The 56,648-nt window shown below is 66.8% G+C and carries 51 protein-coding genes and 1 tRNA gene (1 of these 52 running past the window's edge); 26 read left to right on the top strand and 26 right to left on the bottom strand.

All coding sequences use genetic code 11. The features are described 5' to 3' along the window. Positions 1–366: 366 nt before the first annotated feature. Genes QRM95_RS06210 through QRM95_RS06225 form a run of 4 tightly spaced genes read left to right on the top strand, consistent with a single transcriptional unit; the run spans position 367 to position 4,266 of the window. Positions 367–1,935, top strand: a complete 1,569-nt coding sequence (locus tag QRM95_RS06210) for an NCS1 family nucleobase:cation symporter-1 (RefSeq protein WP_133830638.1) — start codon at positions 367–369, stop codon at positions 1,933–1,935. 36 nt (positions 1,936–1,971) lie between these two features. After that, on the top strand, positions 1,972–2,715 hold the full coding sequence (locus tag QRM95_RS06215; protein WP_285246949.1) for an aspartate/glutamate racemase family protein: 744 nt from the start codon (positions 1,972–1,974) through the stop codon (positions 2,713–2,715). 14 nt (positions 2,716–2,729) lie between these two features. Further along, positions 2,730–3,491 carry an SDR family oxidoreductase gene (locus QRM95_RS06220; protein ID WP_285246950.1) on the top strand — a complete coding sequence of 254 codons (762 nt, stop codon included), beginning with the start codon at positions 2,730–2,732 and terminating at the stop codon, positions 3,489–3,491. A gap of 55 nt (positions 3,492–3,546) precedes the next feature. Beyond that, positions 3,547–4,266, top strand: coding sequence for a Pr6Pr family membrane protein (locus QRM95_RS06225; protein ID WP_285246951.1), 720 nt, complete (start codon positions 3,547–3,549; stop codon positions 4,264–4,266). Here the strand turns inward: QRM95_RS06225 and QRM95_RS06230 are convergent. Genes QRM95_RS06230 through QRM95_RS06240 form a run of 3 tightly spaced genes read right to left on the bottom strand, consistent with a single transcriptional unit; the run spans position 4,243 to position 7,325 of the window. Continuing rightward, positions 4,243–4,620 carry a sterol carrier family protein gene (locus tag QRM95_RS06230; protein ID WP_285246952.1) on the bottom strand — a complete coding sequence of 126 codons (378 nt, stop codon included), beginning with the start codon at positions 4,618–4,620 and terminating at the stop codon, positions 4,243–4,245. The two genes, QRM95_RS06225 and QRM95_RS06230, sit on opposite strands and share 24 nt — an antisense overlap. A 37-nt stretch (positions 4,621–4,657) precedes the next feature. Continuing rightward, complete coding sequence (locus QRM95_RS06235) at positions 4,658–5,674, bottom strand: asparaginase (RefSeq protein WP_285246953.1); 1,017 nt, start codon at positions 5,672–5,674, stop codon at positions 4,658–4,660. A 55-nt stretch (positions 5,675–5,729) separates the two neighbouring features. Then, on the bottom strand, positions 5,730–7,325 hold the full coding sequence (locus QRM95_RS06240) for a molybdopterin-dependent oxidoreductase (protein WP_285247195.1): 1,596 nt from the start codon (positions 7,323–7,325) through the stop codon (positions 5,730–5,732). Between the two features lie 99 nt (positions 7,326–7,424). Between QRM95_RS06240 and purD the strand changes: the two genes are divergently transcribed. Further along, a complete protein-coding gene (gene purD, locus QRM95_RS06245) occupies positions 7,425–8,741 on the top strand; it encodes a phosphoribosylamine--glycine ligase (RefSeq protein WP_133830681.1) in 1,317 nt (438 codons plus the stop codon). Position 8,742: 1 nt separating this feature from the next. After that, positions 8,743–9,681, top strand: coding sequence for a phosphoribosylaminoimidazolesuccinocarboxamide synthase (locus tag QRM95_RS06250; protein ID WP_018761867.1), 939 nt, complete (start codon positions 8,743–8,745; stop codon positions 9,679–9,681). A gap of 50 nt (positions 9,682–9,731) precedes the next feature. Here QRM95_RS06250 and QRM95_RS06255 read toward each other — a convergent pair whose 3' ends face one another. After that, positions 9,732–10,997 (bottom strand): helix-turn-helix domain-containing protein, encoded by a 1,266-nt coding sequence (locus QRM95_RS06255; protein ID WP_018761866.1) that lies wholly within the window; start codon positions 10,995–10,997, stop codon positions 9,732–9,734. Positions 10,998–11,128: 131 nt separating this feature from the next. Here QRM95_RS06255 and QRM95_RS06260 point away from each other — a divergent pair, with 131 nt between their 5' ends. Further along, positions 11,129–11,347, top strand: coding sequence for a hypothetical protein (locus QRM95_RS06260; RefSeq protein ID WP_018761865.1), 219 nt, complete (start codon positions 11,129–11,131; stop codon positions 11,345–11,347). Positions 11,348–11,508: 161 nt separating this feature from the next. On the opposite strand, the gene QRM95_RS06265 is transcribed toward QRM95_RS06260, so the two are convergent. The 5 genes from QRM95_RS06265 to QRM95_RS06285 all read right to left on the bottom strand — a co-directional run bounded on the left by QRM95_RS06265 (position 11,509) and on the right by QRM95_RS06285 (position 18,705). Further along, positions 11,509–11,585, bottom strand: a tRNA-Pro gene (locus QRM95_RS06265). Positions 11,586–11,668: 83 nt separating this feature from the next. Further along, a complete protein-coding gene (locus QRM95_RS06270) occupies positions 11,669–13,495 on the bottom strand; it encodes an ABC transporter ATP-binding protein (RefSeq protein WP_285246954.1) in 1,827 nt (608 codons plus the stop codon). Next, the gene (locus tag QRM95_RS06275; RefSeq protein WP_285246955.1) at positions 13,492–15,300 is read right to left on the bottom strand and encodes an ABC transporter ATP-binding protein; all 1,809 of its coding nucleotides are present in this window, start codon (positions 15,298–15,300) and stop codon (positions 13,492–13,494) included. Before QRM95_RS06275 ends, QRM95_RS06270 begins: the two co-directional genes overlap by 4 nt. 132 nt (positions 15,301–15,432) lie before the next feature. Next, entirely contained in the window at positions 15,433–16,377 is a 945-nt protein-coding gene (locus QRM95_RS06280; protein ID WP_285246956.1) for a metallophosphoesterase, read from the bottom strand. Between the two features lie 6 nt (positions 16,378–16,383). Beyond that, entirely contained in the window at positions 16,384–18,705 is a 2,322-nt protein-coding gene (locus QRM95_RS06285) for a transglycosylase domain-containing protein (RefSeq protein WP_285246957.1), read from the bottom strand. 37 nt (positions 18,706–18,742) lie between these two features. Between QRM95_RS06285 and sp36 the strand changes: the two genes are divergently transcribed. Genes sp36 through QRM95_RS06300 form a run of 3 tightly spaced genes read left to right on the top strand, consistent with a single transcriptional unit; the run spans position 18,743 to position 20,360 of the window. Continuing rightward, complete coding sequence (gene sp36 / locus QRM95_RS06290) at positions 18,743–18,898, top strand: Sp36 family protein (RefSeq protein WP_285246958.1); 156 nt, start codon at positions 18,743–18,745, stop codon at positions 18,896–18,898. A gap of 1 nt (position 18,899) precedes the next feature. Then, the gene (locus tag QRM95_RS06295; protein ID WP_285246959.1) at positions 18,900–19,433 is read left to right on the top strand and encodes a RidA family protein; all 534 of its coding nucleotides are present in this window, start codon (positions 18,900–18,902) and stop codon (positions 19,431–19,433) included. 15 nt (positions 19,434–19,448) lie between these two features. Further along, entirely contained in the window at positions 19,449–20,360 is a 912-nt protein-coding gene (locus tag QRM95_RS06300) for an NUDIX hydrolase (protein ID WP_285246960.1), read from the top strand. A 94-nt stretch (positions 20,361–20,454) separates the two neighbouring features. Here the strand turns inward: QRM95_RS06300 and QRM95_RS06305 are convergent, their stop codons facing one another. Next, a complete protein-coding gene (locus tag QRM95_RS06305) occupies positions 20,455–21,132 on the bottom strand; it encodes a Crp/Fnr family transcriptional regulator (RefSeq protein WP_013602309.1) in 678 nt (225 codons plus the stop codon). A gap of 196 nt (positions 21,133–21,328) precedes the next feature. Here QRM95_RS06305 and QRM95_RS06310 point away from each other — a divergent pair, with 196 nt between their 5' ends. Next, a complete protein-coding gene (locus tag QRM95_RS06310) occupies positions 21,329–22,513 on the top strand; it encodes a MarP family serine protease (RefSeq protein ID WP_285246961.1) in 1,185 nt (394 codons plus the stop codon). 40 nt (positions 22,514–22,553) lie between these two features. On the opposite strand, the gene aroQ is transcribed toward QRM95_RS06310, so the two are convergent. From aroQ to QRM95_RS06335, 5 genes are all read right to left on the bottom strand, one after another. Then, on the bottom strand, positions 22,554–23,018 hold the full coding sequence (gene aroQ / locus QRM95_RS06315) for a type II 3-dehydroquinate dehydratase (RefSeq protein WP_018761856.1): 465 nt from the start codon (positions 23,016–23,018) through the stop codon (positions 22,554–22,556). A gap of 82 nt (positions 23,019–23,100) precedes the next feature. Next, positions 23,101–25,290: an alpha-galactosidase gene (locus QRM95_RS06320; RefSeq protein WP_285246962.1), complete on the bottom strand. Its 2,190-nt coding sequence runs from the start codon at positions 25,288–25,290 to the stop codon at positions 23,101–23,103. A gap of 151 nt (positions 25,291–25,441) precedes the next feature. Continuing rightward, positions 25,442–26,782, bottom strand: coding sequence for an ABC transporter substrate-binding protein (locus QRM95_RS06325; RefSeq protein WP_285246963.1), 1,341 nt, complete (start codon positions 26,780–26,782; stop codon positions 25,442–25,444). 84 nt (positions 26,783–26,866) lie between these two features. Next, positions 26,867–27,790 carry a carbohydrate ABC transporter permease gene (locus QRM95_RS06330; protein ID WP_018761853.1) on the bottom strand — a complete coding sequence of 308 codons (924 nt, stop codon included), beginning with the start codon at positions 27,788–27,790 and terminating at the stop codon, positions 26,867–26,869. Between the two features lie 10 nt (positions 27,791–27,800). Beyond that, positions 27,801–28,733: a carbohydrate ABC transporter permease gene (locus QRM95_RS06335; protein ID WP_285246964.1), complete on the bottom strand. Its 933-nt coding sequence runs from the start codon at positions 28,731–28,733 to the stop codon at positions 27,801–27,803. Positions 28,734–28,915: 182 nt separating this feature from the next. Here QRM95_RS06335 and QRM95_RS06340 point away from each other — a divergent pair, with 182 nt between their 5' ends. Both QRM95_RS06340 and QRM95_RS06345 read left to right on the top strand, forming a co-directional pair. Then, entirely contained in the window at positions 28,916–30,118 is a 1,203-nt protein-coding gene (locus QRM95_RS06340) for a Gfo/Idh/MocA family protein (RefSeq protein WP_285246965.1), read from the top strand. A gap of 5 nt (positions 30,119–30,123) precedes the next feature. Then, entirely contained in the window at positions 30,124–31,152 is a 1,029-nt protein-coding gene (locus QRM95_RS06345; protein ID WP_018761850.1) for a LacI family DNA-binding transcriptional regulator, read from the top strand. Positions 31,153–31,155: 3 nt separating this feature from the next. On the opposite strand, the gene QRM95_RS06350 is transcribed toward QRM95_RS06345, so the two are convergent. From QRM95_RS06350 to acs, 5 genes are all read right to left on the bottom strand, one after another. After that, positions 31,156–31,947 (bottom strand): DeoR/GlpR family DNA-binding transcription regulator, encoded by a 792-nt coding sequence (locus QRM95_RS06350; protein WP_285246966.1) that lies wholly within the window; start codon positions 31,945–31,947, stop codon positions 31,156–31,158. 55 nt (positions 31,948–32,002) lie between these two features. Then, positions 32,003–32,917, bottom strand: a complete 915-nt coding sequence (locus QRM95_RS06355) for a carbohydrate ABC transporter permease (protein ID WP_285246967.1) — start codon at positions 32,915–32,917, stop codon at positions 32,003–32,005. Then, positions 32,914–33,888: a carbohydrate ABC transporter permease gene (locus QRM95_RS06360; RefSeq protein WP_285246968.1), complete on the bottom strand. Its 975-nt coding sequence runs from the start codon at positions 33,886–33,888 to the stop codon at positions 32,914–32,916. The genes QRM95_RS06355 and QRM95_RS06360 overlap by 4 nt, the downstream gene beginning before the upstream one ends. 89 nt (positions 33,889–33,977) lie before the next feature. After that, a complete protein-coding gene (locus QRM95_RS06365) occupies positions 33,978–35,288 on the bottom strand; it encodes an ABC transporter substrate-binding protein (protein ID WP_285246969.1) in 1,311 nt (436 codons plus the stop codon). A 205-nt stretch (positions 35,289–35,493) separates the two neighbouring features. After that, positions 35,494–37,515 (bottom strand): acetate--CoA ligase, encoded by a 2,022-nt coding sequence (gene acs, locus QRM95_RS06370; RefSeq protein WP_285246970.1) that lies wholly within the window; start codon positions 37,513–37,515, stop codon positions 35,494–35,496. 396 nt (positions 37,516–37,911) lie between these two features. Here acs and QRM95_RS06375 point away from each other — a divergent pair, with 396 nt between their 5' ends. The 3 genes from QRM95_RS06375 to QRM95_RS06385 are packed head-to-tail and all read left to right on the top strand — an operon-like array spanning position 37,912 to position 40,789. After that, positions 37,912–39,237, top strand: a complete 1,326-nt coding sequence (locus QRM95_RS06375) for a cation:proton antiporter family protein (protein ID WP_285246971.1) — start codon at positions 37,912–37,914, stop codon at positions 39,235–39,237. A gap of 5 nt (positions 39,238–39,242) precedes the next feature. After that, the gene (gene nth, locus QRM95_RS06380; RefSeq protein WP_285246972.1) at positions 39,243–40,115 is read left to right on the top strand and encodes an endonuclease III; all 873 of its coding nucleotides are present in this window, start codon (positions 39,243–39,245) and stop codon (positions 40,113–40,115) included. Continuing rightward, positions 40,112–40,789 (top strand): NUDIX hydrolase, encoded by a 678-nt coding sequence (locus QRM95_RS06385; RefSeq protein ID WP_109045161.1) that lies wholly within the window; start codon positions 40,112–40,114, stop codon positions 40,787–40,789. The genes nth and QRM95_RS06385 overlap by 4 nt, the downstream gene beginning before the upstream one ends. 3 nt (positions 40,790–40,792) lie before the next feature. On the opposite strand, the gene QRM95_RS06390 is transcribed toward QRM95_RS06385, so the two are convergent. Together QRM95_RS06390 and QRM95_RS06395 are read right to left on the bottom strand one after the other, a co-directional pair. Then, complete coding sequence (locus QRM95_RS06390) at positions 40,793–40,981, bottom strand: YegP family protein (protein ID WP_285246973.1); 189 nt, start codon at positions 40,979–40,981, stop codon at positions 40,793–40,795. A gap of 153 nt (positions 40,982–41,134) precedes the next feature. Further along, positions 41,135–42,868, bottom strand: a complete 1,734-nt coding sequence (locus QRM95_RS06395; RefSeq protein ID WP_285246974.1) for a bifunctional 3'-5' exonuclease/DNA polymerase — start codon at positions 42,866–42,868, stop codon at positions 41,135–41,137. 102 nt (positions 42,869–42,970) lie between these two features. Between QRM95_RS06395 and ssd the strand changes: the two genes are divergently transcribed. From ssd to QRM95_RS06430, 7 genes are all read left to right on the top strand, one after another. Further along, a complete protein-coding gene (gene ssd, locus QRM95_RS06400; protein WP_502934937.1) occupies positions 42,971–44,170 on the top strand; it encodes a septum site-determining protein Ssd in 1,200 nt (399 codons plus the stop codon). Next, positions 44,167–45,471, top strand: coding sequence for a TadA family conjugal transfer-associated ATPase (locus tag QRM95_RS06405; protein WP_285246975.1), 1,305 nt, complete (start codon positions 44,167–44,169; stop codon positions 45,469–45,471). The genes ssd and QRM95_RS06405 overlap by 4 nt, the downstream gene beginning before the upstream one ends. After that, a complete protein-coding gene (locus QRM95_RS06410) occupies positions 45,468–46,265 on the top strand; it encodes a type II secretion system F family protein (protein WP_285246976.1) in 798 nt (265 codons plus the stop codon). Before QRM95_RS06405 ends, QRM95_RS06410 begins: the two co-directional genes overlap by 4 nt. Further along, positions 46,262–46,870 carry a type II secretion system F family protein gene (locus tag QRM95_RS06415; protein WP_285246977.1) on the top strand — a complete coding sequence of 203 codons (609 nt, stop codon included), beginning with the start codon at positions 46,262–46,264 and terminating at the stop codon, positions 46,868–46,870. Before QRM95_RS06410 ends, QRM95_RS06415 begins: the two co-directional genes overlap by 4 nt. A gap of 163 nt (positions 46,871–47,033) precedes the next feature. Then, a complete protein-coding gene (locus QRM95_RS06420; protein WP_285246978.1) occupies positions 47,034–47,414 on the top strand; it encodes a DUF4244 domain-containing protein in 381 nt (126 codons plus the stop codon). Next, positions 47,411–47,929, top strand: a complete 519-nt coding sequence (locus QRM95_RS06425; RefSeq protein ID WP_461840174.1) for a TadE family type IV pilus minor pilin — start codon at positions 47,411–47,413, stop codon at positions 47,927–47,929. Before QRM95_RS06420 ends, QRM95_RS06425 begins: the two co-directional genes overlap by 4 nt. A 107-nt stretch (positions 47,930–48,036) precedes the next feature. Further along, a complete protein-coding gene (locus tag QRM95_RS06430) occupies positions 48,037–48,390 on the top strand; it encodes an Rv3654c family TadE-like protein (protein WP_285246979.1) in 354 nt (117 codons plus the stop codon). A gap of 104 nt (positions 48,391–48,494) precedes the next feature. On the opposite strand, the gene QRM95_RS06435 is transcribed toward QRM95_RS06430, so the two are convergent. Next, entirely contained in the window at positions 48,495–50,870 is a 2,376-nt protein-coding gene (locus QRM95_RS06435; protein ID WP_285246980.1) for a DEAD/DEAH box helicase, read from the bottom strand. A gap of 73 nt (positions 50,871–50,943) precedes the next feature. Then, on the bottom strand, positions 50,944–51,636 hold the full coding sequence (locus QRM95_RS06440) for a GNAT family N-acetyltransferase (RefSeq protein WP_285246981.1): 693 nt from the start codon (positions 51,634–51,636) through the stop codon (positions 50,944–50,946). A 126-nt stretch (positions 51,637–51,762) separates the two neighbouring features. On the opposite strand from QRM95_RS06440, the gene trhO reads away from it, so the two are divergent. Next, positions 51,763–52,659 (top strand): oxygen-dependent tRNA uridine(34) hydroxylase TrhO, encoded by an 897-nt coding sequence (gene trhO, locus QRM95_RS06445; protein ID WP_285246982.1) that lies wholly within the window; start codon positions 51,763–51,765, stop codon positions 52,657–52,659. Between the two features lie 9 nt (positions 52,660–52,668). On the opposite strand, the gene QRM95_RS06450 is transcribed toward trhO, so the two are convergent. Both QRM95_RS06450 and QRM95_RS06455 read right to left on the bottom strand, forming a co-directional pair. After that, positions 52,669–53,232 (bottom strand): DUF6023 family protein, encoded by a 564-nt coding sequence (locus tag QRM95_RS06450; RefSeq protein ID WP_285246983.1) that lies wholly within the window; start codon positions 53,230–53,232, stop codon positions 52,669–52,671. Between the two features lie 51 nt (positions 53,233–53,283). Further along, positions 53,284–53,754: a DUF6023 family protein gene (locus QRM95_RS06455; RefSeq protein WP_285246984.1), complete on the bottom strand. Its 471-nt coding sequence runs from the start codon at positions 53,752–53,754 to the stop codon at positions 53,284–53,286. 43 nt (positions 53,755–53,797) lie between these two features. On the opposite strand from QRM95_RS06455, the gene QRM95_RS06460 reads away from it, so the two are divergent. After that, positions 53,798–55,435: a DUF7059 domain-containing protein gene (locus QRM95_RS06460; RefSeq protein WP_285246985.1), complete on the top strand. Its 1,638-nt coding sequence runs from the start codon at positions 53,798–53,800 to the stop codon at positions 55,433–55,435. Between the two features lie 123 nt (positions 55,436–55,558). After that, positions 55,559–56,648 carry the 5' end (the start) of a type I DNA topoisomerase gene (topA, locus tag QRM95_RS06465; RefSeq protein WP_285246986.1) on the top strand. 1,637 nt of this gene lie beyond the right edge of the window, so the window shows 1,090 of its 2,727 coding nt (coding positions 1–1,090); the start codon lies at positions 55,559–55,561; its stop codon lies beyond the right edge, outside the window.

Consider the following 56,648-nt stretch of genomic DNA (forward strand, 5'->3'; position numbering starts at 1 on the left):
GGCAGCTGGTTAGTCAACCCGCTGAGGATATGGGAGGTATCTTCTCCTGCAGCCATGGCAGCCTCTTTTCATCGTTGAACGCATCTGCGCATGTTTTCGTATTGTGAGAAAACATTATTGCAATATGAGATTACTGAGGCAGGCCGGGCGGGTCAACGCGACGGCCTTCACCTCGCCCTGGATGTCGCCTATCGGCGGCAACCGACCATTTGTGACCGTAGTGCGGTGGCTGCGACGCTTGACCGCCCGTGACCTGGGTCATACTCTTATTTCACTATTCAATATCTCACTTCCGCAATGTGGAATAACAGCAACGACCTCCGGTCGGACTCACCACTCGGAATCGGCCCAAGAATTGAGACCCCCATGCGAACCCCACCATCGGCGGGCGTGGACGCGGACAAGGACCTGACAAAGTCGTCAGCCGGTACTGTCCACCCGTCTGGCACTATCGAAGCCCTCTGCGATTCCGCCAGCGCGGCGTCAGGCACGAGCATCAGCCCCACCCTGTACAACACTGACCTTGCCCCGACCAAGCGCGCCGGCCGCAGCTGGACCAGCTACAGCATCTTTACCCTCTGGGCCAACGACGTGCACAGCCTGGGCAACTACGCATTCGCCATCGGACTCTTCGCCCTTGGGCTGGGTGGATGGCAGATCCTCCTTGCCCTGGGCATCGGGGCTGCACTGCTGTTCGGGCTCCTTACCCTGTCAGGATTCATGGGCGTCAAGACCGGTGTGCCTTTTCCGGTCATGAGCCGGATCAGCTTCGGTATCCGCGGGGCACAGATCGCCAGCCTCCTCCGCGGGGCCGTTGCGGTCGCCTGGTTCGGTATCCAGACGTACCTCGCATCGGTGGTCTTCCGCGTGATGCTCACAGCCATGTTCCCCTCACTTGCAGAGCTGGACAAGGACTCGATCCTAGGCCTGTCCACGCTCGGGTGGATGGCATTCGTGACGCTCTGGGTGGTCCAACTGGTGATCGTCAGCTTCGGCATGGAAATGATCCGCAAGTACGAGGCTTTCGCCGGTCCGGTCATCCTGGCCACCATGGCAGCAATGGCCGTCTGGATTTTCGTGGAAGCCGGAGGCAGCATCGCCTGGGCTTCCAATAAGGCCCTGGAAGGCCCGGAAATGTGGCTCACCATCTTTGCCGGCGGCGCGCTGTGGGTCTCCATCTACGGCACTTTCGTCCTCAACTTCTGCGACTTCACCCGCTCAGCGGTGTCGAAGAAGGCAGTGGTACGTGGCAACTTCTGGGGCATCCCCATCAACATGCTCGTCTTCGGCGCGATCGTGGTGGTCATGGCCGGTGGACAGTTCAAGATCAACGGGACCATCATCAAAAGCCCGTCGGACATCGTCCAGACCATTCCCAACACGCTGTTCCTGGTCCTGGCCTGCCTTGCGCTGCTGATCCTGACCATCGCCGTGAACCTCATGGCCAACTTCGTGGCCCCCGTCTACGCCCTGACCAACCTGTTCCCCAAGAAACTGAACTTCCGCAAGGCGGCAATGGTCTCCGCCAGCATCGGCCTGGTAATCCTGCCCTGGAACCTCTACAACAATCCGCTGGTCATCGTGTACTTCCTCGGCGGACTCGGGGCGTTGCTCGGCCCGCTGTTCGGCGTGGTCATGGCTGACTACTGGCTGATCAGGCGAGGGAAGGTCAACGTGCCGGAGCTCTACACGGCATCGCCGCAGGGCGCGTACTTCTACAAGAAGGGCGTCAACCCCCGCGCGATCATCGCCATGGTACCGGCAGCCGTCCTTGCCCTGCTGATCGCCTTCGTTCCCGGCCTGGCCGCGGCGGCACCCTTTGCCTGGTTCTTCGCCGCAGGCATTGCCGCCGCGCTGTACTTCTTCATTGCCGACCGCAACCAAGTGCTGGTGGACCACGACGGCGAGGCCATCGCCGTCGCCAGCACCCACTGAACCCAGCACCCACCCTGCCGACTAAGGAACTTTCCCATGCGCATCCTCGTCGCGAATGTGAACACCACCCACTCAATGACCGACTCCATCGCGGCCTCCGCACGCGCCGCGGCCGCGACGGGCACCGAAATCGTTGGCCTCACGCCGCGGTTCGGCGCAGACTCCTGCGAAGGAAACTTCGAAAGCTACCTGGCCGCCATCGCCGTCATGGACGCCGTCACCTCCTACCCCGGGCCGTTCGACGCCGTTATCCAGGCCGGCTACGGGGAACACGGCCGGGAGGGGCTGCAGGAACTGCTGGATGTTCCGGTGGTCGACATCACGGAGGCAGCCGCAAGCACGGCGATGTTCCTTGGCCACAAGTACTCGGTGGTCACAACACTGGACCGCACGGTTCCGCTCATTGAGGACCGGCTGAAGCTGGCCGGCCTGGATGCCAGGTGCGCGTCGGTCCGTGCCAGCGGCATGGCCGTCCTGGAACTTGAAGAGGAACCGGAACGGGCCGTGGAGGCCATCATCAACGAGGCACTGCTGGCCGTTAGCAGGGACAAAGCGGAAGTGATTGTGCTCGGCTGCGGCGGCATGGCAGGCCTGGACGAGCAGATCCGGCAGCGGGCCGGCGTCCCCGTGGTGGACGGTGTGGCCTCGGCAGTGACCATCGCCGAATCGCTGGTGCGCATGCGTCTGTCCACCTCAAAAGTGCGGACCTTCGCTGCACCGCGGCCCAAGGCCGTCATAGGCTGGCCGCTGCACCAGCCGGCCGTTCCGGCGCAGCTTTAAGCCAGGAGAACCGAATGAACACCCCACAGCCCGCCGCCCGCGTCGCCGTCGTCACCGGAGCCGGGTCCGGCATCGGCCGGGAGGTGGCGCGGCAGATGCTGGCCGACGGCTACCGCGTGGCACTTGCCGGGCGGCGCGAGGCGCTGCTGTTGGAAACCGCGGACGGCAGCCCGGACGCCCTGGTGGTGCCCAGCGACGTCACCCGGCCCGACGACGTCGAGCGGCTTTTCGAGGCCGTCCGCCAGCAGTGGGGGCGCGTGGACGTCCTGTTCAACAACGCCGGCGTGTTCGGCCCGTCGGCCGGCGTGGACGAAATCAGCCTGGAAGACTGGAACGCCACGGTGGCCGTGAACCTTACCGGGTCCATGCTGTGCGCGGCAGCGGCAGTCCGGACGATGAAAGCCCAGGAGCCCCAGGGCGGCCGCATCATCAACAACGGGTCCATCTCCGCCCACTCGCCCCGGCCGCGTACCGTGGCCTACACGGTCACCAAGCACGCGATGACCGGGCTGACCAAGAGCATCGACCTGGACGGCCGCGGTTACGGCATCACGTGCGGGCAGATCGATATCGGCAACACCGCCACCGACATCATGGACACCATCGGTGTCGGTTCCGGGGCGTTGCAGGCGGACGGCAGCCGCAAGGTGGAACCGATGTTTCCGGTGGCAGACGCGGCGCGTGCCGTGTTGATGATGGCCAACATGCCGGCGTCGGCCAGCGTCGGCTCCGTGGTGGTCACCGCGGCCGGCATGCCTTTCATAGGCCGCGGGTAGGCACGCCGGGCCCCCGCGGCGGGGCGGGCGGCCGCCCAGAGCCTAGGATCGGCACATGACCGCAAACAGGGGACTTGCACTTTTCCGCTTCTGGTTCGCGCTGCTGGGGTTCGTGGCGGTGCTGTTCCAGCTGCTGCACCTGGTGCAGAACGTACCGGGCGCCAGCGCCGGAAACTACTTCAGCTACTTCACCATCGAGTCGAACATCATCGCCTTCGTAACCCTGGGGATCGCCGGCTGGTTTGCCTGGAAGGGGGCAAGCCCGCGGTGGCTTGAACTCCTCCGGGGTGCGGCCACCGTATATATGACCATCACCGGGATCACCTACAGCCTGCTGTTGAGCGACATTGACGTCAACACCCCCATCCCGTGGGTCAATGTGGTGCTCCATTACACCGTGCCCACCGTCATGGTGATCGACTGGCTGGTGGACCTCCCGCGGGTGCGGATTCCTGTCCGGACATCCCTGGTGTGGCTGGCTTTTCCCCTGCTGTACCTGGTCTACAGCCTGGTCCGGGGTCCCATCGTGGACTGGTATCCCTATCCGTTCCTGGACCCGCGGACAGCCGGCTACGGCACGGTTGCGGTGATGTCGGTCCTTATTGCCGTGGCCGCGTTTGCCTTCGCCGTAGTGGCGGCCTTGTCCACGAAACTGCAGAACTCGGTCCCCCACCCGGCACGGATTTCCTCGGCGGACGGGGCCGGAGAGCCCCGCACCGCTCGTGGCAGGCACGCGGGCGACGAGCCCGGGCTAGAGGGGCAGCAGGGCCGATAAGTCTGCGCGCAGGCCCGAGGCTGCCACTTTGCCGGCTGCCACTGCGTCCGCCCACGCCACCTGGCCGGTGACCATCGCCAGCCAGGTGGCGGCGTCGCACTCAATGACGTTCGGCGGGGTGCCGCGGGTGTGCCGCGGGCCCTCTACGCACTGGGTGACACCGAAGGGCGGCACGCGCACCTCTACGGAGTTTCCCGGCGCCCGGGCGGTCACTTCCTCCAGGGAGTACCGCACGGCCGTGGCCAGGGAGGCGCGCGGCAGCGGAGGGTCCGACGGCGACTGGGCGGCTTCCAGCCACGCCTTCACTGCTGCTTTGCCCTCGTGGACATCAATACGACGGCGGGCTGTGGCCATGCTTTCAATCTTCCTTTGGCATCGGCAGGGGTGGGTGCTAGTCCAGGAGGGCGGATACCGCGGGGCCCAGTCGGATCTTCCCAACCGGTCGGCCGCCCCCGAGCACCGGAGCCACCACTTTCTCCAGGGCGCTGGCGACTCCGGGAATCTCCACGGCCCCGGCGGCGGCGAGCAGGGTGAGGGCCACCACGGAAGTTGCCCGCACGTTTCCGTCGAGGATCTTGACGGCCACCGAGACTCCTTGCGGTGTGGCCATCGCCAGGACGCCCTCGGCACCGATCTTGGCGATGATTTCCAGCTCATCCATCACCAGGGTGTTCGCTTCCCCCCGGCCCTGCACGGCCCAGGGATAGTCCAGCATGGAGGTGGCGATCGTCGCGGCCCTGGCGCTGAAGCTGTGGTCGCCGGGAGCCTTGGCCAGCTGGGAGTACGCCAGCGCCAGTCCTTTCAACGAAACCGCGGCCACGGGGGCGCCGCAGCCGTCGATGCCGAGGTGCGCGATCCGCTCACCGGTGTATTCCTCGATGACGGTGCGTACGCGCTGCTGCAAGGGGTGGTTGGGTTCCAGGTAGCTGTGCGTGTCCCAGCCGTTCTCGGTGCAGGCCCACAGGAAGGCGGCGTGCTTGCCGGAACAGTTGTAGGCCAGCCGCGACTTGCCTTTTTCGGACCGGACCAGCCAGTTCCGGGCCGTTTCGTCCTCGGGCCAGGCTTCCGGGCACTGCAGCTGGTCTTCCCGTACGCCCGCCGCCTTGAGCATGCCTGCCACCACATCCATGTGGTCCAGCGAACCGGTGTGGCTGCCGCACGCGATGGCCACCTGGGCACCCCGCAGCGGTACGCCCGATTGCATGGACGCCAGCGCCTGGAAGGGCTTGAGGGTGGACCGTGCATAGATGGGGGTGTTGATGTCGCCGAGTTCGGTGACCACCGAGCCGTCGGCGGCGACGAGCACCGCAGAGCCGATGTGCCGGGACTCCACGAAACCGCTGCGTTCTATGACGGCCAGTTCGACGGCGGAGTCAACGGTGAAGGTGGCATGCGGATTGTGCGGCATACTGCCAGTCTATGGTCCGGTCCGCGGATGGCGGGCCACCCGCGGTCGTGGGTGGCTACTGGACGGTCACCATCACCGACTGCCAGCCTGAAGCACCGTCAGGGACGGGATCTGCGCGCTGGTCCGTCTGTACCTGCCCGGTACCGTCGGTGGCACGGACCTTGATGTAGTGCGGGCCCGGCGTGGCGTCCCATTCGTAGGACCACTGGCGCCACGTGATGGTGGACGCCTCCGTGGAGAGGACCGTCTCGGTCCATTCGCCGTTGTCGATCTGGATTTCAACCTTGGTGATTCCCCGGGTCTGTGCCCAGGCAGTACCACCGACGGCGACTTTCCCGGCGGGGACCTTGGCGAAGGACTTGGGTACCTCCACGCGCGCCATTGTCTTGATGGGGCCGCGTTCGGACCAGCCACGCTCGGTCCAGTAGGCCTTGTTGTCCGCGAACCGGGTGACCTCCAGGTCCACCACCCATTTGGTGGCGGAGACGAACCCGTAGAGCCCCGGGACCACCATGCGCACCGGGTAGCCGTGCTCCAGCGGCAGCGGCTCGCCGTTCATGCCGATCGCCAGCATGGCGTCACGCCCGTCCTGCAAGACCTCCAGGGGAGTGGAGGCGCTGAAGCCGTCAATGGACTTGGAGAGCACCATGTCAGCCCCGTCCTTGGGCTTGGCCCGGGCAAGGACATCGCGGATGGGCATTCCCAGCCATTTGGCATTTCCGGCGAGGTTGCCGCCCACGGGGTTGGAGACGCACGTGAGGGTGACGTGCGATTCGATCAGGCTGGCGTCCAGCAGGTCCTGGAATGTCAGGGTGACTTCCTGCTCCACGAGGCCGTGGACCCGCAGTTCCCAGTCGTTGACGTTGATTTCCGGGACGCTCAGCGCGGTGTCGATCCGGTAGAAGTCGCCGTTGTCCGTCAACCATGGCGTGACGCCCGGGACGGGGGACTGCACGCCGGCGGGAACCGCGGCTGCGGCTTTGGCCGGCGTCGGCAGCGTGAGCGCCTCGCGGGCCTTGGCCACGTTGTTGCGCGCCGCGCCCAGCAACCGTCCGCCGGTCGCGGCGATGCCGGCGGCCACCGCGGTGATCCCTGCCGCAGCGAAGAAACGACGACGGCTGGCGCCTTCGTGCCCCGGCCGGGCATCGGCGTCGGCCGCCAGGTCCGCCGGAGTCTCGGGCCATGGCTTGCTTTCCTTCAGCCGCCAGAGCGGTGCCACCAGCAGGCGGAGCGCCACCAGGCCGGCCACCGTGCCCAGTACGGACGGGATGGCGTCAACTCCGCTGACGCCTGCACGCGTCACGACACACGCAACGATCACCGCGCCCATGAACAGGACGCCCAGGACGCCCAGGACCCATTTCCGGTAGGCCACGATGCCCAGGACGCAGGCGAGCACCGCGATGGTCAGCCCCATGCCCACGAACAGGGCAGTCTTGTCGTTGGTGCCGAAGGTGGCGATCGCAAAGTCCTTCAGCCGGGGCGGCGTGAAGTCAATGAAGGTGGACCCCAGGGCGAACAGCGGTGTTGCCCTGGCGGTGAAAAATGCGCCGAGGAGCTCCGCAACGGCAAGTACGACGGCGGCTGCCACCACACCTGCCAGGGCAGCCAGGGCGGAGGGGCCGGTCAAGCGGTTCCGAAGCTTTGTCATGGTGGTGGTTCGGAGCGGCGGGTAGTCCGGATTGACCGGCCGGGCCGGCAAGGTCACAGCTTAGGAGCGGGAAGGGTGCACAAAGTACCCTTGGAGACTGTGAAGGTACTCGTCATTGGCCCCGGAGGCCGCGAACACGCCATTGTCCGCTCCCTGCTTGCCGACCCCAACGTGTCCGAAGTCCACGCGGCGCCCGGCAATGCCGGTATCAGCAAGCTGGTACCCACCTACAACATCAACGGCAACGATCCCCAGGCTGTTGCCGAGCTGGCCGCCCGGCTCACGGTCGACCTCGTGGTGGTGGGCCCCGAAGCTCCGCTGGCCGCAGGTGTGTCCGATGCCGTCCGCGCCGCCGGCATTCCGGTATTCGGGCCCAGCAAGGCAGCAGCCCAGCTGGAGGCATCGAAAGCGTTCGCCAAGGAGGTCATGGCGGAGGCAGGCGTTCCCACCGCCATGGCCATGGTGGCCACCAACGCCGAAGAGGCAGCGTCAGCGCTGGACACCTTCGGCGCTCCGTACGTGGTGAAGGACGACGGCCTGGCCGCCGGCAAGGGCGTGGTGGTCACCAGGAACCGGGACGAAGCCCTGGCCCACGCCCAATCGTGCTTCGACGCCGGCGGATCCGTGGTGATCGAGGAGTTCCTGGACGGCCCCGAGGTTTCCCTCTTCGTCCTCTGCGACGGGCAGAACACCGTGGCACTCTCGCCCGCCCAGGATTTCAAGCGCATCTTCGACAACGACGAAGGTCCCAACACGGGCGGCATGGGTGCCTACACCCCGCTCGAGTGGGCCCCCGAGGGCCTGGTGCAGGAAGTCCTTGACCGGGTGGCACAGCCCACCGTGAACGAGATGGCGCGCCGCGGCACTCCGTTCGTGGGCGTGCTCTTCGTCGGGCTCGCGCTCACGTCCCGCGGAACCCGCGTCATCGAATTCAACGTCCGTTTCGGCGATCCCGAGACGCAAGCGGTCCTCGCCCGGCTCAAGACCCCCCTGGGGGCGTTGCTCATGGCAGCCGCCAAGGGCGAACTGGACAAAGCGGAAGAGCTGCGCTGGTCCAAGGACGCCGCCGTCGCCGTCGTCGTGGCCTCGGAAAACTACCCTGACACGCCCCGCACCGGTGACCGCATCCGCGGGCTCAAGAAAGTGGACGCCCTTGACGGCGTGCACGTCATCCATGCCGGCACCGCCCTGGACGACGAGGGCAAGGTGGTCTCCGCCGGCGGCCGCGTCCTGGCCGTCGTCGCCCTGGGCAGCGACCTGGTGGAGGCCCGGGAAAGGGCCTACGACGGCGTTGAGCTGGTCCAGCTTGAAGGCTCCCAGTACCGCAGCGACATTGCCCGCAAGGCAGCCCGCGGGGAAATCAAGGTGCCGTACGGTGCCACCGGATCGCTGCCCGTAGTGAAAGCGAAGGCCTGACATGAGTGGAACTTCCGAGAACCGAGGCTACGCCGCGGACACCCTGGAACTGCAGGGATGGACGCACGTCTACTCCGGCAAGGTCCGCGACCTTTACGAACCCGCCGACGAGTCGATCGTGCAACGCCTGGGCCAGGATTGCGTCCTGGTGGTGGCCAGCGACCGCATCAGCGCCTTTGACCATGTGCTCTCCAGCGAGATCCCGGACAAAGGCCGCATCCTTACCCAGCTGAGCCTCTGGTGGTTCGACCAGCTGGGCGTCGAGCACCATGTGCTCGGGTCCACGGTGGAAGACGGCGTGCCCGCGGAGGTGGAAGGCCGGGCCATGATCTGCAAGAAGCTGGACATGTTCCCGGTGGAGTGCATTGCCCGCGGCTACCTCACGGGTTCAGGACTGCTGGAGTACAAGGCCTCCGGGACAGTGTGCGATATCCCGCTCCCGGAGGGGCTGGTGGACGGCTCCCGGCTGGAACACGCCATCTTCACCCCATCCGCCAAGGCACTGATCGGTGAGCACGACGAGAACATCACCTACGACGCCGTGGTGGCGCTCGTGGGGGATGACATTGCTGCCCGCCTGAGCGAGCTGACCCTGAAGATCTACACCACGGCGGAGAAGATCGCGCGTGAACGCGGCATCATCCTCGCGGACACCAAGGTGGAATTCGGCTACGACGCCGTCTCCGGGTCCATCACCCTGGGTGACGAGGTGCTGACCCCTGATTCTTCCCGTTTCTGGGACGCTGCAACCTACAAGCCCGGCCAGGCCCAGCCCTCCTACGACAAACAGTACGTGCGGGACTGGCTGACTTCTGCCGCCTCCGGCTGGGACCGGTCATCCGACACCCCTCCGCCGGCGCTGCCTGCCGACGTGGTGGAACGCACCCGCAGCCGGTATGTCGAAGCGTACGAGAAGATCACCGGAAAGACATTCGCCTGAGACCCGGCCACGCCAGGTGGACCCGCCACGGCGGGTTCACCTGGCTTGCTTCAGCTGGCTTTCGCGGCCGCGGCCGCGCGCCTCTGTGCCAGCTTGATTTCAAGGATCGCGTCCAAGGCCTGCTGGACCCTGTCCTGGGCGCCTGCCGCGGCAAAGGCCTTCTGGGCTTCCTCCAGGTGCACCAAGGCTTCCTCGGTGTCACCGGCAGCCTTGAGCGACTTGCCCAGGAGGAGCGAGACCTCACCAGCCGTGTGCTTGGCGAGGCTTGCGCGCTCGGCGTGGATTTCGCGGAGTTTCTCGACGGCTGCCACAATGTCCCCGGTGAGGTACAGCCAGCGGGCGCGAATGAACGCTACCTCCAGCTGGTCTGACTTGTTGCCTCCCACGATTGACAGCGCCAGTTCAGCACGTTCGATCGCAGACAGCGTTTCCGGCTCAACGATGCCGGAGGAGAGGCGGACCGCCGCGGACGCCTTGTTGAACCGGGCCCACAGCCCGATGTCATTGGCGGGGGAGAGCAGGCGCGCCGCACGCTCGTGGTGCTTCACGCCCTCGGCGTAGTCGTGCCGCATGAAGGCGACGTTACCCACCACCCAGGCCACCTCGCCGGCGAGCTGGCTCATGGACAGTTCGTCCACGTGCTCGATCATGGCCTGGCAATACCCCCAGGCTTCATCGAGCCGTCCGCTCTCGGCCAGTGCCCCGATGAGGGCGTGGTGGGCATTGATGATGAGTGTTGATCCCTTGGGGAGCTGCTTGCACAGGTCCACGGCCTGGATTCCCTGGTCCACGGCTAGGCTCAGCTGGCCTTGGCCCTGGTAGATGCCGGCCAGCATCTGGTGTGCCCGGACGGCAAGTCCTGCCGATTCCCTGGCCATGGGATGTTCCAGCAGGTGCTCCATGATCTTTTGGGCTTCGCGCCAGTTGCCCTGCTTGATCAGGCACTCGGCCTGCATGTACGTCATGTTCCACCACGCACTGGTGTTCCGCCCCTCCAGGGCGATCTTTGCGGCCGTGGCCGCGTGGCTTGCCGCCAAGGGATAGTCGCGCAGGTCCCACGCCTGCCGGGCGTAGAGGCCGGCGAGTACATACTCGGCGTCGCTGACGGAAATGGGCTGGCTCCATGCCTCCAGGGCTTTCGGTGCCAGCTCCAGCCGGCGCGCCAGTTCCTCGATGACTTCCGCCGTCGGTTCGCGGCGGCCCGTTTCAAGCAGCGAGATGTAGCTGGGTGAGTACAGGTCCTTGCCCAGTTCGGCCTGCGTCAGTCCACGCTCAAGGCGCTCCGCGCGGAGCTTTTCTCCGAACCCGTTGCCCACGCGTATCCTCCTCTTTTGGACAAGTGGGGCTGACGGATGCTTGACAGCCCCTGTGGAAAATATTTTACAATGTGTGTCAACAAGGACAGTGCTGGCTTTGTAACGAATCCGACTCGTATTGAGGAACTTATATGTTGAAGAAGATCGCAACCGCGGCCGTCCTGGCCGGGGCCCTGGCTTTTTCCGCGGCAGCTCCGGCTGTCCTGGCCTCAGGCTCCGTCGCCGATAATTCGAGTACGTCTGTAGCAGTAGGCAACTGGCCTGACCCCGCCTCCGCAAAGGTGAAGAAGGATAAGGCCACCAGCACTACCTACACCACGTACGTGGGCAACTGGCCTGATCCCGCATAAACGGCTTCCTCACCCAGGAGGCGAGGATGGCCCCGGAGCAACAGCTCCGGGGCCATTCCTTTTAACCGGGTGGTGGCGTTAAGGCGGCGGGAGTGTCCGGCGGGGCGTCACCAAATAGAGACGCAAAAAGAGGGCCTCCGGTGGAGACCCTCTTTTCGTTATGGTCGGGATGACAGGATTTGAACCTGCGACCTCTTCGTCCCGAACGAAGCGCGCTACCAAGCTGCGCTACATCCCGATCCGCTGCAAAAGCAACTTTACAAGGATAGCCGATGGCGGGGCCCGATGCGAAATCCGGCCGCAGTGAGCCTGGGCGGCGGCCTAGACCAAGGAATCCTTCCAGGCCCCGTGCAGGTCCGCGAAGCGGCCGCCGCCGCCGATCAGATCTTCCGGGGTGCCGTCCTCCACGATCCGGCCGTCGTGCACCACCAGTACCCTGTCAGCTGTCTCGACGGTGGACAGCCGGTGCGCGATGATCAGTGCCGTCCTGCGCGCCGCCTCCGTCCCGGCGAGCAGGCGGGCCAGCCCGGCCTGCACAAGCCGCTCAGAGGGGATGTCCAGGGAGGAGGTGGCCTCGTCCAGGATCAGTACTGCCGGCCGCGCCAGGAAGGCCCTGGCGAAGCTGATCAACTGCCGCTGCCCGGAGGAGACCCTGCCGCCGCGCTTGTTGACGTCGGTGTCGTAGCCCTCGGGGAGTTCCAGGATGAAGTCGTGCGCCCCAACGGCCTTGGCAGCTTCCTCAATCTCGGCACGTGTCGCTTCCGGCCGGCCCAGTGCGATATTGTCCGCCACCGAACCGCTGAACAGGAAGGCTTCCTGGGTGACCATGACGATGTTCCGGCGGAGGTCGGTGGTGGCAAGGTCGCGGAGGTCCACGCCGTCCAGGGTCAGGTGTCCCGAGGTGACGTCGTAGAACCGGGCGATGAGTTTGGCCAGGGTGGACTTGCCCGCGCCGGTCTGTCCCACCAGGGCGACCGTTTGCCCGGCCGGGATATGCAGGTTCAGGCGGGGCACCACCACGGGTCCGTCGCCGTAGCGGAACTCGACGTCCTTGAAGTCGATGCGCCCGGTGGCGTCGGGAAGCGGGACAGGGTTCTTCGGCGGCCGGACCGTGGGTACTTCCTCGAGGAGCCCGGACACCTTTTCGAGGGCTGCCTGCGCGCTCTGGAACGAGTTGTAGAACATGGCCATCTGGTCCACGGGCTGGAAGAACCGCTTGGTGGAGAGGATGAGGGCCAGGAGGACGCCGACGGCCAGGTCGCCGCCCAGCACCCGGAAGCCGCCGAACAGCAGCACCACCGCCACGCAGACGTTGCCGATCAGCACCAGCCCGGGCTGGAAGATGCCGTTGAGGTTGATGGACCGGACCGTGACCAGGCGGTAGTCCTCGGCGAGGTTGCCGTAGGTTTCGGAGTTTTCCTTTTCCTTGCGGAAGGCCTTGACCGCGCGGATTCCGGTCATGGTTTCGACGAAGTGCACGATCAGCCGGGCGGAAACCACCCGTGATTCCCGGAAGGCGATTTGGGAATGCTTCTGGTACCAGCGGGCCAGGAAGAACATGGGCACCCCGGCGGCCAGCACCAGCAGGCCGCTGCGCCAGTCCAGGGCGAAGATCGTGGCGGCGGTGAACGCCATGAAGAGCATCCCGGAAGCCAGTGAGCTGACGCCGGAATCGAGGAGTTCGCGTAACGCCTCCAGGTCCGACGTCTGGCGGGCAATGATCCGGCCGGACGTGTACCGTTCATGGAATTCCAGGCTGAGCCGCTGGGTGTGCCGGAAGACCCGGACGCGCAGGTCCAGCAGCATTGCCTGGCTGAGCCGTGCCGTGGAGGTGACGTACAGGGCGGTGAGGCCCGCCGTCGCGATGGCCGCCAGCAGGTAGGCGACGCCGGTGAACACCAGCGGGAGGTTGTCACCTGACCGGAGGGCCGGGAGGGCGCGGTCGATGCCGAAAGCGATCAGTGCCGGGCCGGCCACCCGGGCTGCCTGGGAAAGGACCACCATGGCGATGGTCAGCCAGAAGCGCACCCGCACCGGCCGGATCAGGGACCCGAGCAGGGCGATCGACCGGCGCCGGACCGCCTTGCTGTCGCTCTTGCTGAGGTGGGCGTTGTCCTCGTTGGCGGTGCCGAATGTTGCCGTGCTCATCGGGTCACTTCCTCTGCCTGGTCCTCAAGGGCGGACAGTTCGGAGTCAAGGTCGCGCGGTTCACGCTCCAGGCTGGCGATGACGTACCGGTAATGCTGGTTGCCGGCCAGCAGTTCCGTGTGAGTGCCCACGGCGGTGATACGGCCGTCTTCCAGCAGCGCCACCCGGTCGGCCAGCGCCACGGTGGACGGCCGGTGCGCCACGATCAGGGTGGTGGTGTCCTTGAGCACCTCGCGGAGGCGGGCCTCCACGAGTTCCTCGGTGTGGACGTCCAGGGCCGAGAGGGGATCATCCAGGACCAGGACACGTGGACGGGCGGCGATGGCACGTGCCAGGGCAATGCGCTGGCGCTGGCCGCCGGACAGGCTAAGCCCTTCCTCACCGATCAGCGTGTCCACGCCCTGCGGCAGGGAATAGGAGAAATGCGCCTGCGCCACGTCCAAGGCCTCCTCCAGGATCTCCTCGGAACGCACCGGCGCGCCAAGGAGGACGTTGTCCCGGACGGAACTGGAGAACAGCGTGGTGTCCTCGAAGGCCACCCCGACAATCCTGCGCAGTTCCTCGACGTCAAAGTCGCGGATGTCCACTCCATCGATGCTGATGGCGCCGGCCGTGACGTCGTAGAGGCGGGGGACCAGCTGGATGAGCGCGCTCTTGCCGCTGCCGGTGATGCCCACCAAAGCCATGGTTTCGCCGGGCCGCACCTCGAGGTTGATGTCCTTGAGGATCGGTTTGTCCGGGGCGTCCTCGAAGGCGAACGTTGCGTTGTCGAAGCGCAGTGCGCCCGCGAGTTCGTCCGGGCGGCGCGGCTCGGCGGGGCTGGTGATGGTGTTCTGCGTATCCATCACCTCGTAGTGGCGGTCGACGGCGGTCTTCGCCGTGAGTGCCATGGCCAGCAGCATGCCGGAAAATTCCACCGGCGAGGCGATGACGGCGGCCGTTGCAAAGAACGCCACCAGGGAGCCGATGCTCAGCTGGCCGCCGGCACACAACATAACGCCCACCACCAGGCCGGTTCCGAGCGCGAGTTCGGGGAGCAGGGTGACCACCATGGTGAAGGTGGCCTGGTGGCGGGCCTTCTCGATTTCGGTCTGGCGCAGTTCCTCGGCTTGTTCGTTGAAGTTCTCGAGGGCTTCCCGGCTGCGGCCAAACGCCTTGAGCACGCGGATGCCGTGGACTGATTCCTCCACCGTGGTGGCGAGGTCGCCGGCCTGGTCCTGGCTGCGCCGGGCCACCTTGCTGAACCGGGTGCGGAACCGGAAGCTGTTGATGGTGATGGGTACGGCGGCGGCGAGGAAGATCAGCGCCAGCTGCCAGCTCATGGCAAACATGGCCACGATCCCGATAATCACCGTGAGGGTGGTGACCACCAGCATGATGGCGCCGAAGGCCATCCACCGGCGCAGGAAGTTCAGGTCTGTCATGGCCCTGGACAGCAGCTGGCCGGAACCCCAGCGGTCGTGGAAGGAGACGGTCAGTTCCTGCAGGTGGTCGTAGAGCGAGACCCGCATCCTGGTTTCCACCGTCGTGGCAGGGTTGATGACGAACTGCCGGCGGAGCGCCACCAGGCCGGCTTCGGCGACGCCCAGCACCAGGATGACACCTGCGGAAATCCACACCCCGTCCGCACTGGCCCCCGGCTGCAGCGCCGTGTTGACCAGGACACGCAGCACCTGGGGGATGGTCAGGGCAACGATACTTGCCGCCAGCGCACAGAGAAGCCCCAGCAAAAGCCGGGGGATGATGGGCCGGACGTGCGGATAAAGACGGCTGATTGATCTGAAAAATGGAGTCTGCTTGGCCATGCCCGCTTCTCAAGCTCTAAAACGAATGTAGTTTCCTCTAGCAACTACCCTATGCCATGGCGTGAGACGATTCACAGGGGTTGCCGCCGGGGCGCCAGGCTTGCCCAGTTATTGCAGTCCGTAATGGGAGGGTCAGCCGCGGGAGGTCAGCGTCAGCAGGACTGCCTCAGGCTTGCAGGCGATCCTTACCGGGGCGAAGCGTGAGGTGCCGATGCCACCGGAGACGTTGACCGGCGTCGTACGCCCGTTGCTGGTCCAGTCGTTGAGGCCCTTTGCGCGCCACGTGGGGAGGTCGCAGTTGGCGACGACGGCACCATACCCGGGGATGCAGAGCTGGCCGCCATGCGTATGGCCGGCGAGCAGGAGGTCGGCGCCGCTTTCCGTGAAGTGGTCCAGTACCCGCTGGTACGGGGCATGGATGACCGCCACCTTGAGATGGTCGTTGGCGTCCTGGTTGACCGTGCCGCGCGGCCAGCCGGCGTAGCGCTCGCGGTTCAGGTGCGGGTCATCCACGCCGGAGAAGTCGAAGCGCATGCCGTTCAGGATCAGCGACTGGTGGCGGTTGGTCAGGTCCACCCAGCCACCCATGCCGAACCCGGAACGAAGGCGGGGCCAATCCAGGGGGGTGGGCTTCGGCGCGGCCTTGGAGGGTCCCAACAGGTAGGACGCGGGGTTCTTGAATGTGGGGGCGAAGTAGTCGTTGGAGCCCGGTACGAAGACGCCGGGAAACTGCAGCAAGGGCCGAAGCGCGGCCAGGAGGGGATCCACTGCCTTGACATGGCTGAGGTTGTCGCCCGTATTCACCACCAGGTCGGGCTGCAGGTCCGCCAAGGAGGCGAGCCACTGGGCCTTCTTCTCTTGGCCGGGCACGAAGTGGATGTCGCTCAGGTGCAGGATACGGAACGGGTTGCGTCCGGGCGGGAGGATGGCCAGGGTTTCCTCGCGAAGGACGAACTGGTTCTTCTCCCACAAGCCGTAGCCGAAGGCCGCCATCCCGGCCGCAGTTCCGGCCCCTGCGGCAACGGCAAAGCCGCGCCCGATTGAACGGGCGCGGCTTGCCAGGCTGTCGATGCTCATGCGTGCTTAGCCGTTGCCCTTGCCATTGTTGCCGTTCCCGTTGCTGCTCGGCGCCGGGGCCGGGGCCGGGGCTTGGGTGGCGGGCGCTTGGGTTGCAGGGGCTTGGGTGGCCTGCTGGCCGTTCTGGGCAGGAGCGGAGTTGGTGGTGGTCCCGTTGACCATGTTGCTCGGCGGTGCCGGGAACGGGTTGGTGCCGTAGCCTGGCGCGATCTTGGTCATGAAATTCGAGAACATGGGTCCGGCGACCATGTAACCGTCAATGCCCTGGTAGAACTTTCCGTTGACGGTGATGTTCTGGCCGGCACGGCCCTGGTCGCCCAGCGGGTCACCGAACCAGGCAGCCGTAGCCAAACCGGTGGTGTGGCCAACAACCCAGGTGGAGCCGTTGTTGTTCGAGGTACCGGTCTTGGCGCCGATCGGGAAACTGGTCTTGGTGGACAGGCGCGGCTGGATCAGCGAGCCCGAACCCCTGTTCATGACTTCCTGAAGCGCGTAGTTCACGCCGCGGGCAACCTCTGGCTTGATGGCGTCGCGGCAGCTGCTGGACTGGGCCGGGAGCTGCTTGCCGGTGGCGTCGGTCACCGAGGTGATGGCAATGGGCTCACAGTACTTGCCGTCGTTCGCAAATGTGGCGAACGCGCTGGCCATGGTGAGCGGCGACGTCTGGGTGGAGCCCAACAGGTTGCCAAGGGTCATCATGTTGATCTTGGGGTGCGGCTCGCTGCCATCAGCCGAGGGCAGGCCGCTGTGCAGTCCAACGGCATCGGCGATCTTTTGGATGCCGCAGAAGTCCAGCTGCGCCGCGGACGCGAACGTCACGGTGTTGATGGAGTTGTAAAGGCCCTCAAGGACGGTCAGCGGCTTGTACCACTGTGGCTCGGCATTCTGGAGGTCATCAGTAGCGTCCAGGCCTGCATTCTTCTGCGCAGTGCTGTACGCACCCTGGACCTTCCCGCACGTGTTCTTCCACGGGTAACCAATGGGGTAGACACGCTGGGCTGCATTGACCACGGTATTCATGGTCTTGCCCTCGTTGAGCCACTCCGCGAAGGTGAACGGTTTCATGGTGGAACCCGGTTGGAACCCGCCGACGCCGTTGAGGTCGTTCCCGTCCTTGTCCAGCTTGTCCACGTTGAAGTTCAACTGTGAATTGAAGCCGCCCGCGCCGGCCAGGAACGAGGTGTTCTGGGCCATGGAGATGATCTTGCCGGTGCCGGGCTGCACCGAGACCATGGACGCACCCCATTTGTCCGGGTTGGCGCCGGCCGCGGCGTCGGCCTGCTCCTGGGCGGTGGCCTGGGCTTTGGGGTCCAGAGTGGTGGTGATGGTCAGGCCGCCGCCGTAGATGAGCCGCTGGCGGTCCTTGACCTCGGCACCGTAGGCCGGGTTGTTCTCCAGCAGGTGCAGGACGTAGTCGCAGAAGTACGGAGCGGTGGCCGCGTAGGCACAACCCTGCTTGGGCTGGGTGACCTTCGGTTCAACCGGGGTGGCCACCGCAGCCTGGTATTCGTCCGCGGTGATCTTGCCCTGGTCCTTCATCAGCCCCAGCACCAGGTCGCGGCGCTGCTTGGACTTCTCCGGATTGGTGATGGGATCGAACATGGACGGGCTGTTCACCAGGCCCGCCAGGAGTGCCGCCTGCGGCAGCGTCAGGTCCTTGGCGGTGGTGCTGAAGAAGTACCGGGAGGCGGCCTCGATGCCGTACGCGTCCCGGTTGAAGAACACGATGTTCAGGTAGCCCTCAAGGATCTGGTCCTTGGTGAACTCCTTCTCCAGGGCGATGGAGAGCTTCATCTCGCGGAGCTTGTCGCCAACGCCCTTGTTGACGCCGTTGAGCTTGATCTGGTCTTCTTCGCCGGCGGCGGCGAGGTTCGCATTGAGCACGTTGTTGACGTACTGCTGCGTGATGGTGGACGCGCCCTGCTTGTTGCCGCGGGCGGTGGCGACCAGGGCGCGAAGGATGCCGGTGGTGTCCACGCCGCCATGCTCGTAGAAGCGGCTGTCCTCCACGGCAATGATGGCGTTCTTCATGTTCGGCGAAATTTGGTCCAGCGGAACCTTGGTGCGGTTCTCCGTATAGACGCTGGCGATCTCGCTGCCGTCGGCGGCCAGGATCCGCGTGGTCTGGCTGGGCGGGTCAACCTTCAGTTCCGCAGGGAGGGAGTCGAAGAAGTTGATGGAACCGCTTGCCGCGCTGCCCGAGACGGCGGCGGCAGGGACCAGAAGGCCCGCCACCAGGACACCGCAAATCGCGCTCACACCGAGGAAAAGAAGGATCTTACCCAGTGTGGTGGCAGTGTCGAATAAGGGGTTGTTGCGAGTCGCCATGTTTTCCACTTTACCGGCAAGGGCTACGCTTTCTCTCATGACCAAATGGCAGTACGCGACGATTCCGCTCATTATTCACGCCACCAAGCAGATCCTGGACCAGTGGGGGGAGGACGGCTGGGAACTTGTCCAAGTGGTTCCCGGACCCGACGGCAACGGCCTTGTCGCCTACCTCAAGAGGGAGAAGCAGTAGCATGAGCACCCCCGCAGAAGCCCCTTCCGGCGCCGCGACGGCGCCCGCATCCGCCGTCGAGCAGCGCCTCGCGGAACTTGGCATCACGCTCCCGGAGGTCGCCGCTCCCGTGGCGTCCTACGTCCCCGCCATCGTCTCCGGCAACCACGTGTACACCTCCGGGCAGCTGCCGTTCATTAACGGCAAACTCGAAGCTACCGGCAAGGTGTCCGCCGGTACCGAAGGGTTCGCCGACGAGCCCACGGTCTCTCCGGAGGACGCCCAGAAGTATGCCGCCGTGTGTGCCGTGAACGCCCTGGCCGCGGTCAAGAGCGTCATCGGCGACCTGGACCGCATCACCCGCATCGTCAAGGTGGTCGGATTCGTCTCCTCGGACCCGTCGTTCACGGGCCAGCCCGCCGTTATCAATGGCGCCTCTGAACTGCTGGGCCGTGTCCTTGGCGACGCCGGGCAGCACGCACGTTCCGCCGTCGGCGTTGCCGTTCTTCCGCTCGACTCTCCCGTTGAAGTCGAACTGATCGCCGAATTCAGCTAGGACCGGTCACTTCCCTTGCCTCACCTCGCACGACGCCTTTTTGCACTTCCCCAGGACCTTGAAGGGGCGGCTCAAAGCTGGCTCGAACATGGCGAACGGACTCCCCGGGCCGCGCGCTACGCCTCTTCCGTGGTCCTCCTCCGTGATTCCCCCACCGGCCTGGAGACCTGGCTGGGTTATCGGCCCGGCTCCTCGCCGCTGGGAGTCCTCGCCTTCCCCGGCGGCTCCCTGGACCCGGCCGACGACGACGCCATGGGCTGGCTTGGCCCCTCGCCGCAGCATTGGGCCGAGCAGATGGGAACGGCCGACGTCGGGCTGGCGCGGCGCCACGTGGTGGGCGCCATCCGGGAACTCTTCGAAGAGACCGGCATCCTGCTGGCTGGTCCGGACATGTCCAATACCGTGGAAGCCACGTCCTCGTCCGAGTGGATGCGTGCCCGCATCGCCGTTGCGGACCAGGAGAAGACGCTGGCCCAGGTCCTCGGCAAGCGCGGCCTCTCGCTGCGCACGGACCTGCTCAAATCCCTGGTCAACTGGCGCAGCCCGGATTTTGCGCACCGCCGGTTCGATACCCGGTACTTTGCCGCCACCGTCCCGCTGGGCCAGGAACCCACGCTGCTCGAGGGCAAGGGTGTCTGGGGCAGGTGGGTCAACGCTGCGCAGGTGGTGCAGGAAAGGAATACCACCGCACTCGGCGACGAGGCCGGCCAGGAGAACACCGTGGGCCGTCCCTTAGGTGAGCTGCTGGTCCCCGGCTCGGAGATCATGATCGAAAAGATGGCGGCCGCCAACGGCTGCATCGCCTACCTGAGCTACAAGCGCAAGCCCCACGTGTACCAGCCGGTCCTGGTGGAGGAAGACGGCAAGCTGATGCTTGAGGTCGAGGCCGCCAAGACCGTGGCAGGGGACCACCAGCGCGAACGCTGAAGCCAGCAACCGGGTGGGTTCCGACGGGCCCAACCACCTCATTGTTCCCGGGCACGAAAAAGGCCGCCCCTCGGGGCGGCCTTTTTCGTGTGTCCTAGCGGGAGCGCTGGCGGAGGCGCTGCATGTCCAGGATGACCACGGCGCGGGCTTCGAGGCGGAGCCAGCCGCGCTGGACGAACTCGGCGAGGGCCTTGTTGACGGTTTCGCGGGACGCGCCCACCAGCTGCGCCAGTTCCTCCTGGGTCAGCTCGTGTGCCACCAGGACGCCGTCGGTTGCCGGCCGGCCGAAGCGGTCCGCCAAGTCCAGCAGGGCCTTGGCCACGCGGCCCGGGACGTCCGAGAAGACGAGGTCGGACAGGGAGTCGTTGGTGCGGCGGAGGCGGCGGGCCAGGGCCTGCAGCAGCTGGGCGGAAACCTCGGGGCGGGTCCGCAGCAGGGTGTTCAGGCTCTCGTTCTTGAGCCCGGCCAGCCGGGTTTCCGACACCGCGGTGGCGGTGGCGGTGCGGGGGCTGGGGTCGAACAGGGCCATCTCGCCGAAGAGTTCGCCCGGGCCGAGGATGGCGAGCAGGGACTCCCGGCCATCCGGGGACGTGCGGCCGAGTTTCACCTTGCCGGAGACGATGAAGTAGAGCTGGTCACCCTGGTCGCCCTCGCGGAATACGGATGCGCCGCGGGAAAGGTCCACCTCGGTGAGCTCGTCCGTCAGCAGACGGAATGCGTCGTCGTCGAGCGTGGCGAAAAGGGGTGCTCGGCGCAGTACCTCGATGTCCATGAAATCTCCTGAGTAAAAGTATCGGCTGTGGCGCTTGTGCCATTGTTTCAGAATTTTCAAGGTTCTGTGACGAACTTGGCAGCCGAAACGCCCGCGAACAACCGGATCCGGGTCAGCGGGAGGGCATTGAAGCCCACAGAAGATTGTCAGTGTCCGCCACTAGAATGGGGGTTCAACTGTTTAATAAGGAGCCTTTGTGGTCGGCTTGACTGTCCTGGACCTCGTCCTGATCCTGGCGTTGCTGTCATACCTGGTGTACGGCCTCCGCAATGGGTTCCTGGTCACGGTCGGCGGCCTGGCCGGTTTCGCGGCCGGCGCCGTCGCGGCGTTCTTTGCCGTCCCCCTGGTCAGCACCTTCGTTCCGGACTCCGGATGGAGGCTGACCGCCATCATTGCGGCCGCCGTCGTCCTCATGGCCTTGGGCCACGGGCTGGGCACCATGGTGGGCCGGCAAATCCGCGGGGCCATGCGGATCCGGCCGCTGCGTGCCGTGGACCGGCTGGTGGGCGGGGCCCTGAACCTGGTGGTGTCCGCGCTGGTGATGTCCATGCTGGCCTTCAGCGTCAGCTCCCTGGGCGTGCCGGTCGTGTCGCAGCAATTGGCTGAATCCAAGGTGATCCGGTTCATCGACGGGCTCACGCCCACACCGGTCAAGGCGACCATGGCGGAGCTGCGATCCACGGTGATCGGCAACGGGATACCCACGTTGTTCGAAGGCCTGGACCAAGGCCAGCCGGTCCAGGTTCCCAATGCCAGCACCAATACTCCCGCGTTGAACAAGGCCGCGCAGTCGGTCCTGAGGATCGCCGGGACGGCGTACGAATGCGGCCAGAACCAGACCGGCACCGGGTTCGTGGTGTCCCAGGGCCGCGTGGTCACCAACGCGCACGTTGTGGCGGGCGTGTCGCAGCCCGTCGTGGAGATGCCCGACGGCGGCGCGATGCCGGGGCGTGTGGTCTACTTCGACACCAAGCGGGACCTGGCAGTCCTGGCGGTGGACAACCTTCCGTCCCAGCCGCTGCCGCTGAGCCGCGATCTGCCCGGTGGCAGCCAGGCCGCCTTCGCCGGGTACCCCCACGGCGGCCCGTTCCAGTCCAAGCCGGCCACGGTGCAGGACATCGCCACCGTGCTGGTGCCGGACATTTACGGAAACAACCCGTCGCCGGAAGACATCTACCGCCTGGCGGGGGACGTGCAGCCGGGGAACTCGGGCGGCCCGCTGCTGACCACCGACGGCCAGGTGGCCGGCGTGATCTTTGCCAAGGCAACCTCGGACGCTGAAGTGGGATTCGCCATCACCATGAGCGACCTGAACCCCGTGGCCCAGCAGGCGCCCACCCTGTCCGCGCCCGTTTCCTCCGGGCAGTGCATCCAGAAGTAGGGCTGCCGGAAGCTTGGGCGTCTGGAACCAGGGCTGCCGGCTACAGGACCTCGGCCAGGTAGTCGATGGCGAGTTTGTAGCCGAAAACGCCGGCCCCCACGATGACCGCGGCACATACCGGCGACAGGTACGAGTGGTGCCGGAACTCCTCCCGCTGGTGCACGTTGGTGATATGCACCTCGACGGCGGGCAGCTGCACCGCAGCAAGGGCGTCACGGAGCGCCACGGACGTGTGCGTGAAGGCGCCGGCGTTCAGCACAATTCCTGCGGCAGCGCCCCGGGCCGCGTGGATGGCATCCAGCAGGACACCCTCATGGTTGGACTGCACGCACTCCACCGCGAAGCCGTGCTTGGCGGCGGCAGAGGCTGCCAGCTGCTCCACGTCCGCAAGGGTTGAGGTGCCGTACTTCTCCGGCTCCCGGGTGCCCAGCAGGTTCAGGTTGGGGCCGTTGATGACGAGGATGGTGCCGCGGCCGGCTTCGACGGTGGAGGAGGCTTCAGTCATGCCTGCAAATCTATCGGTTGGTGCTGCCCGCCGCGCATTCTTACGTTGGTGAGGGCGGCGGGCAGCGGGCCCATAGCAGCTGCTAGAGGGCCGTGACCTTGAACAGCAACGCGTGCTCCGGGTTCAACATGGGCATGGGCAGCCCCACTTCGGCGAGGAACCGTCCGTTGGCAACCGCGCCGCCTGCAAGCCAGGCCGGGGGCTGGACCTGGGTGAAGGTGTGGGCGTAGTCGGCGTCCACCGGTGTGGGGAAGACGGCCTCCACCCGGTAGCTGCGCTCCGCGTCCAACCCGGGAACGCCCATCCTGCCGGGGGTCTCGGCTGCCGAGGTGCGCATGCCCACGACGGCGAACAGCGCCGCCGTCGTGCCTTCAACGGGCGCGGGAGCCACCACGCCGTACAACTGGAACGCGTCATTGGCGATGTCCGCGTGGACCGGCAGCCCGCTGTGGACCAGGTCCCGGTGTTCCTTGTACAGCCCCACCAGGCGCCGCAACTCTTCCCGCTCCTTGCCCTGGACGCCCCGGACATCCCATTCCATCCCGAAGTGGCCGAACAAGGCGGTAATGGCCCGGAACGAGAGGTCGTGGGTGCGGGCGGTGGTGTGGGAGGTGGTGGGCCCGATGTGGCTGCCCACCAGCTCGGGCGGGACCACCAGGCCGGTCCAGCGCTGGATGGTCTGCCGCTCCAGCGCGTCATTGCAGTCCGAGGCCCAGATGCGGTCGGTCCGCTCCAGGATGCCCAGGTCCACGCGGGCGCCGCCGGAGGAGCAGCTCTCGATTTCGACGCCGGGATGGGCCTTGCGGAGTTCATCGAACAGTCGGTACGCGGCAAGGGTCTGCTCGTGGACTGAGGCCCGGCCCGCGTGGCCGTGTTCCACGAGGTCCCGGTTCTGGTCCCACTTCAGGTAGCTGATGTTGTTGCCGGACAGGAGCGCGGAGATCCGGTCGAACACGTACTGCCAGGCCTCCGGGTTCACCAGGTCGATGACATGCTGGTTGCGCCATTCCAGGGGGAGCCGGCCGCCGTCCTTGTGCGCCGCGGCGGAAGGACCCACGATCCATTCCGGGTGCGCACGGGCCACGTCCGAATCCATGTTGACCATTTCCGGCTCCACCCAGAGGCCGAACTCCATGCCGCGGGAGGTGACGGCGTCGATCAGCGGGGTCAACCCGTCCGGCCACACCGTCTCGTCGACGTACCAGTCGCCCAGCCCGGCGTGGTCGTCGCGGCGCCCGCGGAACCAGCCGTCGTCGAGCACGAAACGCTCCACGCCGAGGTCCGCCGCGGAATCAGCCAGTTCGATCAGCGTGTCCAGGTTGTGGTCGAAATACACTGCCTCCCAGGTGTTCAGCACCACCGGGCGCGGTTTACCGGCCGGCAGTCCTGTTGAGGCGGCGGGCAGCACATGGTGCGGCCGGGCACGGAACCAGCTGTAGAACGCCTCGCTGATGCCGTCCAGGCCATGGCCGGAGTAGGCGGCGAACAGGGCCGGCGTGGTGTAGCCGGCACCCGGTTCGAGGATGACTTCGGCCGGCCCCAACAGCTCCGAGCCGCCGATCACGGTCCGGCCATCGCCGATGGTGTCCGCGAACTGTTCGTGGTTGCCGCTCCAGGCCAGGTGGGTCGCCCACACCTTGCCGTGCCGGTTGCCGAAGCCCTCGGTGCCTGCGGCGAAGATCAGTGACGAGTCGTGCCCGGTGCGGCCGTGCCTGCCGGTCCGCACCCAGGTGCCCTGCTGGATGCGCTGCCGTTGCGGGTGGCGTTCCCGGCACCAGCGGCCGGTGAGGTCCAGGAGTTCGACGGCGTCGGGCGCCACAGGGAGGACGGTTGCCAGCTCGTCCACCTGGAACGGGGTGGTGCCGTCATTGGTGACGGTGTGGCGCAGTTCCAGCAGGCCGCCGTCGTGCAGCGTGAGGGAGGTGGAAACGCTGATGCCGGCGTCGATGTCGGCCTGGCCGATCGTGGCGGTGCGGCCCTCGGCGTGGACGGACGTGACGCGGAGACGGGTCGAAAAGTCGAAGCCGGGGCCGTTGCCGGTGATGCGGTGGCCGCGGAGGGCGGGGCGGCCCCGCCACGAGGAGGACGCCTGGGGGAGGAGGCCGGACGGTACGCGTGCGTCGACCGAAGAGTGCCCGATAGGTCCGGCCAGGAAGCCCAGGCCCGGCAGCTCCGAACCCAGGTCGGCGCCCCAATGGATGACCTCGGCCTCCCCGCTGTCGAAGCTGATCAGCAGGCTGGTGCCGGCGGAACGGAGATACAGGGGATCCATAGGAGGTCTCTTTCAGTGTTCAGCGTTGCGTCTTAAGTTACGCACAGGAGGGAAATCCGGGAAGGGGTGGCCGGGCGCCGCCGCCGCGAGGAGGAGGACGGCGGCGCCCGGGCCGGTGGCTGCGACCACACACGCAGCCACGTGGGAAGGGTTACTTGAACAGGGCGTTGACCTGGTCGTTGGCCTGGGTGAGGGAGCTGGCCTTGGCCTTGCCGGACACCACGGCGTCCATGGCCGGCTTCATGATGCCGTCAACCTTGGCGGCGTTGTCCGCGATCGGATAGAGGAACGTGGTGCCGTCCTTGACCTGCTGGCTGAACGGGGTCACGTCCACGCCCTTGGCCTTGAACGCTTCCACTGCCTTGTCGGCGGAGGTCTTGATGGCGGGGAAGACGACGGCCTTCGCAGCGACCACGTCCTGGCAGGCTGCGGAACCCAGGTATTCCACCCACTTGATGGCGGCGTCCGGCTTCTTGGTGCCGGCGTAGATGGAGTCCGCCAGGCCGTTGTACATGCTGGCGCGCTTGCCGTCGACTCCCGTGGGCGTCGGGGCGATGCCCACCTTGATGTCCTTGTAGCCGGTGTACTGGCCGATCATCCACGAACCGTTGGCGTTGATGACGGACTTGCCGGCGGCAAAGGTGTCCGCCATGCTGGCGCCCACCGTGGTTTCAAGTTTCGGCATGTAGCCCTTGTCCACCAGCCCGGCGAACCAGTCGATGCTTTCCTGGAACTTGGGGTCGTCGTAGTTGAAGTGCTTGCCCCACGGGTTCTTGTCCGTGTGCGTCCAGCCGGTGGTTCCGGTCAGGTAGCTCCACTCGGTCTGGCCCTGGCCGGAGCCGGAACCGTTGAGGCCGAGCCCGTAGACGGCAACGTTGTTCTTGTCGAAGCCGGGTTCGTCGCCGCGCTTGCCGTTCTTGTCCACGGTCAGGTGGGCGATGGTCTTTTCGTACGTGCCGCCGTCCTGGGGGTTCCAGCTCAGGTTGGCCATCTGTTCGGGGGTGACGCCGGCGTCGGCTGCGAGCTTGGTGTTGTAGAACAGGGCGATGGTGTCCCAGTCCTTGGGGAGGCCGTACCGCTTGCCGTCCTGGCCCACCCAGAGGTCCGCAAGCCCCGAGTTGTAGATGCTGGTGTCGATGTTGTCCTTCTTGACCGCGTCATCGAGGGCGAGCAGTTGCTTGTTCTTGATGAATTCCGGGTACTTGCCCAGGTGGTCGGTGAACACGTCCGGGGCGGTGCCCGCCACGAAGCCGTTGGTGAGGGTGCCCCAGTAATCGTCCCAGCCGCGCTGGGTGACCTTGACGGTGATGTCCGGGTTGGCCTTGTGGAAGTCGTCGGCGCACTGCTTGTACGCCGGGAGCTGGTTGGCATCCCACAGCCAGTAGTTGATTTCGCCCTTGCCGGCCTCGGCGGATCCGCCGCCTCCGCAGGCCGACAGTGCCAGGACAGCGGCTGCCGCTGCGGCGAGGGAGGTGAGTGCTTTCTTTTTCATGGATGTTCCTTTCACAGTGCTTCCGGGCAGGCCGCCATGGCCCGGCGCCGGGGATGGGGCGGGTGGGTTACGCGGGAAGGGGACTTACTTGATGCCGGAGAAGCCGATGGAGTTGACGATCTTCTTGCCGAACGCGGCGAACAGGATCAGGACCGGCAGGGCGGAGACAAGGGTGGCTGCCATCAGCCCGGACCAGTCCGGCGCGCCCTGCGGCGACTGGGATTTGAAGACGCCCAGGCCCACCGTGAGGACGCGGACGGATTCGTCCTGGCCCACCAGCAAAGGCCAGAAGTACTCGTTCCACTGGCCGATGAAGGTGAGCAGGGCCAGCGTGGCGATGGGGGCTGCGGCGTTGGGCAGGATGATCTGGAAGAAGATCCGAAGGTGCTTGGCGCCGTCGAGCATGGCCGCTTCCTCCACCTCGCGGGACATGTTCAGGAAGAACTGCCGCAGGAAGAAGATGGCAAACGGGGTCATGAAGATATAGGGGAGTACCAGCCCCGCCAGGGTGTTGAGCAGGCCCAGGTTCTTGATGAGCAGGAAGTTGGGCAGTGCCGTGAAGATCGGCGGCACCATCATGGTGGCCAGGAAGAGGCTGAACACCAGGTTCCGTCCCCGCCACCGCAACCGGGCGAACGCGTAGGCGGCCATGGCGCTGAAGAACACGGCCCCGGTGGTGGTGATGGAGGCGAAGAGCACGGAGTTGCGGAGGTAGCTCCAGAAGTCGATCTGGGCTCCGGAGCCGCCTTCGGCGACAGCTTCTTCCGGTGACTGCAGGCCGAAGACCCGTTTGAAGGCGCCGAGGTTGAAGTCCGCCGGGAGCAGGTTGGTGGCGTTGCCGGCAAGGGACCCGTTGGTGGACAGCGCCGTCCGCAGGATCCAGTAGAACGGGAGGACCGATACGGCGACCGCGAGGGCAACGAGGGCCCAGGCGGCGGCGCGGCGCCAGCTGAACGGACGACGGCGGGCGGCGGGCCGGGCGGGGGCGGAAACTTTTGCGGTGGTCATGGAAGTGTCCTTAGTCCAGGTCTGATTCGTTGCCCTTGAGGAACTTCATCTGGATGAAGGCCACCAAGGCGAGGATGACGAAGAGGATGACTGCTAGGGCGGAGCCGTATCCGAAATCCGATTCCGTGAAGGCCTTTTGGTAGATGTAGAACTGCAGCACCCGGCTGGCGTTGACCGGGCCGCCAAGGGTGGTCACGGCCACGGTGTCGAAGACCTGGAATGAGCCGATGACGGTGACGATCAGGACCAGGACCAGGACGGGACGCAGCAGCGGCACCGTGATTTTGCGGAATGTCTGCCACGGGGAGGCGCCGTCCAGGTTGGCCACTTCGTAGACATGGTGGGGGATGGACTGCAGGCCGGCGAAGAGCAGCAGCGCTGTGTAGCCCATGTGCCGCCATGTGTTGATCAGCGCCTGGGTGGGGATGGCCCATTCCTCGCTGCCGAAAAACGCCACCTTGGGCAGGCCGATGGATTCGATGAAGTAGTTGACGATGCCGATTTGGTAGTCCAGCAGCCAGAACCACAGGAGGGCGGCAATCACGTTGGCCATCAGGTACGGCAGCAGGAGCGCGCCGCGGATCCAGGTTGACTTGGCCACCCGGTGCATCAGCAGGGCCAGCCCCAGGGCCAGTGCGGTCTGCAGGACGATGTTGATCAGGACGTACTGCGAGGTGACCGCCAGGGCGTTCCAGAACAGGGGATCCTTTGCGATTGCCTCGTAGTTGGCGGTGCCGATCCACGTGGGGTCCCCGAGGATGCTGTATTCGGTGAAGCTGAGGTATATGCCGCGAAGCGTCGGCACCAGGTAAAAGACGAGAAATCCGATCATGGCGGGAGCGATGAAGAACAGCGCGATCTTCAGGTCACTTTGTCCCCGGCGCTTCAGCGGCCGGCGCACTGTGTGCTCTGCCGGGCTGGCGTTCCTGGTAAGGGTGGTCATCGTCGACCCTTTCCTGATTGTGATGGAAGTAACAGGCTGCGGAACAATCTACACGAGTAGATGCGAGGGTGGCAAGAGGTTAATTCACGCCGGATTTAAAGGCTTTTTGTCCATTTGCCAGATATTGACTCGAGTAGAAACCGATGCAAGACTCAGGTATCCCCCTGACGAAAGGCATGACAATGACGTTCTCGATCGGCATCGTGGGCGCGGGCCAGTTCGGCTCCCAGTTCGCGCACCTGTTCAACTTGCACCCCGGTGTCCATGCCGTCTACGTGGCCGATGAGCGCCCGGAACGGGCGGCCGAGGCCGTCGAGAGGTACAACCTGGCGGGGCAGGAGGCGGACTTCGACGCGCTGCTGGCCTCCGACGTCGACGCCGTTGCCATCTTCACCCAGCGCTGGACCCATGGCCCCCTGGTGGAACGGGCGCTCCGCGCCGGCAAGCACGTCTACTCAGCCGTTCCCATGGCAGTCTCGGAAGCGGAAATCGCCCGCATCATCGACGCCGTCCGGGACACCGGAAACGTCTACATGATGGGTGAAACCAGCTACTACAACCCCGCCACGGTCTATGCCCGCGAGCAGCACGCCGCCGGCAAGTTCGGCAGGGTGTTCTACTCCGAGGGCGATTATGTCCACGACATGGACCTGGGGTTCTACGGCGCCTACCAGTACAGCGGCGGCGAGCGGTGGAAGGAAACCGCCAGCTACCCGCCCATGCTCTACCCCACGCACGCGATCGGCGGAGTGCTCGGGGCCCTTCCGGCCCATGCCGTCAGCGTCAGCTGCATCGGGGTTACGGACCAGCGGAACGACGGCGTCTTCGACAAGGACGTCAGCATGTTCGGCAACGACCTATCCAACGCCACCGCGCTCTTCGAACTGAACGACGGCGGTGCCATGCGAACCAACGAAATGCGCCGGGTGGGCTACCCCTCCCACATCCGCGAATCCAGGTTCCGTTTCTTCGGCACCGAGGCCAGCTTCGAACAGCTCGCCAAGGTCACCGTGTGGCAGGACAAACAGGACGTCCACGACATCTCCGAGCAGATGGAAACCCGGCCAAGTATCCCGCTGGACGATCCGTCGCTGGCCAACGTCGCCCCCGAACTCCGGGACGCCTTCGTGTCGGGACTCGCCCCGGTGCACGACGCAGCACGGCTGCCCGCGGAGTTCCAGGGCGCACCCAATGGTCATGAAGGCAGCCACCACTTCCTGGTGGACGACTTCGTCACCGCGGTGAACAACCGCTCGCTGCCGCCCGTCAATGCCTGGGTTGCCGCGCGGTTCACGCTTCCCGGGATCGTGGCCCACGAATCGGCACGGCAAAACGGCGCGCGGCTGCCCATCCGTGACTTCGGCGACGCACCTGCCACCTGGTAGCTAGCATGTACTCCATGACCACTTCGGCTGTGCCGTCCCCGCGCGGGCCGGTGACGCGCAAGGATGTTGCCCGGTTCGCGGGCGTCAGCACCGCCGTCGTCAGCTACGTGGTCAACGGAGGTCCCAAGAAGGTGGCTCCCGCCACCGAAGCAAAAGTCCAGGACGCCATCCGCGTCCTCGGCTACCGGCCCAATGCCGCTGCCAGGGCGCTCAAGCTGGGGTCCAGCGAGACACTGGGGCTCATCGTCCCGGATATCGCCAACCCCTTCTTCTCGTTGTTCTCCCACGCGGTGGAGGACGCGGCCGCCGCCCTTGGCTACGCCCTGGTCCTGAGCAATTCGGACGGGAACCTGGCCAAGGAGCGGCGGAACGTCCGCAACCTAGCCGCCCGGCAGGTGGACGGGGTGCTGCTCGCCAGCGTCCTCTTCGAACCGGACCTCGAAGTCCTGGAGACCGCGGACATCCCGGCGGTGCTGTTGAACCAGGAACGCGATGCGCCCGGGTTCAACAGCGTCGGCGTGGACCTGGCAGCCGGTGCCAGGATCGCGGTGGAGCACCTCATCGGCCATGGGCACACCAATATCGGGCTGGCGATGGGCACCAACGTCTCCGGCTCCACCGATGGCCGCGAGCTGGGCTGGCGCCAGGCGCTCCAGGAAGCAGGCCTGCCGGAGGGCCCCATTGCCTACAGCGCGTTCACCAGGCCCGGCGGGTATGCTGCCGGGCAGCGGCTGCTGGCATCGGTGAACCGGCCCACCGCCATCTTTGCCACGTCCGACATGCAGGGCATCGGGCTCCTCCGCGCCATCCATGAGGCCGGCCTTTCCGTCCCGGGCGACATCGCCATCGCGTCCTTTGACGGATCGGCGGACTCGGAATATTCCTGGCCGCCGCTGACCACCGTGGAACAGCCCGTGGTGGCCATGGCCGAAGCCGCCGTCGGGGCGCTGCTGGAAGCCGGCCGAGGCGGAAAACCGCGGCACCGGATCTTCCCCACCACGCTGCGCATCCGCCAGTCCTGCGGCTGCCCGTAGGAGCTAGGCCGGCGCGGCGATCCGCAGCCGGCTGACGCTCTCCTGCAGGATCCGGCGGGCATCCGCGCTGAGGCCGGCATCGCTGATGACCTCGTCCGCTTCCTCCAGCGCGGCGATGGTGCTCATGCCCTGGGTGCCCCACTTGGTGTGGTCCGCCACCACCACCAGCTTCCGGGACGCCGCCACGAACGCCCGGTCGGTCTCGGCCTCCAGCAGGTTGGGAGTGGTGAATCCTGCTTCCGGATCTATGCCGTGCACGCCCAGGAACAGCAAGTCCAGATGCAGCTGTTTCAGTGCTGCGGTGGCAATCGGACCCACCAGGGCGTCCGACGGCGTGCGCTCGCCGCCGATCAGGATCACGGTGGACCCGTATCGTGCAGCTCCTGAAGCCGCCCCGTGGTGGAACAGGTCCGCAATGCGCACGGAGTTGGTCACTACCGTGATCCGAGGCCCCTTTGCCAGTTCCTGGGCCAGAGCCCACGTGGTGGTGCCGGCGCTGAGGCCCACGGCCATGCCCTCATGCACCATCCGCGCGGCCTCAGCCGCAATGGCGCGCTTCTCGGCCGGCAGCTGGGTTGACTTCAGTTCAAAGCCGGGCTCATGGGTGGTTGCACCGCCGGGGAGCTTGGCACCGCCGTGGATCCGCTCCACCCGGCCGCCCTCCTCCAGCAGCTCGATGTCCCGCCGGACCGTCATGAGCGAGACACCCAGCTGGTGGGCGAGGTCTGACACACGGACCACCCGCTCCCGCTGGACGGCGTCCACGATGGCCTGGTGACGTGCTGCGGGAAGCATGGAGTTCCTTTCGGGCGGCTAAGGGAGAAATGTCCCGTTCACGTTCCATCTTTGCCTACCCCTTGCTGGAACCAAGAGTCAGCCCCGCCACAAACTGCCGCTGTAGGAGCAGGTAGATGATCAGGGTGGGGATGACCGTGATGACTGCACCCGCCGCCAGGAGGTTGTAGTTGTTCAGGAACTGGCCCTGGAGGTTGTTGATGGCGGTGGTGATGGGGAGGCGGTTGCCGCTCTGGATGAAGAGCAGGGGCCAGAAGTAGTCGTTGTAGATGAAGATGACTTCCAGCGTGCCCAGTGCGGCGAACGCCGGCCGGCACAGCGGCAGGATGATTTCCCTGTACTGCCGCCAGATGCCCGCCCCGTCCACCAGCGCCGCTTCGGTCAGGTCTGCGGACAGCGCCTTCATGTAGTTGGACAGCACGAAGGTGCAGAACCCCATCTGGAACGCCGTGTCCACGGCAATCACGATGATGTACGTGTTGAGCATGTTCCCGGAATCGCTGAACGAGTAGGGCACCGTAAGGTGCTTGGCCATCTCGAACAATGGCGCGGCGAGGACCTGCGGTGGGAGGAGGTTGCCTGCCGTGAACATGATCAGCAGCGTGATGTTGAACTTCCAGCTGACCCGGCTCACGGCGAAGGCCATAAGCGAAGCGAGGAACAGCGTCAGCAGCACGGCCGGGACCGTGATGATCACCGAATTCCAGAAGTAGGTGGAAAACCCGCCCTGCGTCCAGGCTTGGATGAAGTTGTCGAAGTTGAACGCGCCGGCCAGGCTGAAGTACCCGTACTGGTTGGTGGAGGCCACCGGCCTGAGCGCTGTGAAGACGGACCAGCCAAGCGGGACCAGCCACACGATGGCCATGACGGTCAGGAAGATGTGGGTCCCGTAGTGCCGCTTGGGGCGGCTCCCCGACCGGGTTCCGGCGCCTGCGGGAACCGGCCGGGGCCGGGCTGCAACATTGCTCATGCTCTGTTCTCCTTGCCAAAGGTGCGGCTGAGGTAGAAAACGATGGGGACAAGGGAAATCACCAGCAGGACCACGGCCAGCGCGGAGCCCACCCCGATCACCTGGCCTTCGCCCACGAGGTTCTGGATGACCAGCGCGCTGAGCATTTCCAGGCCGTTGGTGCCGCGGTTGATCACGTACACCACGTCGAATGCGCGGAGGGACTCGATGATGGTGATGACCACGATGACGATGTTGATCGGCCGCATGGCCGGGAAGACCACACGGAAGAAGGTTTGCGTGGCGGAAGCGCCGTCGATGGCCGCCGCTTCCTTCAGGCTGGGGTCCACGCCCTTGAGGCCGGCCAGGTACAGCAGCATGACGTAGCCGGCATGCCGCCAGGTGGCGGCGATCATGGCGGCCCAGATGTTGACGGACGAATCACCGAACCAGTCCACTGCCTGCGGCGTCCCCGCCGTTCCCAGGATGAAGTTCAGCAGGCCGTTGTCACGCTGGTAGAACAGTTGCCAGATGATGCCGATCAGGGCGAGGGACAGCATGACCGGGGCGAAGAAGATGCTCTGGTAGATCTTGCTGCCGCGGATGTTCTGGTCCAGGAGTACGGCCAGCAGCAGGCCCAGCGGAGTGGCGATGAGGGCCAGGAACAGCAGCCACAGCATGTTGTGCTGCACCGCGGGCCAGAACGGCGGGTAGTCCTGGGTGATGAACTGGTAGTTGTCGGTGCCGGCCGGACGGAGATCTGCCAGGTCCAGGCCATTCCAGCGGCTGAAGCTCAGCCCGACGGACATCAGCATGGGCAGCCAGACCAGCATCAGTTCGATCAGGGTGGGAATCCCCACCATCAGGGCCAGGACAAGCTTGTCCCGGCTGGACAGGCGGCGTACCCGGCCGCGCCCGGGCCGCCTCTTCGAGGGCGCTCCGGCCGGGTCCCTGGACTCCGGCGGAATCAATTCTTGTGCGGTGCTGCTCATGGGATTCTTCCCCTTGCTTGGTCCGGATGCAGGAGGGGGAACGACGACGGCGCACGCCAAGCGCCGCCGTCGCCGTTCCGTGGGCGGAACTACTGCGCTGCGTACAGCGTCTTGGCCTGGGCCTCAAGGTTCTTGACGTCCATGGTGCCGTCCTTGATGAACGTCTGCAGGGCGGGAATCATCACGTTGTTGGCCATGGCCGGCAGCGCATCGCGGTCGAAGAACTGGCTGATGTTCTTCGCGCCCGCAATGGTGTCGGCACACTTCTTATTCAGGGGCGTGAACGATGACGTGTCCGCGCCCTTGGCGGTGGCGATGTTTGATGAGTCCACCTTGGCGTACGCATTCTGCGCCTCCGGTGTGCCGAGGAACGCCAGGAAGTCGCGGGCTGCCTTGTTGTCCCCGCCCTTCTTGGACAACAGCAGTCCGTCGATGGGGGCTTCGACGGAGTCCCTGCCTTCCATCGCGATCTCGGGGAAAGCGAAGAAGTCGATGTCGGCCAGGACCGTGGGGTCGGTGAACTGCTGGGTGACGAAGGAACCGAGCAGGTACATGCCGGTCTTCTTCGCCTCCAGGGCCTTTGCGGCGTCCTGCCAGGTCTGCCCGAGGGCTCCAGGGTCCTGGAACGGCAGGAGGGCCTTCCAGGTGTCAAAGACGGCGCTGACCTTCTGCTGGTCCCAGGACTCCTTGTGGGCGCAGAGGTCCACGTGGAACTGGTAGCCGTTGAGCCGCATGTTGATGTAGTCGAAGGTGCCCATGGCGGGCCAGCCGTCCTTGTCGGCGAAGCCAATGGGAATCAGGCCGTCAGCCTTCATCTTCGTGGCCAGCGCCTTGAGGTCATCGAACGTTGCGGGTACCTGGTAGCCCTTTTCGGTCCAGAGGCTCTTCCGGTAGAAGAACCCCCACGGGTAGTTGTAGTTGGGAACGAAATACATCTTCCCGTCGGGGCCGGTGGACGCCTTCTTCAGGGCGTCAGAATAGTTGGCGCCCACGGTCTGCCAGACATCGTCGATGGGTGCCAGTAGTCCCTTGCCCGCGTAGTACTGCATCCGGTACCCGGCGAACCAGGTGAACGCATCGTCGGGGGAGCCCTGCAGGTAGGAGTTGATCTTGTTCTGGAAATCGTTGTGGGGTACCACGTTGGTGGTGACCGTCTTGCCGGTCTTGGCTGTGAAGGCATCCGTCACGGCCTGGTAGGCGCGCTTGGGGACGTCGTCCGAGGCTCCGGAGCCGAAAGTGAGGCCGGATGATTCCGACCCCGTTGCCGACGGTGCGCTGCCGCCGGTGCAGGCGGCAAGGAACGGGATGCCGGCCAGGCCAACCGCTCCTACGCCGACTGTCTTGAGGATGGTCCGCCTGCTCGGAAATGCGGTGGCAGACGCATCAAACTGTGAAGCCATGTTCTCTCCCTTGAAAAATAGCCGCGTGTGAGGCACCTCACATACGCTGACTATAACCTCGCAAAAGCGAACAGGGAAGAACGCTAAATAACATTTTGCGCGTCGATTTTTTTGAATCGTCACAAATGTGAACGGCCCCGCCTTCCCCGTGATGGCGGGGGAAACGGGGCCGTCCGGTGGTTCCCGGCGGGATACTAAGCCAGTGTTACTTTCTGAGCGACTGCGCGATCTGCTGCATGATCGTTGGGTCGGAAAGGGTGGTGGCGTCGCCCGGATCCCGGCCTTCCGCGACGTCCTTGAGGAGGCGCCGCATGATCTTCCCGGATCGGGTCTTGGGGAGTTCCGGGACGACCAGGATGTTCTTTGGCTTGGCGATCGGGCCGATTTCCTTGCCCACGTGGTTGCGCAGTTCCTGGACGGTGGCGTCGCCGTTGTTCACGGCGTCGCCGCGGAGGATGACGAACGCGACAACGGCCTGCCCGGTGGTCTCGTCCGAGGCGCCCACGACGGCGGCCTCCGCCACGGCGGGGTGGGACACCAGGGCGGACTCGATCTCCGTGGTGGAGAGCCGGTGCCCGGAGACGTTCATGACGTCGTCCACCCGGCCCAGGAGCCAGATGTCCCCGTCCTCATCCTTCTTGGCCCCGTCCCCGGCGAAGTACATGTTTTCGAACCGGGACCAGTACGTGTCCTTGAACCGCTCGGGGTCGCCCCAGATGCCACGCAACATGGACGGCCAGGGTTCGCGGATCACCAGGAAGCCGCCGTGGCCGTCCGGCACGGACTGGCCCATCTCGTCCACCACGTCCACGGCAATGCCGGGCAGCGGCACCTGGGCCGAGCCGGGCTTGGTGGCGGTGACGCCCGGCAGCGGGGCGATCATCTGGGCGCCGGTTTCGGTCTGCCACCAGGTGTCCACGATTGGCGCCTTGTCGCCACCGATCACCTTGCGGTACCACATCCAGGCCTCGGGGTTGATCGGCTCGCCCACCGAACCCAGGACGCGGATCGAGGACAGATCGTACTTGCCCGGGATCTCCGCGCCCCACTTCATGAAGGTGCGGATGGCGGTAGGAGCGGTGTAGAGGATGGAGACCTTGTACTTCTCCACGATCTCCCACCACCTGCCCTGGTGCGGGGAGTCCGGGGTGCCCTCGTACATGACCTGGGTGGCGCCGTTGATGAGCGGGGCGTAGGCGACGTACGAGTGGCCGGTGATCCAGCCGACGTCTGCCGTGCACCAGTAGACGTCCGTTTCCGGGTGCAGGTCGAACACCGCCTTGTGCGTGTACGCGCCCTGGGTGAGGTACCCGCCGGTGGTGTGCAGGATCCCCTTGGGCTTCCCGGTGGTCCCGGAGGTGTACAGGATGAACAGCGGGTGCTCGGAATCGTGGCCCACCGCGGTGTGTTCCGCGGACGCAGCGCCCACCGTGTCCGCCCACCAGTGGTCCCGGCCCTCATGCCAGTCCACGTCCTGGCCGTTGCGCTTGACCACCACCACGTTCTGCACGGTGTGGCCGTCGTGGGCCAGGGCGTCGTCGACCGCCGGCTTCAACGGGCTGGGCTTGCCCCGCCGGTAGGTACCGTCAGCGGTCACCACCAGCTTGGCCTCGGCGTCGTCGATCCGGGAGCGGAGCGCCTCGGCCGAGAAGCCGCCGAACACCACCGAATGGACCGCGCCGATCCGGGCACATGCCAGCAGTGTGATGACGGCCTCCGGGATCATCGGCAGGTACACCGCCACCCGGTCACCCTTGGCCACGCCCAACGACTCGAAAGCATTGGCCGCCTTCTTCACCTCTTCGGTCAGCTCCGCATAGGTGTATGCGCGGGTGTCGCCGGGTTCACCCTCGAAATGGATGGCCACCCGGTCACCGTTGCCGGCCTCCACATGCCGGTCCAGCGCGTTGTACGCCGCGTTGATTTCACCGCCAACAAACCATTTCGCGAACGGCGGATCAGACCAGTCCAGCGCCTGCGTGAAGTCCTTGGACCACGTCAGCAGCTCCCGGGCCTTCTTCGCCCAAAACGCCGGCCGGTCCGCGTTCGCATCGTCATACTCGGCTGCCGTGGCGACGGCGCCGGCTGCAAACTCGGCGCTGGGAGGGAAGGCCCGGGTCTCGTGCAGCAGGTTCGCGAAAGCGTCACCCTGCTGGCCGGACCGGGCTGCGGCCGGGGCGGAATCCGACGGAACCGTGGCCGTGGAGCTGGGGGTGTCCTGGGACATATGAACCTCATCATTCATCGATCGTCGCCGCGCGGGACGCCCTCACCGCAGGGCCCGCCGTTGGCGCGGCACTGGGCTCCAGCCGGGACGGACATACCGCAAAGAGCTGTTCCGCAACCAAGCCTAATGCTTGCCGCGGACCCAATGTGCCCGCCGTCACAGATGCGCCAGCGAACGGCATTTGTTAAGCGGTGAATGGCGTGCAGGCGGCTCCGTCGACCCCACGCCAGCTAGTGATCAGCTTGGCTGTTGACTAGGCTGAGATGGAATTGTGACTTCACTTCGGACGGCTCCGGCCAGGCATGGACCGTGCCGGGCCGGAGCCGGACCGCATGTCAAGACGGCACAGTTTTCGGGTCCGCACGGGCCCGGTGCCGCCACGCTAAGGAGAGCAGAATGAACCAGCAGAGCTTCGGCCAGCGAACGGCCCCGCACATCCAAGCGGGACCCGGCGGCTCCGGAACCGCCGGGGGACCAGGCCACCAAAACCCTGCCGGCGGCACCGCTCCAGGGCAGAAGGCGGCCTCGTGGAAGATTGACCCCAACGCCAACCAGGCTGTGCTCGGACCGTTCACCGTGCGCGATCTTGCGGTTTTCGCCGGCACCCTGATCCTTTTCGTCGCATCCCTGCTGCCACTGTTCGGCGCCCGCTACAACCTGTGGAACCTCAACAACCTCTTTTTCCTGGGACTGGGCATCATCCTGCCGGTGATCGCCAGCGCGCTGTTCGCCGCACGCCGCCTGGTGCCGGGTACCAAAATCCGGGTGGGGTCGCTGTCCATCGACCAGTTCGCCTCGGTGGTGGCCTCCTTCGCCGTCGCCTTTTTCTTCCTGTCGGTTGCGGGCGCCTATGTCACCAGCCTGCTGGTGGGCCTGATCGGTTCCCTGGTCCTGTTCGCCGCCACGGTCCTGGGCCGCTACATCCCCTATCTCGCCGGTGATTTCAAAGGCCGGGCCGATGCGCCGGCCCATATCGTGGCACGCGAAGCCGCAGTGCCCGCGCGGAGGCCCCGCGCCCCCAAGCCGGCAAAGCCGGAGTCCGGCTCCGGCCAGTCCAAGACCGGCTTCGGACTCAAGGGCGCAGGCGTCTTTGGCGGCGGAGGCGCCGGGTCATCTGCGGTCCAGCCGGGAGGCGCCAGCCACGAACCTGCCGGCAACGGGCAGCCGCCCGCCACGGCCGCCGTGCCCACTTCGGCTCCTGCAGCGCCTGCGCCTGCTCCTTCCGCCTCGGCACCTGCTCCTTCCGCGACGGCAATCTCCACTCCGGTTTCCACCGCCCCGGAGGTCTTGGACCGTACCCCCGAGGTGGATGCCGGGCCGCCTACCCAGGCAGCCGACGTCGTCCGTCCCGCTGCGGCGCCCGCGGCGGAGGAAACCCGGGCAGCCGATGCTCCGGCACTTGGCGCCCCGCAGCCGGCCTGGGAGCCGCCGGCCGCCACCGCGGTTCACCAGCAGATCCGGACCGAAGAGCCCATCGGCGCAACCGTGGACCCCACTGTCCGCCACGACGAGGCGGACGCACAGCCCGCCCACGAGGCCTTCTGGTTTGCCGTGGCGCAGCACCGCACCGCCTTTGATCCCCGCACCGGGGCGCCTGCCTTCGTCATCGAACCCGGCGGGTGGGTGCTGGCACTGGAAGACCGGGGACACGAGTTCCTGGTCCAGCACACTGACGGCCGGCTGGGCATCCTGCGCGACCTCAGCAACATCGAGCGCGGCTGACGTCCATGGCCGGGCTCCGGGCGGCCAGGCCCGGCGGGAACGACCCCGCCGGGCAAACCGCGAATAACGACCAGGCTGCCGGCACGCCCGTGGTCCAGGCCGAATCCTTGCTGGCACTGAAACGGCGGGCACGGCGCATGCACAAGGCGCTGGCCGAAAAATACCCCTACGCCCACGCGGAGCTCGACTTCCGCAACCCCTTCGAACTGCTGGTGGCAACGGTGCTGTCCGCCCAGACCACCGACGTCACCGTCAACCAGGTCACCAAAGTGCTGTTTGCGCGCTGGCCTGACGCCCGTTCCCTGGCGGAAGCCGACCCGGTTGAGCTGGAAACCATCCTCAAGCCCACCGGGTTCTTCCGGGCCAAAGCCAAGAACGTCCTCGCCCTGTGCACGCGGCTCGTGGACGACTTCGACGGCGAAGTTCCGGGCCGGATGAAGGACCTGGTCACGTTGCCCGGCGTCGGACGCAAGACGGCCAACGTAGTCCTGGGCAACGCCTTCGGCGTCCCGGGCATCTCCGTGGACACCCACTTCGCCCGCCTCACCAAGCGGTTCGGCTGGACGCAGTCCGAGGATCCAGTACAGATCGAACAGGACGTGGCCAGGCTCTTCGAGCGCAAGGACTGGACCATGCTGTCCCACCGGGTCATCTTCCACGGCCGGCGCGTATGCCACGCCCGGAAGCCGGCCTGCGGTGCCTGCCCCGTGGCCAACTGGTGCCCCTCCTACGGAATGGGAGAGACGGACCCGGCCAAGGCGGCCAAGCTCCTGAAATATGAGTTGGCGCCCGGCAGCGAAGCCCTGCTGGAGCAGTACCTGTCAGAGCAGCACCGGGCCGCCGAGATCCGGATGGCGTCCCAGGTGAGGGCCCCGTGAGCGCGCGCGAAGACCTCGCCAGGCTGGTCCGGCAGGCCGAATCGGGAACCGCCGGCCCCCCTGACCCGCGCTGGGCCGCGCTGACCGTGGACGTTGAGCGCGCCCGCAGGGCCGCCGTCCTCATGCTTTTCGGCGTGCTCGACGACGTCCCCGCGGCGTCCGGCAAGCCGTTGGCCGCGGCCGACCTGGACGTCCTCCTCCTGGAACGGGCCCACACCCTGGGGTCCCACCCGGGGCAGGTGGCATTCCCCGGCGGCAGCATCGACCGGGACGAGACACCCGTGGCCGCCGCCCTCCGCGAAGCCGAGGAGGAAACCGGGCTGGACTCGGCCGGCGTGGAGGTCTTAGGCACCCTCCAGGAGCTGGGCCTGGCGCACAGCAACTTCCTGGTGACGCCGGTCCTCGCCTGGTGGCACGCTCCGTCGCCGGTCCGGGTGGTGGACTACGGTGAGTCGGCCCAGGTGTTCCGCGTCCCGGTCCGGGACCTGCTGGACCCCGACAACCGGGTAATGGCCACCGTCCACCGGGCCGGCCGCACGTTCGACAGCCCGGCCTTCACCGTCAACGGCGTGCTGGTGTGGGGGTTCACCGGAATTGTGCTCAGCGGGCTGTTCGACCAGCTCGGCTGGTCCGTCCCGTGGGACCGGAACCGGCTGCACCCGGTGGCGGTGTAGGCGTCAGGCCTGCCGGCGCAAGTCCACGACAATGCCCGTGGCGGCATTTTCCCGCATTGCGTTGATGCCGTCCCGCAGCATCGTCAGGGATGGAAAAGTCGGAGAAACCGCGACGATATTCCCTTCGGCGTCTGTAAGCCGCAGCCGGTAGGACTCGTCCCCAACACGGTGTATTTCAAATCTTCCCGCCATGGACGGGGACCTCCCTGGTATGCGTCGTTGCATCGGTGACCGGATCTGCTTCAGCCATTTTGACTGTAACCGCCGTCACCGCACCCGTCGAGCTACCGCCGGGTAGGTTACCTTGCGTCTCAAAGGCGTGTTTTCCTGCCGAACCTCGGGGCCCTATTTGGCACGGTCGTAGGAGTCCACCACGGCAAGGCTCACCGGAAACTCCACCGGAATCGGGCCGAACAACAGCTCCTTGGCCGCGCTGGCCGCCTCCTCGATGGCGGCGATGCAAGCCTCCACCTGCTCCGCCGGAGCGTGCACCATCACTTCGTCGTGGAGGAAGAACACCAGCTCGGGCCGGCCGGCCCCGCTCCCCACCGCGCCGGCAGCCCGCAAGGTGCGCAACCGTCGTCGTAATTCCGCCAGCCAGCACGCCGCCCAGTCCGCCGCCGAGCCCTGGACCACGAAGTTCCGCGTGAAACGGCCCCGCGACCGGGCGATCGACTCGGCCCGCCGTTGCTCCTCCGCTGTTGCCGAACGTTGGCTTTGGTACCAGCGTTCGGACGGGGGAGGGCTGCTCCGGCCCAGCCTGGTGGTGACCGTTCCTCCGGCTTCGCCCGCCCGTGCCGCCCGCTCCACGAAGTCGACGGCGCGGGGATAGGTGCGTGCCAGCTGGGGCATCAGCCGGCCTGCTTCACCGGAGGTGGCACCATACATTGCGCCCAGCAGCGCCATCTTCGCCTTGGCCCGGTCCCCGCCGAATCCCTTGGCGGCAATCCCGGCGTAGAGGTCCTGGTCCCGGGCCGCCTCCGCCATGGACGAATCCTGCGCAAGGGCCACCAGGACCCGGGGTTCGAGCTGCGAGGCGTCGGCGACGATGAGCTTGTGGCCGGGATCGGCGTGCACGGCACCGCGGACCTGGCGTGGAATCTGCAGGGCGCCGCCGCCGCGGGAAGCCCAGCGGCCCGAGACCACGCCCCCCACGACGTACTCCGGCCGGAACCGGCCGCCGTCCACCCAGGCATCCAGCCAGGACCAGCCGTTGGCTGTGTGCAGCCGGGACAGGCTCTTGTACTCCAAGAGCGGCTCAATGACCGGGTGGTTCGACTCCCTCAGCTCCCATTTCCGGGTGCTCTTCACCTCGATTCCGTTACGGTGCAGGGCCCGCATCAAGTCCTGCGGCGAATCGGGATTGAGTCCGGGAGCGTTGAGCAGGCCGCGCAGTTCCGCCGCCAACGCTTCGAGCCTGGGCGGACGCTGTCCGGCGGCGGGCCGGGGCCCGAGGTGGCCGGACAGTATTTGTTCGTGCAGGTCTTCGCGCCACGGGACGCCGGCGTGCTGCATCTCCGCAGCCACCATGGCGCCCGCTGACTCCGCCGCCAGCAGCAGCTGGAGCCGGTTCCGGCGGTTTTCCGCCGTGTCCACCGCTGCCATGGCGGACTGCTGGGCAGCGTATTCGGTTCGGAGCTCGTCCAGGGACACACCGGGCGCGGCACCGGCGTTGGGGTCTTCGAACAATGCGCCCTGGTCTGCCGGGGGACGCGGCGGCAGCAGTGTCTTCGGGGGCAGCAGCGGATCCTCCACGGGGACCCGGTCCGTGTTCCGGGCGTACTCCGTGTGCGCGCTGAACTGCGAAAAGGCCAGGATGTTGCCGCAGAGGCTGACGTCATAGCAACGCTCCACCTCCACCCCGGACTTGAGCAGTGCGGGGTACCAGTCCTGCGTCCGGTGCCAAATCCAGCGGGGCGGCTGGCCGCCGGGGCGCCGGGCTTCCAGGTCGCGGACGACGGCGGCAAGGTCCGCCAGTGCCACGGGCCGGGGTTCCGGGTTGGCCGGCTCGGGATGTCCCGCCTGCGTCAGCTGCTGGAGGGCCGCGCCGCGGGGGTGGGCGGCGAGCAGCAGGTACATGCTCCAATTCTGCCCTGTTTGCGGAGCTGCCCGGAGGCATGTTGTCCACATATAGGATTTCCTGCCTACTCCGATGGCCGGGATATTAGACAGAGTGGCTCCATGAGCAGGCACCAGCTGAACGCACCCCGGTCCGGTCCGGAACATTCCGGGGCACCCTCGCGGCGGCCGCCGGGCGGGGCGCCGGGAGCGGCTGTTGTGTCGGCCGATGGGCCGGACGTTCGAGGCGCGGCCTGGCTGCCGGACGGGTCCGGAGAAGTATTGCTGGTCACCTCCTCCGGGGTGCTGCGTTCCGAGGTGGAGCGCATTGTGGCGGCTGCGGGGGCGCACCTGCGTGTTGTCCCCGATGCCGTCGAAGCCGGGCGGCACTGGGATGCCGCGGCAGCGGTCCTCGTGGGCAGCGATGTGCGCGAACTGCCACCGCGCCGGCGCACGCCGGCGGTCATGGTTGGCCTGGACGGTGAAGGGGACAGCCTCTGGCACCTCGCCGCCGCCTTGGGGGCGGAACGCGTTGCCGTGCTGCCGGACGCCGCGGCCTGGCTGGCAGACCACCTCAGCCGGTCCCGCTCGCCAGGTCCGGGTGGGGTGGTCCTGGGCATCACGGGCGGGTGCGGCGGTGCAGGGGCCACCACGGCCGCCATCTGGATTGCCCAGGCAGCCGCCCGGCTGGGTGTGCACGTCCTGATGGTTGACGGCGATCCCTGGGGCGGTGGACTTGAACTTGCGCTCGCCGCGGAGGATATCCCTGGCCTCCGGTGGCCGGACCTCGCCGAGGCCAGGGGCAGCATTGACCCCGTGCAGCTGGTGGATTCCCTGCCTGCGGCGGGAGGCTTGTCCTTCCTCTCGTGGCCTGCCACCCGGGAGCAACCGCTGCCGGTCCCCGCCGCTGCCATGGCCGGGGTCCTCGACGCCGCCCGCCGTGGCTACGAACTGGTGGTGGTCGATGTGGGGCGGGGTGCAGGGCCGCTGAACACGGTGGCGTGGGACTGCGACCGGATCATGGTGGTGGTCCCGGCCCAGCTCAAGGCGGCGGTGGCAACCGTTCGCCTGCTCCAGGAGCTTCCCCCGGTCGAGGCCGCACTGCTGGTCCGCGGGCGTCCCGGCGCCGCGTTGGACACTTCGCTGATCTCCGACGCCGTCGGGCTGCCGGTGCAAGGCAGGATCCCCGAACTGCGCGCCGTACCAGGTGCCGCGGAGGCGGGCCGCCTGCTGGACTTGGGGAAGCGGCGGAACATACGGCGCTTCGCCGCCGCGGCCCTCGAGTGGCTCGGCGATGACCTGTACGCGGGGGATGCGGCATGATGCGTCCGCAGGGAACTCCCGGGTTCGCCAGGCGGGATGCGGGCAGCGGGGCGGCGCCGGGAAACGCGGGCGCCCGGCGGAACGCCCGGATCCTGGAAACCAACCAGGCAGGCCGCTCCGGGCGGTCGGGGAATGCAGCAGGGACCGGAAGGGCAGTGGACGCCGGCCTGCTGGAGTCCGTCCGCGAGTCGATGATGGCCGAGGCAGGGGCCGTGACGCCCTCACGGGTTGCCGCGGCGGTCCAGGCCACCGGCAAGCTGCTGGGTACCGCCGGTTCGCTGGCCGCGGTCGAGCGGATCAGCGCTGAACTCAACGGCTTGGGACCGCTTCAGGAACTCACCCGGGATCCGGCCGTCACGGACATCTTCGTGAACGCGCCGGGCTCTGTCTGGGTGGACAGGGGACACGGCATCGAGCGGGTTTCCGTCCGGTTCGACGATGAGGCCCAAGTGCGGGCACTGGCCGGCAGGCTTGTGGCTGCAGGTGGCCGGCGCCTGGATGACGGCTCACCGTGCGTCGATGTAAGGCTCGCCGGCGGCTACCGTGTCCACGCCGTGTTGCCGCCGGTTTCCACGTCCGGGACGCTGCTGAGCATCCGGATCCGCCGGGAGCGGGTATTCACCATGGCGGAACTCCGGGCCGCCGGGATGTTCGGCCCGAGGGTGCAGGCAGTGCTGGAAGCCGTGGTGGCCAGGAGGTTGAGCTTCCTGGTCAGCGGGGCCACCGGTTCCGGCAAGACCACGCTGCTGTCCACCTTGTTGGGATTGTGTGCGCCGGACGAACGCCTCGTCCTGATCGAGGATGCGTCCGAGCTGAACCCGGTCCACCCGCATGTGGTGGCCCTTGAATCGCGTCCTGGAAACCTTGAAGGCGGGGGAGCCGTGGACCTGGGGGAACTCGTCAGGCAGGCCCTGCGCATGCGCCCGGACCGCCTGGTGGTGGGCGAGTGCCGGGGGCCCGAAGTGCGCGAGCTCCTCACCGCGATGAACACCGGCCACAGCGGTGGCGGCGGAACCATCCACGCCAACACCGCAACGGCGGTCCCGGCCAGGCTCACAGCGCTCGGGGCCCTCGCCGGATTGGGGCCGGAGGCGGTACGGCTCCAGGCGGCCAGCGCGCTGGACGTGGTCATCCACCTCGGCCGGACGCCCCGGGGCAGGGAAGTCCTTTGCGTGGGACTCCTCGGCGACGGTCCCGAGGGCCTTGGCGTGGTGCCGGCCGTCGAGGAATCCGGAAAGCCGGGCCCGGGCTGGCCTGCGCTGGCAGCCCGGTTGGGGCTGGATTCCGGGGAAGCCCCGTGACGCTCTTCCTGGCGGCGCTCCTTTGCACCGCCGTGCTGCTCCTCAAACCGCCGCTGCGTGCGCCGGCGAGATTGCGCGCCGTGGCGCGGAACTCCCCGGGAGCGCAACGAACCCCCACGCGCAGGATGCTGCCGTGGTCCCGGCGCTCCGGCCGCGACTCGGCCGGTAAACGCGGAATGGGCCTGACCCTGATGGTGCAGCAGTTGGCGGCGCTGCTCAGGGGCGGACGGACGCCCGCACGGCTCTGGGATGAACTGTGGGCCGTGTACGGCGTCCCCGGCGGCCAAGAGCAGCGGCTCCCGGATGCCGCACGCCCCGAGCGCCCCGTACTGGCGAGCGGGTCAACCACAGTCCTCGCATCAGCCCGTGCAGCCGCGGCTACCGGAGCTCCCGTGTCCGAGGCCATCCGTCGGGTGCTTCCCACGGCATTCCCGGGCCGGGACCGTGAAGCCGCAACTTGGTCTGAGCTGGCGGCCTGTCTCGATATCGCTGAAGCCAGTGGATGCCCGCTCGCTGACGTGCTGACCAGGTTTGCGGCCCAGCTGGAGGCCGGGGAAGACGCCGACGCCGCCAGGCAGACGGCCCTTGCAGGGCCTAAAGCCACGGTCCGCCTGTTGACCTGGCTTCCGTTGATGGGACTCGGACTGGGCGCAGCCCTGGGGGTTGACCCGTTAGCCACGCTGCTGGGCACCCCCCTTGGACTGGCAGCGCTGGTAGGCGGCATAGTCCTCACCATGGCCGGCCGGGTGTGGTCCGCCCGGCTCGTTTCGGCCGCTGCGGAGTCAGGGCCATGACGCCGGAATGGGGTCAGGGGCCGGCGCTGTTCCTGCTCCTCGCCATGGCTGCCTGGTTGTCCTGTTCAGGCCGCAGCCGGTCACGCCGACGCCTGCGGCGCCTGAACCTGGACGCCCCGCGGGAGAACCACCACCAGGCACCTGCGGGGACCGAAAAGGGCCGTGCTGGGGGCATCAGGGACACAGCCATGATGCTCGAACTCGTGGCGGCGATGCTGGACGCCGGGGCCGGAATCGGGCGGTCGCTGGAACTGGTGGCCGCCTCGGCAGCCCCGCACTACCGGGACTCCCTGCGTCCAGTGGTCTCCGCCCTGGCCATCGGCGCCGACTGGGAGACGGCGTGGCGAAGCTCAGCCGTACGGCTTCCGGAGGTCCTGGAGCTCCGGGACGCCCTCGGGTTTGCCGCGCTGACTGGTGCACCGTCATCCGCGATCCTGTATGCGCAGGCTGCAAGGCTTCGGCGCGAGAGATTCCGTGCCGCAGAAAAACGCGCCGCCTCGCTTGGCGTGAAGCTGGTGGTCCCGCTGGGCCTTTGCTCGCTCCCTGCCTTCATCTGCCTGGGCGTCGTCCCGGTGCTGCTCGCCCTGGTTCCGTCCGGCTCCTAGACCGCCCGCCCGGGCACCCCGGCGCCTCGGTCCTTTCCTCCACAAGGGGGCGGCGGCCCGGCTTTTCCACTTAGCCCACCCCATCCCTTACCGGCCGCACCGCCGGCGGGAAGAGTCGAGACAGCCGGGGAAACATCCCGGCAGACCCATGAAAGGAAAACACATGTCCATCAACCACCACGGCTGCTCCGCCGGAACATCCGCGCTCGCCCACTCCGCCACTGCCGGCACCTCACCTGGCGGACAAGGGTTCGCCACCGGCGGCGCCGGGCAGGTTTCCGCGCCAACCGGTTCTGCCAGGCATGGGGCAGCGGCCGCAGACGGCAATGTCGTTGAGCTTTATCCGGGATCGGACCCATTCCGGCATGGGAACCGGCGCAGGGCCCGGCTGCTGGGCTCTGAGGCAGGCATGGCCACGGCGGAATATGCCATCGCCACCCTGGCCGCCGTCGGCTTCGCAGGGCTGCTCGTGTTCATCCTTCGCAGTGATGAAGTCCGTGGCTTCCTGCTGAACCTGATCCGGACCGCGCTGGCGTTGCCGTGACCGGCCCCCATGCGCCGGGCACTGCCGATTCACCCGACACGCCCCATGCGCCGGGCAGCACCAGTTCGCCTGCCAAACCCCGTGCTCCGGGCGCTGCCGATGTGACGCCCAGGCGGATTGCCAGGGGCGCGGTCACAGCAGAGTTCGCAGTGGCGCTGCCGGCGGTACTGGCGCTGCTTGCCATGCTGCTGGCCGGAGCCGCCGCAGGTATGACGCAACTGCGGATCGAAGAAGGAGCCCGCGCCGGGGCGCGGGCCCTGGCTCGGGGCGAAGACCCCGGCGCCGTGGAACGGACAGTCAGGACCCTTGCCGGCGAAACGGCGGCCGCGTCCATTGCGGCCGACGGCGAATGGTTCAGCATCACCGTCACCGACCATGTGTCCGGACCGCTGGGCGCATCGATTCCGTGGACCCTCACTGCACGTGCATCGACGCGGAGTGAGTCGCCGGGAACCGGCGGTGCAGACGGGACCCGCAACGGCAGCGGCCTGACCGATGGAAAGGGAAACCGGTGACGGCGATGGAAAAGCGCCTCCCAGCAAAGGCCCGGGCGTGCCGCCCGGCCTCACGGTACTGCCGCCCAGTTGACAGGCTGGGGCGTGTTGGTAGTTCGTCCAGCTGGTTGGGTGCGCACAATGGCCGGGACCGCGGCTCCGGAACGCTCATGGCGGCCGGGCTGGCGCTGGTGGTCATGACAGCCATGGCCGTCATGCTCTTGCTCGCCCAGTCGGCCGTGCTGGCCAGCCGGGCGGCCGCAGCCGCGGACTTGGCAGCCCTCGCAGCGGCCGACGCCCTCCGCGGCATCACAACAGGGGAGCCCTGCATGGTTGCGTCGGAGGTGTCGGCCCGCCATGCCGCCACAGTGATCAGTTGCGTGGAAGGGGCCGGACAGACCGTTGACGTGCGGACCGAGCTCAACGAACGGTCGCTCCTGGGCGCCGCCACGGGACATGCACGGGCAGGGCCCCCTCCGTAGCGGCTGCCGTGTGGCGGCGCACGGGACTGTCCATGCCTCCCTGCACGTCCGTCAGTCCCGCACGTCCTTTAGTCCGGCATGCCCTTTAGTCCCGCACGTCCCGCTCAGCTCCCGACGTCCAGCACCTCCCGGCTGGCTTCCGAAGCGTCCTTGAGCAGGACGTCCAGCAGGGTTACGGCCGCGGCCTTGTCCAACGGGTTGTTCTTATTGCCGCACTTGGGCGACTGGACGCAGGACGGGCAGCCGGTGTCACACTCACAGGCCTTGATGGCGTCCCGCGTTGCCGCCAGCCACACCATGGCCTTGTCGAAGCCCCGTTCGGCGAACCCGGCGCCCCCGGGGTGCCCGTCATACACAAAGATGGTGGGCACCCCGGTATCGGCGTGCAGTGCGGTTGAGACCCCGCCGATATCCCACCGGTCGCTGGAAGCCACCAAGGGAAGAAGACCAATTGCCGCGTGTTCGGCAGCGTGCAGGGCACCCGGGAACTGGTCCTCGATCAGTCCCGCCGCCGTCAGGGAACGGTTCTCCACCACGAACCACACAGCTTTGGTGAACAGGTCGCGGGCGCCCAGCTTCAACGGTTCCTCGCCCAGCACCTCATTGGAAATCAGTGCCTTGCGCTGGAATGACACAACCTGGGTGGTGACCTTCACGTCGCCGAAGTGCACCGTCACGTCACCCCACTGCATGGTTCGCTGGGTCTCCAGCACCTCGATCTGGGTCACGTCCCGTGCGGTCGTGTAATAGTCCGGGTTGGCGCGCCGCACCATGACGCAGTGATCGTCCTCGTTGAGGTCCTCCACCACATAGGTATCGCCCTGGTGGACGTACACCGCCCCGGTGTGCGCCTGGTAGTGGGTCTGCGGCGAGTCCATGGTCCCCAGGAGCGAACCGGTCTCGGCGTCCACGATGCTGACTGGTCCCCCTCCGTCCGCCCGGAGGTTGACCATGGCGGCGGCACTCTGCGAATGGGTCCAGAACCAGCCGGCAGGCCGGCGCCGGAGGTAGCCCTGTGCCACCAGCCGGTCCAGGAGCATCTTTGCGGTATCGCCGAAGAGATCGAGCTCCGCCGGTCCCAGCGGAAGTTCAGCGGCCGCGGCGCACAGATGGGGCCCCAGGACGTAGGGATTTGAAGGGTCAAAGACTGTTGCTTCCACCGAAACATCGAAAATGGCCTCGGGATGGTTCACCAGGTAGGTGTCCAGGGGGTCGTCGCTTGCCACGAAGGCCGCAATCGCATCCTGGCCGGCGCGGCCCGCCCTGCCGATCTGCTGGAACAGCGAGGCCCGCGTTCCAGGCCACCCGGCCACCAGGACCGCATCAAGGCCGGAAATGTCGATCCCCAGTTCCAGGGCCGACGTACTGGAAACACCCAGCAACTGGCCGGAACGCAACGCCTTCTCTACCGCCCGGCGTTCCTCCGGCAGGTAGCCCGAACGGTACGCGGCCACGCGTTGCGGCAGGCTCGGATCCACTTCGTCGAGAAGCCGTTTGGTAACGGCGGAGATGGTTTCCGCGCCACGTCGTGACTTGATGAATGCGATGGTGCGGATCTGCGCGGACACCAGGTTGGCCAGCAAGTCAGAGGTCTCCGCCACGGCCGTCCGTCGTTCCTTGGCGCCGTTCTCGCCGCGGACGTCCGTCAGCGCCGGCTCCCAGAGGGCCACCGTCGTGGCACCGTGGGGCGAGCAGTCGCGGGACACCGCAGTGACGGGGGCGCCAATGAGGCGCGCGAAGGAGACGTCAGGCTCCGACGCCGTGGCCGACGCCGCAATGAACACCGGCTCCGGGTACGACGATCCTGCCCCGTAGTAGGCGCAGATCCGGCGCAGCCGCCGCATCAGGTTCGCCACGTGGGAGCCGAACACGCCACGGTAACTGTGCGCCTCATCGACGATGACATAGCGCAGCCGGCGGAAGAACGACGCCCACCAGGCGTGGTTGGGGAGGATGCCGAAGTGCAGCATGTCGGGGTTGGCAAGGATGAAGTTCGCGTGGTCCCGGATCCAGCGGCGGGCAGCGGGATCCGTATCACCGTCGTAGGTTTCCGCCCGGACCGTGGGCAGTTTCAAAGCACGGATGGCGTTCAACTGGTCCGCCGCCAGGGCCTTGGTGGGGGAGAGGTACAGCGTCACGGCGCCGTCGTCGTGGATCTTCCCCGGGTCCGCCAGCACACGCAACTCCGACCGGTGGATCGCGTCCAGCGCCGGCAACTGGTACGCCAGCGATTTCCCCGACGCGGTTCCGGTGGCCACCACCACGTGCTTCCCCGCATGGGCGGCGTTGGCGGCTTCCACCTGGTGGCGGTACGGCTCCCGGATGCCGAGCGAGCCGTACGCCTCAACGAGGTCCTGGTGCATCCATTCAGGCCAGGGCTCGTGGACCGCCTCCCGCGCGGGGATGGTGCGGACATGACGGAGCTGTTCCGGTTCCGGGCCGCGGCCCAGGAGGGGAATCAGGGAGTCATGGGGGGTCACCCCACCATTGTTTCACCCGGCACCAAGCCGGAGGGCAGCGGTTCGCCAAACGCACAACCGGGCAGCGGCACCCTCAGCTGAGCGAAAGATCCGCTCCGTCATGGGACGCCGAGAGCATCAGGACGCGGGCCACCGTGGTCCAGCCCAGGTGTGAGTACAGTTTCTGCCCGTCAGTGGACGCCAGCAGGAGTCCTGTCCGCACGTCGTGGCCGAAGGCCTGGGCCGCCAAGGCCCGCATGATGAGGCTTCCCAGGCCCCTGCGCTGGAATGCGGGTTCGGTGATGATCTTGTCGAACACCGCGGTATCGCCAACCACGAACACCCTTCCGCTGGCCGCGATCTCGTCCCCGGATCGGACCTCTGCGTAGTGCACGCCATCCCGCTCGAACGTGGACAGGCTCAGGTCGTCGTCGGAAAGCCACGGATCCTCAGCGTCCTGGGTCTCCATGTCCACGATCATCATCGTCTGGGAATCGGAGGTGACGTTCAGCCCGTGCTTGGCCGCCAGGCCACTGAACCTGGCGGGATCGTGGGTGAGGATGGTCAGCACCCGGGCGGGCGCTTCGGCAGTGGTGGCGGCCAGGGCCGCGAACTCGTCAGGGGTGGGTTCGGACGCAAAAACTTCCCAGTCACCGCTGGTGTCAGCCCGGAATACGGCAGGGAACCGGCCATGCGTCGAGGTCCGGTAGCCGCGACATCCGGCCCAGCCCGCAACCCACACCTGAAACAGGCCAGTGATGTCTTCAACCAGGGTTTCCTGACTCATGGCATGAAGACTATTCCAGCCGGATCGCCAGCAACAGGGGGTGGCCAAGTGCTTATGGAATTGTGATACGCGTCTGCTCCCGGGCCGGCGATAACCGTGCACCCGGCCGGCGGTACCCTTAAATACGTGGCTTTGAACCGAATTGTGCTTTTTTACGGCTTTACCCCCATCGCGGATCCGGACGCCGTGCGGCTTTGGCAGCGCGCCCTGTGCGAGAAGCTCGGCCTGACCGGCCGCATCCTCATCTCCAAGGACGGAATCAACGCCACGGTGGGCGGGCAAATCGGCGCGGTCAAGCAGTACGTCAAGACCACCCGCGAGTATCCGGGGTTCCGGGGCATCGACGTGAAATGGTCCGACGGCGGCGCAGAGGACTTCCCGAAGCTCAGCGTCAAGGTGAGGGACGAGATCGTCTCCTTCGGTGCTCCCGGAGAACTGACTGTCGACGCCAATGGAGTAGTGGGCGGAGGCAAGCACCTCAAGCCGGAGGAACTGCACGAACTGGTGGACGCCAAGAAGCAGGGCGGCGAGGACGTGGTGTTCTTCGACGGCCGGAATGCCTTCGAAGCCGAAATCGGCCGGTTCAAGGACGCCGTGGTCCCGGACGTCGCCACCACGCACGACTTCATCAAGGAACTCGACTCGGGCAAGTACGACGACCTCAAGGACAAGCCTGTGGTCACCTACTGCACCGGCGGCATCCGCTGCGAGGTCCTCTCCAGCCTGATGGTGAACCGCGGCTTCAAAGAGGTCTACCAGCTCGACGGCGGTATTGTCCGCTACGGCGAGGCATTCAAGGACCAAGGGCTCTGGGAAGGCTCACTCTACGTCTTCGACAAGCGCATGCACCTCGAGTTCAGCGAGGACGCCAAAACGATCGGCCAGTGTGCCCGCTGCTCCGCACCCACCAGCAAATTCGAGAACTGCTCCAACCCCAGCTGCCGGACCCTGACGCTGTACTGCGCCGGGTGCGCCTCCAGCCCGGAGACGCTCCGCTGCCCCGAGGGCTGCGCCGCTGCCTGAGCCCGCACGTCAAAGCCTGCGCAGCCGGAACGCATAGTTCGCCGCGCTGCCCGCTTCCAGCCGCACCGTCAGTACGCTCCGGGTGGAGAGATAGAAGACGTTCTCCCGGTTGATGCCGCACCGAAGGCCAAGATCCACCAGCGTCACGTCCTCGGTACTCACCGTGAACGTCACCCTGCGCTGGCTTCGGCAGGCCAGGGCCAGCGTGTAGGTCCCGGCCTCCAGGGCCGGTGATGCCACGGTCCGCACCTCCCCGGACCCCAACAACCCGGCATCGGCCTGGACCTCCGGTCCCGTACCCTCCGGAAGCGCCCGGGACACCCAATCACCGAGGTCGGCGCCGCTGACCGGGTCCTGTTGCAAAGGATCGCGGGTGAACGCCGGAACCGGGGCGATGGTGGCGCCGCCCTGGACGGCACCGGCCCGGCCGTCGTCGTACGTATATTCGCAGCCCGCCAGGGCACCTGCCGCAAGCACCAGTCCAAGGGCGACGGCGGCCGCGGGCTTCGGTGCCCGCGGCGCCCGTGCTGTCCTTCGGGGAAGGGGCGCGGAGAACCTCCGCACACTGGGCATAGTCCGACTGTATGCCCGCGACAGGCGCCGGGCCAGAGCCGGAACCCGGTGTTATTGCGCCGGGGCCAGCCGGTACGCGTAGAGCAGCGGGGCGTCCACGCTGGAGCTGCTGATTTGGACCCGGCCGCCGGCAGGCAGGTTGATCCTGGTGGTCTCGGCTCGGCCGTTGCAGGCCGCACCCGCTTCTGTGACAGCCTTGCCGTCCAGCGACACCGCGAAGAACGCCTTGCCGGTGCCGGCACACACCGCCGTAAGCGTGTAGCTGCCGGCAGGAACGGAAGCTGCTTCCTGCACAAGGTGGTCCCGGTTGAGGATCTTTCCCGAATCCTGGAGCACCACGTCCGCCGGGGACGTGGGCAGCGCCGTGGCCCGCCACTGCGGAACGTCCGCGGCCTCCACCGAGCCCGCAGGCGAGCACCCTGCGACGGTGAGTCCAAGGGCTGCGGCAACCAGTACCGCCGGCAGCGTACGGCGTACCGCGGCGGTGCGGGCGCGCGGAAGGAAGGACAGGCGGGAAGGCATGCTTCCACCGTACCCCGCTGCCGGGCCGGACTAAACTTGAGCGGTGCCTAGATCCCCGTACGAGTTCACCGCCGGCAACACTCCCGACGCACCCCGCAGCGACCTTCCCGGGCTGCTCGCGGCGCTCGCCGCTGACCTCCGCAGGATCGACTACACGCTCGACGGCGTCGCCCGGCTGCTGGGGCCCACGGCCTCCGCGGCGCTGAACCGGGACCAGGTCATTCCCGCCATGCTGGCAACCGCGCAGGCAGTGGAGCGCACCGCAGCGGCGGCGCCCCTTGCCGCCGTCGTCCGGCTGTGGCTCCTGGCCGAGCCGCAGGAACGGGAAACGCTCGACGCCGCGCTGCCGGGCATCGGAGTGGAAGGGCTCCTGGAATTGGGGCTGGTGCAGCCCGTCCCCGGCACGCCCCGCGTCACGGCCAAAGCCGACCTGCGCCCGTACGGCTGGGACGCCAACCCCGACGGCAGCGGCGGCGCTGAACTGTGGGTGGCCAGCGACCTCGCGGCCCACCAGCAGGCCGGAGTCCTGCGGCACGATCACGTGCTGGGCATCGGGCAGGCGTCCACCACGCTGGTGCAGACCACCATCCGGCAGCACACCGAACGCGCCCTGGACCTGGGCACGGGGTGCGGCATCCAGGCCTTCCACCTGCTGCACCACTGCCAGCACGTAACTGCCACCGACATCTCCGCACGCGCCCTGGCCTACGCCCGCTTCAACATCCTGCTCAACGCCGAGGCGCTCTCCGTGGACCCGGACCGGCTCGAGGACCGGGTGAGCCTGCGCCTGGGTTCGCTGCTGGAGCCGGTGGCCGGCGAGGAGTTCGGCCTGGTGGTGTCCAACCCGCCGTTCGTGATCACGCCGCGCAGCGCCGGCGAGGACGCGGCCGGCCAGTTCACCTACCGCGACGGCGGCCTGCCGGGCGATGAGATCGTCGCGTCCCTGGTGGCGGACCTGCCCGGCGTGCTGGCGCCGGGCGGCGTGGCCCAGATGCTGGGAAACTGGGAAATCCCCGCCGGCGCCAACTGGGATGAGCGGCCGAGGTCCTGGGTGCGGTCCGGCACCGATGCCTGGTTCATCCAACGGGAGCAGGTCAGCCCGGAACAATACGCGGAAACCTGGCTGCAGGACGCCTCCGAATCCCGGGACCGCACACACTACCGGGACGCCTACGCTGCATATCTCGCGGATTTCGAGTCCCGGAACGTCGCGGGGATCGGCTTCGGCATGGTTTGGCTGCGGCGCCCCGCTGCGGCCGTGCAGGGAGCCATCAGCCGCTACGAGGAAATCACGTACCCCATCGAGCAGCCCGTCGGACCCCACCTGGGCGCCGCCGTCGAACGCAACGACTGGCTGGCAGGGCACGATCTCGCCGGAACGCACCTGCTCGTGGCCGACGACGTCACGGAGGAGCGCCACCAGCGCCCCGGCGCCGAGCACCCCGGCGTGATCCTGCTCCGGCAAGGCGCGGGGTTGCGCCGCACCAACCTGATGAGCACCGAGCTGGCCGGGTTCGTCTCAGCGTGCGACGGCGACCTGGCCGCCGGGCAGATCGCCGCGGCACTGGAGGCCCTCCTGGGCGGAGAGGCCGGGTCATTCCAGCGCTCGCTGCTTGCCGACGTGGCCAACCTGGTGCGGGACGGGTTCCTCATTCCGGCCGCGTTTCCGGCCGCACAGTAAGCCCCCTTATGCTCCTGGCCGGGCCCCGTCTTTTCCACATGAATGCGCACGATTCCCCAAAATATGGTGAACTAGGCGAACATGGGCTCATCTGCCCCAGCAACCTTTTTCTGTAGGAGCACCGTGCCAAGCAAGGCCAAAACCGGCAAGAAACTCGTGATTGTGGAGTCTCCGGCCAAAAGCAAGACCATCGCCAAGTACCTCGGCGAGGGCTTCATCGTAGAGGCCTCCATTGGTCACATCCGCGACCTGCCGCAACCGTCCGAACTCCCGGCCGAGTTGAAGAAAACGTCGGTGGGCAAGTTCGCCGTCGACATCGACCACGACTTCAAGCCCTACTACGTGGTGTCTCCGGACAAGAAGAAAAAGGTGACCGAGCTCAAGGCTGCGCTCAAGGACGCCGACGAACTCTATCTCGCAACCGATGGGGACCGCGAAGGCGAAGCCATCGCGTGGCACCTGCTCGAAGTCCTCAAGCCCAAGGTCCCGGTCTACCGGATGACGTTCGGCGAAATCACCAAGGAAGCCATCCAGCGCGCCATGGGCAACCTGCGCGATGTTGACCAGGACCTGGTGGATGCCCAGGAAACCCGACGCGTGCTGGACCGCCTGTACGGCTACGAGATCTCCCCGGTGCTGTGGCGCAAGGTGGCCCGCGGCCTGTCCGCCGGCCGTGTGCAGTCCGTGGTCACGCGCATGGTGGTGGACCGCGAACGCGAACGGATGGCCTTCAAGGCCGCCTCCTACTGGGACCTGACCGGCCAGTTCGGCGCGGACTCCGGTTCGTTCAAGGCCAAGCTTGCCGCCGTTGACGGCGCCAAGGTGGCCAGCGGCCGCGACTTCAACGACAACGGCGAGCTCACCGCCAAGAACGTGGCCCACCTCAACGAGGAGCTTGCGACGTCCCTCGCCGCCGGGCTCCAGGATGCGGACTTCCGCGTCCGCTCGGTGGACACGAAGCCGTACACCCGGCGCCCGGCCGCGCCGTTCACCACCTCCACCCTCCAGCAGGAGGCCGGCCGCAAGCTGCGCTTCTCCTCCAAGAGCACCATGCAGGTGGCCCAGCGGCTCTACGAAAACGGCTACATCACCTATATGCGTACGGACTCGTCGGCGCTGAGTGACGAAGCCATCACCGCCGCGCGCCGGCAGGCCTCGGAGCTCTACGGGCCGGAATACATTCCGCAGTCACCGCGCGTCTACTCCAACAAGG

This window comes from Pseudarthrobacter sp. efr-133-R2A-89 (genome assembly GCF_030209315.1).
Lineage (GTDB): Bacteria > Actinomycetota > Actinomycetes > Actinomycetales > Micrococcaceae > Arthrobacter.

What these genes read in the sequence shown, in the direction of transcription:
- QRM95_RS06210 (WP_133830638.1), top strand. Translation starts at nt 367, where the DNA reads ATGCGAACCCCACCATCGGCGGGCGTGGACGCGGACAAGGACCTGACA.
- QRM95_RS06215 (WP_285246949.1), top strand. Translation starts at nt 1,972, where the DNA reads ATGCGCATCCTCGTCGCGAATGTGAACACCACCCACTCAATGACCGAC.
- QRM95_RS06220 (WP_285246950.1), top strand. Translation starts at nt 2,730, where the DNA reads ATGAACACCCCACAGCCCGCCGCCCGCGTCGCCGTCGTCACCGGAGCC.
- QRM95_RS06225 (WP_285246951.1), top strand. Translation starts at nt 3,547, where the DNA reads ATGACCGCAAACAGGGGACTTGCACTTTTCCGCTTCTGGTTCGCGCTG.
- QRM95_RS06230 (WP_285246952.1), bottom strand. Translation starts at nt 4,620, where the DNA reads ATGGCCACAGCCCGCCGTCGTATTGATGTCCACGAGGGCAAAGCAGCA.
- QRM95_RS06235 (WP_285246953.1), bottom strand. Translation starts at nt 5,674, where the DNA reads ATGCCGCACAATCCGCATGCCACCTTCACCGTTGACTCCGCCGTCGAA.
- QRM95_RS06240 (WP_285247195.1), bottom strand. Translation starts at nt 7,325, where the DNA reads ATGACAAAGCTTCGGAACCGCTTGACCGGCCCCTCCGCCCTGGCTGCC.
- QRM95_RS06250 (WP_018761867.1), top strand. Translation starts at nt 8,743, where the DNA reads ATGAGTGGAACTTCCGAGAACCGAGGCTACGCCGCGGACACCCTGGAA.
- QRM95_RS06260 (WP_018761865.1), top strand. Translation starts at nt 11,129, where the DNA reads ATGTTGAAGAAGATCGCAACCGCGGCCGTCCTGGCCGGGGCCCTGGCT.
- QRM95_RS06270 (WP_285246954.1), bottom strand. Translation starts at nt 13,495, where the DNA reads ATGAGCACGGCAACATTCGGCACCGCCAACGAGGACAACGCCCACCTC.
- QRM95_RS06275 (WP_285246955.1), bottom strand. Translation starts at nt 15,300, where the DNA reads ATGGCCAAGCAGACTCCATTTTTCAGATCAATCAGCCGTCTTTATCCG.
- QRM95_RS06280 (WP_285246956.1), bottom strand. Translation starts at nt 16,377, where the DNA reads ATGAGCATCGACAGCCTGGCAAGCCGCGCCCGTTCAATCGGGCGCGGC.
- QRM95_RS06285 (WP_285246957.1), bottom strand. Translation starts at nt 18,705, where the DNA reads ATGGCGACTCGCAACAACCCCTTATTCGACACTGCCACCACACTGGGT.
- sp36 (WP_285246958.1), top strand. Translation starts at nt 18,743, where the DNA reads ATGACCAAATGGCAGTACGCGACGATTCCGCTCATTATTCACGCCACC.
- QRM95_RS06295 (WP_285246959.1), top strand. Translation starts at nt 18,900, where the DNA reads ATGAGCACCCCCGCAGAAGCCCCTTCCGGCGCCGCGACGGCGCCCGCA.
- QRM95_RS06305 (WP_013602309.1), bottom strand. Translation starts at nt 21,132, where the DNA reads ATGGACATCGAGGTACTGCGCCGAGCACCCCTTTTCGCCACGCTCGAC.
- aroQ (WP_018761856.1), bottom strand. Translation starts at nt 23,018, where the DNA reads ATGACTGAAGCCTCCTCCACCGTCGAAGCCGGCCGCGGCACCATCCTC.
- QRM95_RS06320 (WP_285246962.1), bottom strand. Translation starts at nt 25,290, where the DNA reads ATGGATCCCCTGTATCTCCGTTCCGCCGGCACCAGCCTGCTGATCAGC.
- QRM95_RS06325 (WP_285246963.1), bottom strand. Translation starts at nt 26,782, where the DNA reads ATGAAAAAGAAAGCACTCACCTCCCTCGCCGCAGCGGCAGCCGCTGTC.
- QRM95_RS06330 (WP_018761853.1), bottom strand. Translation starts at nt 27,790, where the DNA reads ATGACCACCGCAAAAGTTTCCGCCCCCGCCCGGCCCGCCGCCCGCCGT.
- QRM95_RS06335 (WP_285246964.1), bottom strand. Translation starts at nt 28,733, where the DNA reads ATGACCACCCTTACCAGGAACGCCAGCCCGGCAGAGCACACAGTGCGC.
- QRM95_RS06340 (WP_285246965.1), top strand. Translation starts at nt 28,916, where the DNA reads ATGACGTTCTCGATCGGCATCGTGGGCGCGGGCCAGTTCGGCTCCCAG.
- QRM95_RS06345 (WP_018761850.1), top strand. Translation starts at nt 30,124, where the DNA reads ATGTACTCCATGACCACTTCGGCTGTGCCGTCCCCGCGCGGGCCGGTG.
- QRM95_RS06350 (WP_285246966.1), bottom strand. Translation starts at nt 31,947, where the DNA reads ATGCTTCCCGCAGCACGTCACCAGGCCATCGTGGACGCCGTCCAGCGG.
- QRM95_RS06355 (WP_285246967.1), bottom strand. Translation starts at nt 32,917, where the DNA reads ATGAGCAATGTTGCAGCCCGGCCCCGGCCGGTTCCCGCAGGCGCCGGA.
- QRM95_RS06360 (WP_285246968.1), bottom strand. Translation starts at nt 33,888, where the DNA reads ATGAGCAGCACCGCACAAGAATTGATTCCGCCGGAGTCCAGGGACCCG.
- QRM95_RS06365 (WP_285246969.1), bottom strand. Translation starts at nt 35,288, where the DNA reads ATGGCTTCACAGTTTGATGCGTCTGCCACCGCATTTCCGAGCAGGCGG.
- acs (WP_285246970.1), bottom strand. Translation starts at nt 37,515, where the DNA reads ATGTCCCAGGACACCCCCAGCTCCACGGCCACGGTTCCGTCGGATTCC.
- QRM95_RS06375 (WP_285246971.1), top strand. Translation starts at nt 37,912, where the DNA reads ATGAACCAGCAGAGCTTCGGCCAGCGAACGGCCCCGCACATCCAAGCG.
- nth (WP_285246972.1), top strand. Translation starts at nt 39,243, where the DNA reads ATGGCCGGGCTCCGGGCGGCCAGGCCCGGCGGGAACGACCCCGCCGGG.
- QRM95_RS06390 (WP_285246973.1), bottom strand. Translation starts at nt 40,981, where the DNA reads ATGGCGGGAAGATTTGAAATACACCGTGTTGGGGACGAGTCCTACCGG.
- QRM95_RS06395 (WP_285246974.1), bottom strand. Translation starts at nt 42,868, where the DNA reads ATGTACCTGCTGCTCGCCGCCCACCCCCGCGGCGCGGCCCTCCAGCAG.
- ssd (WP_502934937.1), top strand. Translation starts at nt 42,971, where the DNA reads ATGAGCAGGCACCAGCTGAACGCACCCCGGTCCGGTCCGGAACATTCC.
- QRM95_RS06405 (WP_285246975.1), top strand. Translation starts at nt 44,167, where the DNA reads ATGATGCGTCCGCAGGGAACTCCCGGGTTCGCCAGGCGGGATGCGGGC.
- QRM95_RS06415 (WP_285246977.1), top strand. Translation starts at nt 46,262, where the DNA reads ATGACGCCGGAATGGGGTCAGGGGCCGGCGCTGTTCCTGCTCCTCGCC.
- QRM95_RS06420 (WP_285246978.1), top strand. Translation starts at nt 47,034, where the DNA reads ATGTCCATCAACCACCACGGCTGCTCCGCCGGAACATCCGCGCTCGCC.
- QRM95_RS06440 (WP_285246981.1), bottom strand. Translation starts at nt 51,636, where the DNA reads ATGAGTCAGGAAACCCTGGTTGAAGACATCACTGGCCTGTTTCAGGTG.
- QRM95_RS06450 (WP_285246983.1), bottom strand. Translation starts at nt 53,232, where the DNA reads ATGCCCAGTGTGCGGAGGTTCTCCGCGCCCCTTCCCCGAAGGACAGCA.
- QRM95_RS06455 (WP_285246984.1), bottom strand. Translation starts at nt 53,754, where the DNA reads ATGCCTTCCCGCCTGTCCTTCCTTCCGCGCGCCCGCACCGCCGCGGTA.